Source organism: Streptomyces sp. CB03238 (genome assembly GCF_002099185.1).
Classification (GTDB): domain Bacteria; phylum Actinomycetota; class Actinomycetes; order Streptomycetales; family Streptomycetaceae; genus Streptomyces.
Genome location: NZ_NBCN01000037.1, coordinates 1 through 45,761 on the forward strand (window position 1 = coordinate 1; position 45,761 = coordinate 45,761).

Consider the following 45,761-nt stretch of genomic DNA (forward strand, 5'->3'; position numbering starts at 1 on the left):
ACGTCAGTCAGACCCTGAGCCACGACCACCGGAACCCGCTACGAGTATCAATGTCAGTCCCCTCCTGTAGCTTCCGTGAGGAGGCAAGGGGAAGCGCGACAGGGGTGGACACCATGAGCGATGCGGCCGTACAGGACCAACTGGAGCAGTACCGGACCGAGCTGACCGGGTACTGCTACCGCATGCTGGGATCGGCCTTCGAGGCGGAGGACGCCGTCCAGGACACGATGGTCCGGGCGTGGCGGAGCTTCGATAAGTTCGAGGGCCGGTCCTCGGTGCGCTCCTGGCTGTACCGGATCGCGACGAACGTATGCCTGGACGCGCTGAACGCGGGCAACCGCCGGGCGCGGCCGATGGACCTGACCGCGCCGACACCGGTGGCGCAGGCCCAGCTGAACTCGCGCCCGGAGGTCACCTGGCTGGAGCCGGTGCCGGACGGGCGGGTGCTGCCGTCGGTCGCCGACCCGGCGGAGACGACGGTGGCCCGGGAGACGGTGCGACTGGCGTTCGTGGCGGCGCTCCAGCACCTGCCGCCCAAGCAGCGGGCGGTGCTGATCCTGCGCGAGGTGCTGGCGTGGAGGGCGAGCGAGGTGGCGGAGCTGCTCGGCACCTCGGTCGCGTCGGTCAACAGCGCATTGCAGCGGGCGCGGGCGACGCTCGCCGAGTCCGAACCGGCGAAGACCGACACGGCCGACCCGCTCGACGAGGAGCAGAAGAAGCTCCTCGACCGGTATGTGGCGGCGTTCGAGGGGTACGACATGGCGGCACTGACCGCGCTGCTCCACGAGGACGCCACGCTGTCCATGCCGCCCTACGACCTGTGGCTCCGGGGCCACGACGACATCACCGGCTGGATGCTGGGCGTCGGCGAGGTGTGCCGGGGTTCACGGCTGGTTCCGGTGGTGGCGAACGGCACGCCGGCGTTCGCGCACTACCACCCGGATCCGGAGGGCGGTTTCAGCCCGTGGGCGCTCATGGTCATCGAGATCGTGGACGGGAAGGTCTCGGGCATCACGTCGTTCCTGGACGTGAAGCGCTGGTTCCCGTTGTTCGATCTTCCGGAGCGGCTGGAGGCGTGACCTCACCGAGCAGCCCGTCCAGCCCGACCAGCTCCAGCAGCTCACGGACGGCGGGCTGCGCGTTGCGTACGGTCATCCGGCGGCCCAGCCGCTGAGCGGTCAGCCGCAGCCGGGCCAGAGCCTCGACGGTGACGAGGTTCGGCCGGGTGACGCCGCCGATGTCGCAGATGACGTCGCAGCCGACGTCACCGCCGCCGCTCCCGCTGAGCAGCTCGGTCAGCTCCTCGCAGAGGCGGGGTACGTCGGCCGGCTCGATGACGCCGACGACGAGGAAGATTTTCGGATCCGTGGTGTCCACATGAAAGGAGACCCGCGCCGGGGACGGAACTCATCGGTGCCCGTACGCTCCGGATCATGACTGTTGATCCTGTCGAGCTGGTGATCTTCGACTGCGACGGCGTCCTGGTGGACAGCGAACGGATCTGTGTGCGCGTCGACGCGGAGATCTGCGCCGACCTGGGCGCCTCCTTCACGGAAGCGGAGATCGTCGAGTTCTTCGTGGGCTCGTCGTCCGAGACGTACACGGCGATCGTCGAGGAGCGGCTGGGCCGGCCGCTGGAGCCGGACTGGTTCGACGCGTACGAGCACCTCCACCAGGAGGCGCTGGACGCGGAGCTGACCGTGGTCGACGGGATAACGGACGCGCTGGACGCCCTGTCGGTGCCGTACTGCCTCGCCTCCAACGGCGGCCACGCCTCCATCCGCCGCAACCTGACCACCACGGGCCTGCTCCCCCGCTTCGAGGGCCGCGTCTTCAGCGCGGCCGATGTCCCGCGCGGCAAGCCCGCCCCGGACCTCTTCCTCCACGCGGCGGCCACGATGGGCGTCCCGCCGTCCCGCTGCGCGGTCGTCGAGGACAGCCCGTACGGCGTCGCCGCCGCCCGCGCGGCCGGCATGCGTGCCTTCGGCTACTGCGGCGGCCTGACGCGGGCGGAGCGGCTGGCGGGCGAGGGGACGGTGGTCTTCGACGACATGCGGGAGCTGCCGGGGCTGCTGGCGGAATCGCCGGCATGACCAGGGCTGTGGACGAGGAGATCGCCGGCGTCGCGTGGGACCGGCTCTTCCACGCCTACGGGACGGCCACGGACACCCCGGCCCATCTGCGGGGCCTGCTCACCGAGGACGAGCAGGCGATCTCGGCGGCGTCCGAGCACCTGTGGTCGGCGATCCTGCACCAGGGCACGGTCTGGCCCGCGACGGCGCCCGCCGCGAAAATCGTCGCGAGGATGCTCACGCGGCCGGCCCTGCGGGAGGGCGCGCTGGTGTTTCTGCGGCAGGTGGCGGTGGCCTCCTACCTCGGGGACCAGGCCGATGAGCTGCGGTCCGTGGCGTATCCGGCGGACCGGCGGCCCAGGCCGCGATCGACTCCTGGGCGGCTGCGTACATCGCCGGGGACGAGGACGACCAGGTCGACATGTGGGCGGACGACGACGGGACCGGCGACCTGGTGCTGACGCGCTCGGTGCTCGACTGCTACGACGCCTTTCCCGAACTGCTCGCCGCGGTGACGCCGTTGCTGGACGACACCGACCCGGCGGTCCGCACGGCGGCGTGGTCGGCGGCGGCCCGGTTGGCGCGCCACCCCGCAGCGGTACCGGCGGCTGCCGAACTCCGTTCCCGGCTGGAGCAGTCGGCCCTGGACGCGGGCTCCGTCGAAAAACGCGCCTCGCTCCTCCTGGACCTCGGCGGCCTGGGCGGGAAGCCCCGCGCCTGGCTTCCGGACCCGCATCCGGCCGTACGGGGCGCCGCCGCCCTCGCGCCCGCCCTCGCCGAAGACCCGGGCGCGCTCGACGCGTTGGTGACCCTGGCCGGCTCGCCCCGCGCCTTCGACGCCCTGTCGGCGCTCCCCCGCTTCGGCGGCGAGCCCACCCGGTGGACGCTGATCGCGACCGTGTGCGCCCGCGTGACGGACTTCGCGCGGCTGTACCCGGCGGCGCTCGCCACCCTGCCACTGGCCTTCCGGCTGGCCCCCTGCCCGGACCTGGGCCCGTATCTGCGGGTCGCCTTCCCCGACGGCCGGCCCACCGAGCCGAGCCCGCACCAATGCGCCCTGGCGGGGGCAGTCGCCGCCCGCGATGAGCTGTGGGACCCGGTGAACGGCAACCGGCGGATCACCTTCGGGCATGGCGGTCTCCTCTTCCGGTGCGTCACCGATCCCAGCATGCCGAACGGGACCGACGGAGGTCCATCGGTCCCGTTCAGCCGTACGAGTGTCAGGCGATACGTTCCAGCACCACCGGGGTCGGGTCGTACGCCGTGCCCGCCGCCGCGATGTCGAAGGCGCCGTCCAGGGACTTCAGGGCGTAGTCGAACTTCTCCGGGGTGTCCGTGTGGAGGGTCAGCAGCGGCTGGCCCGCCGTGACGGTGTCGCCCGGCTTGGCGTGGAGTTCGACGCCGGCGCCCGCCTGGACCGGGTCCTCCTTGCGGGCGCGGCCCGCGCCGAGGCGCCAGGCGGCGACGCCGACGCCGTACGCGTCGAGGCGGGTGAGGACGCCCGAGGAGGGGGCGGTGACGACGTGCTGTTCGCGGGCGACCGGGAGGGGGGCGTCCGGGTCGCCGCCCTGGGCGGCGATCATGCGGCGCCAGACGTCCATCGCCGAGCCGTCCGCGAGGGCCTTCGCCGGGTCGGCGTCCTTGATACCGGCCGCGTCGAGCATCTCGCGGGCGAGTGCCAGGGTCAGCTCGACGACGTCGGCGGGGCCGCCGCCGGCGAGGACCTCGACGGATTCGCGCACCTCCAGGGCGTTGCCCGCGGTGAGGCCCAGCGGGGTCGACATGTCGGTGAGGAGCGCGACGGTCTTCACACCGTGGTCGGTGCCCAGGCCCACCATGGTGGACGCCAGCTCGCGGGCGTCGGCGATGTTCTTCATGAACGCGCCCGAGCCGACCTTGACGTCCAGCACCAGCGAGCCGGTGCCCTCGGCGATCTTCTTCGACATGATCGACGAAGCGATCAGCGGGATCGCCTCGACCGTGCCCGTGACGTCGCGCAGCGCGTACAGCTTCTTGTCGGCGGGGGCGAGGCCGTCGCCCGCCGCGCAGATCACCGCGCCGGTGGTGTCGAGGACGTGCAGCATCTCCTCGTTGGACAGCAGCGCCCGCCAGCCGGGGATGGACTCCAGCTTGTCGAGCGTGCCGCCGGTGTGGCCGAGGCCCCGGCCGGACAGCTGCGGTACGGCGGCGCCGCACGCGGCGACCAGCGGCGCGAGCGGCAGGGTGATCTTGTCGCCGACGCCCCCCGTGGAGTGCTTGTCGGCGGTGGGGCGGGACAGGGAGGAGAAGTCCATCCGCTCACCGCTGGCGATCATCGCGGCGGTCCAGCGGGCGATCTCCGTACGGTTCATGCCGTTGAGCAGGATCGCCATCGCCAGCGCCGACATCTGCTCGTCGGCGACCTCGCCGCGCGTGTAGGCGTCGATGACCCAGTCGATCTGCTCGGGGCTCAGCTCGCCCCGGTCCCGCTTGGTGCGGATGACGGAAATCGCGTCCATGGTCTTGAAGGTTCCTTCCAGTACGCGCAAAGAGAAGCAGGGAGAAGAAGGAAGGACGACCCCTCCGCGGACAGCGCGGAAGGGTCGTCCCGTCCTAGGTGAGGTGCTGGGGCCCGAACGCCTGCGGCAGCATGTCGGCGAGCGTCAGCACGCCCGCCGGGGTGTCCAGCAGCAGTTCGTCGCCGCCGAACTCGTACAGCAGCTGCCGGCAGCGGCCACACGGCACCAGCACCTGGCCGCGCCCGTCCACGCACACGAAGTGCGTGAGCCGGCCGCCGCCCGTGGCCTGGAGCTGGGAGACCAGCCCGCACTCGGCGCACAGGCCGATGCCGTACGAGGCGTTCTCCACGTTGCACCCGGTGACCGTGCGGCCGTCGTCGACGAGGGCCGCCGCGCCCACCGCGTAGCCGGAGTAGGGGGCGTACGCGTGGGACATGGCCTCGCGGGCGGCGTCGCGCAGCCCCTGCCAGGGGTCGGACGTCACTTGCCCTGGCCCCTCTTGTACGGCATGCCGTCCGCCTTGGGCATCCGCAGCCGCTGTGCGGAGACGGCCAGCACCAGCAGGGTGGTGACGTACGGCGCGGCGTCGACGAACTGGCTGGGCAGCGCGTCGGTGAGCGCGTACCAGGCGAAGAGCCCGGCCGACACGGCGGTGGCGACGGCGGCGGCCACGTACCGCTTCTTGTACAGCTGCCAGATGACCAGCGCGGCCAGCAGGATCGCCAGCAGCAGGAGCATGGCGTGGACGTTCTCCGCGCCTCCGCGCAGCTTGAGGCTGTCGGTGAAGCCGAACAGTCCGGCGCCGAGGGCCATGCCGCCCGGCATCCAGTTGCCGAAGATCATCGCCGCGAGGCCGATGTAGCCGCGGCCGCCGGTCTGGCCCTCCTGGTAGATACCGGTGGAGACGATGGCCAGGAAGGCGCCGCCGAGGCCCGCGAGGGCACCGGAGACGAGCACGGCGATGTACTTGTACTTGTAGACGTTGACGCCCAGGGACTCGGCGGCGACCGGGTTCTCACCGCACGAGCGCAGCCGCAGGCCGAAGCCGGTGCGCCACAGGATCCACCAGGTGGCGGGGATGAGCAGCAGCGCGACGACGGTGAGCAGGGACAGGTTGGTGACCAGGCCGCCCAGGACGCCCGCGAGGTCGGAGACGAAGAACCAGTGCTTGGCCTGGAGGTCGGCCAGTCCGTCCGACATCCCGGGGATGGTGATGTCGGTGATCTGGTCGATGCGCGGCGACTGCTTCGACGAGCCGCCCTCGGCCTCCGCGAACGTGAAGTTCGACAGGTAGCGGGTGACGCCGACGGCGAGGATGTTGATGGCCACACCGGAGACGATGTGGTTCACGTTGAACGTGACCGTCATCAGCGCGTGCAGCAGCCCGCCGAGCACCCCGCCGAGGATGCCGAGCGCGACACCGGTCCACGGGCCCCACTGGTAGCCGGCCCAGGCGCCGAACCAGGTGCCGAGGATCATCATGCCTTCGAGGCCGATGTTGACCACGCCGGCCCGCTCGGCCCACAGGCCGCCGAGACCGGCCAGTCCGATCGGGATGGCCAGCTGCAGAGCGCCGGAGATCTGGCCCACGGAGGTGAGGTCGTTCGCACCGCTGATGACGCGGACCAGCGAGAACAGGGCCAGGCCGCCCGCGATGAGCAGCAGGATGACGGGCAGGGACAGCCGGCGGCGTCCGCCGCCCTTCTTGGGCGCCGCGGCCGCGGCCGTGACAGTGCTCGTGGACTCGCTCATGCTGCCCTCAACTCGTTTGCTTCTCCGCCCGCACGGCGCAGCGGTGCGGCTTTCGTGGTCGTCTGCGGCCCGGCGGCCGTGCGTGCGTCGCTCACGGAGCCACGGCCTCCTTCTTCTCGCGGGCCTGGGCGGCAAGCTCCTCGCCGACCTTCTGCTGCTGACGGCGCAGCCCGTACTGCCGGACGAGTTCGTACGAGACGACGACCGCGATCACGATCAGGCCCTGCATGATCGTGGTGATCTCCTTCTCGTAGCCCTGGGTCTCCAGGGAGCCCGCGGTCTTCTCCAGGAAGGAGATGAGCAGTGCGGCGAAGAAGATGCCGACGGGGCTGTTGCGGCCGAGCAGGGCGATGGTGATGCCCGTGAAGCCGACACCGACGGGGAAGCTCAGGCTGTACGTGTGGGTCTGGCCGAGCAGCATCGGCATGCCGGCGAGGCCGGCGACCGCGCCCGAGATCAGCATGGCGGTGAGGACCATCTTCTTGGCGTCCACGCCGCTCGCCTGGGCGGCGGTGCCGCTGGCGCCGGTGGCGCGCAGGTCGAAGCCGAAGCGGGTGCGGCTGAGAATGAACCAGTAGACGATGCCCAGCGCGAAGGCGACGAAGGTGAAGCCGTAGACGGTGCCGCCGTCCAGGTCCAGGCCGGGCATCCAGCCGGACTCGGGGATCTCACCGGTGGTCAGGTCGTTGGAGCCGGGGAGCTGCACACCGAAGTTGGCGGGCAGGATAAGCCAGGCGATCATGCTGTTGGCGATGGCGTTGAGCATGATCGTCGCGACGACCTCGCTGACGCCGCGCGTGGTCTTCAGGATGCCCGCGATGCCGGCCCACAGGGCGCCGACGACCATGGCGACGACCACGATCAGCAGGATGTGCAGCGGCCCGGGCAGCGTGACGGCGGCGCCGGCGACCGCGGCGAGCATCACCGCGAGCCGGTACTGGCCGTCCACACCGATGTTGAACAGGTTCATCCGGAAGCCGATGGCGACGGCCAGCGCGGCGAGGTAGTACGTGCCGGTCTGGTTGAGGATGTTGACCTGGACGTCGACGAACTGGGCGCTGTCGACCATCAGCGGGTACAGCCCGAACGGGTCACGGCCCGAGACCAGCAGCACCACGGTGGTGAGCAGGAAGGCCACGACCAGGGCGAGCACCGGGCCGGCGAGGCCCAGGATCAGCCGGTCCTTGTCGAACTTCTTCATCGGCCCTCACCGTTCGCGTTCTCGTTGTGCTCAAGGTGGCCGGTGGCGGCGCCGGTCATGGCCGAGCCCAGCTCCTCGGGGGTGATCGTGGCGGGGTCGGCGTCCGCGACCAGCCGGCCGCGGTACATCACCCGCAGGGTGTCGGAGAGCCCGATGAGCTCGTCCAGGTCGGCGGAGATCAGCAGCACCGCCAGGCCCTCGCGGCGGGCCTCACGGATCTGGTCCCAGATCTGCGCCTGCGCGCCGACGTCCACGCCACGGGTGGGGTGGGCGGCGATCAGCAGCTTGGGGTGGTGGCTCATCTCGCGGCCGACGATCAGCTTCTGCTGGTTGCCGCCGGACAGGGAGGCCGCGGTGACCTCGATGCCGGGGGTGCGTACGTCGTACTCGCGCACGATCCGCTCGGTGTCGCGGCGGGCGGCCTTGAGGTCGAGCAGGCCGCGCTTGCTGTTGGGCGCCTCGGTGACGTGGCCGAGGATGCGGTTCTCCCAGAGCGGGGACTCCAGCAGCAGGCCGTGGCGGTGGCGGTCCTCGGGGATGTAGCCGATGCCGCCCTCGCGGCGCTTGCGGGTCGGCGCGTGGGAGATGTCGTCGCCGTCGAGGGTGATCACACCGCCGTCGGGGTCGCGCAGGCCGATGAGGGCCTCGATGAGCTCGGTCTGGCCGTTGCCCTCGACGCCGGCGATGCCCATGACCTCGCCCTTGTGGATGGTGAAGTCGATGCCCCCGAGGACCTCGCGGACGATGCCGTCCGGGTCGGTCTCGGTGAGCCGGAGGTCCCGCACCTTCAGCATCGGTACGTCCGTCACCGTGGACTCGCGGGTCTCCGGGGAGGGCAGCTCGGCGCCCACCATCAGCTCGGCGAGCTGCTTGGTGGTGGCGGTGCGGGGGTCGGCGGTGCCGACGGTGGTGCCGCGGCGGATGACAGTGATGTCGTCGGCCACGGACAGCACCTCGCCCAGCTTGTGCGAGATGAAGATGACGGTGAGGCCCTCGGCCTTGAGCTCGCGCAGGTTGGCGAAGAGCGCGTCGACCTCCTGCGGGACGAGCACGGCGGTCGGCTCGTCGAGGATGAGGGTGCGGGCGCCGCGGTAGAGGACCTTGAGGATCTCGACGCGCTGGCGGTCGGCGACGCCGAGCTGCTCGACGAGGGCGTCGGGGCGGATGTTCAGCCCGTACGCGTCCGAGATCTCCATGATCTTCTTACGGGCCTTGCCCCCGATGCCGTACAGCTTCTCGCCGCCGAGGACGACGTTCTCCAGCACGGTGAGGTTGTCGGCCAGCATGAAGTGCTGGTGGACCATGCCGATGCCGATGGCGATGGCGTCGGCCGGGCTGGAGAAGGAGACCCGCTTGCCGTCGATGGTGATGGTGCCCTCGTCCGGCTTCTGCATGCCGTAAAGGATCTTCATCAGGGTCGACTTGCCGGCCCCGTTCTCACCGATCAGGGCGTGAACGGTGCCCTTGCGGATCGTGATGTCGATGTCGTGGTTGGCGACGACGCCGGGGAAGCGCTTGGTGATGCCGCGCAGTTCTACGGCAGCAGCCGGCGGCGACGACGGACTGGACGCGTTGATGACGCACTCTCCTTGGCGGGAAAGGAGCGGGGAGCGGGAGGGGGCAGATCCCGAAGCTATCGCGCCGCGCGGGGCTCTACGCGCGTAGCGACAGCGAAGGGGAGAAACCAGGGGACGGGCGGACATGGTCCGGGTCCGGAGGGCGGCTTTCGCCGCCGCTCCGGACCCGCGGAAACCATGTTCCGGCCGCGCGGTTACGGAGCGGTCTTGACCTTGATCTTGCCGGCGATGATGTCGGCCTTGGCCTTGTTCACCGCTGCGGTCACGGTGGTCAGCTTGGTGTACGCCGGGTTGGAGGTGGCCAGGCCCACACCGTCCTTGTCGAGGCCGTAACGGACCTCACCGGACTGCGGCTTGCCGTCCTTGACCGACTTGATCAGGTTGTAGACGGAGTCGGAGACGTCCTTGGTCACCGAGGTGAGGATGTACTCCTTGTAGGCCGCCAGGCCCTTCTGGTTGTACTGGTCGGAGTCGACGCCGATGGCCCACTTCTTGGCCTTGGCGGCGGCCTCGATCGAACCCGAGCCGGCGAGACCGGCGGCGGCGTAGATCACGTCGGCGCCGGCGTCGAGCTGGCCCTGCGCGGCGGCCTTGCCGAGGTCGGGCTTGGAGAAGCCACCGAAGTCCGGCGGCTGCGTCAGGTACTGGACCTTGACGTTGACGTTCTTGTCGGTGTCCTTGACGCCCTGGACGAAGCCCGCCTCGAACTTCTTGATCAGCGGGGTCTCGACACCGCCGATGAAGCCGACGGTCTTGGACTTGGTCACCTTGGCGGCGGCGACACCGGCCAGGTAGGAGCCCTGCTCCTCGTTGAACACCAGGTTGGCGATGTTCTTGCCGGTCTTCGAGGTGTCGTCGATCAGGCCGAAGGTGGTCTTCGGGAACTTCGGCGCGACCTCGGCGATGGCGGGCGCGTACGCGAAGCCGACGCCGATGACCGGGTTGTTGCCGGCGCGGGCCAGCTCGGTCAGGCGCTGGACCTTGTCCGGGTCGCCCTCGCCCTCGTTGGGCTCGGCCTCGGCACCCTTGAAGCCGAGTTCCTTCTCGGCCCTCTCCAGGCCGGCGAAGGCGGCGTCGTTGAACGACTGGTCGCCACGGCCACCGATGTCGTACGCGATGGCCGCCTTGGCTTCGCCGTCGGAAGCGCTGTCCGACGTTTTTCCGCCACACGCGGTGGCGCTGAGCGCGAGTGCCGCGGATGCGACGCCCACAGTTGCGATCCTGGTGATCCGGCGCAAGGGAGGCTCCTTCGACCTGACCTAAGCGCCTCTTCCGGCGCTGGTTTCGCGGCGATCGTAACGCGCGTAGATGTCAGGTAAAGGCCTGTTCGGTAGCCGTTACCAGATCGACGCGAACAGCGCATGACGTCCGCGATACCGCCACGAGGCGTAGTGGGGCACTGCCGGTTCGTGACCGGAAATGGCGGGTCGGGGGAGCCTCGTGGCGGGCCTCGTGGCGGGGCGGAGCGGGGGTCAGAGACCGCCGTCGATGAGCGCGGCGGCGGTGAAGAGTTCGACGCCGACCTGGATGGCCCGCTCGTCGACGTCGAAGTTGCCCCGGTGGAGGTCGAGCCTGGCCGTATCACCCGGGCGGCGGACCCCCAGGCGGGCCATCGCGCCGGGGACGTGCTCCATGTACCAGGAGAAGTCCTCGCCGCCCAGGCTCTGCTCGGTGTCCTCGATCGCGTACGCCCCGCACCGCGCCTCCATCGCGTCGTGCAGCAGCTGCGCGACGGACGCGTCGTTGACGACGGGCGGGACGCCCCGGACGTACTCGATCTGGCACTTGGCGCCGTGCAGCGTCGCCACCTCGTCGATCGCGGCGTACACCTGGTCCGGGGCGTGCCGCCAGGCCTCCAGGTCCAGGCAGCGGACCGTGCCGCCCAGCTCGGCGCGCTGCGGGATGACGTTGGGCGCGTGCCCCGCCTCGATGCGGCCCCAGGTCAGGACCAGCCCGGCACGGGTGTCGATCCGGCGGGACAGCAGTGCGGGCGCATCGACGGCGACGCGGGCGGCGGCGGTGACCATGTCGGTCGTCAGGTGCGGGCGCGCGGTGTGGCCGCCGGGCCCGTCGAGGGTGACCTCCAGCCGGTCACAGGCGGAGGTGATCGCCCCGGTGCGCAGCCCGATCCTCCCCGCGTCCACGCGCGGGTCGCAGTGCACGGCGACGATCCGTCCCACGCCGTCCAGTACGCCGGCGTCGATGGCGGTGATCGCGCCGCCCGGCATGACCTCCTCGGCGGGCTGGAAGATCAGGCGCACCGCGTTCGGCAGCAGGCCCTCCCGGGCCAGGTCCGCCAGCACCAGGCCGGCCCCGAGGACGACGGTGGTGTGCACGTCGTGGCCGCAGGCGTGGGCCCGGTCCGGCACGGTGGAGCGGTACGGGACGTCCGTCTTGGTGTCCGGGATGGGCAGCGCGTCGATGTCCGCGCGGATCGCCAGCATGGGGCGTACGCCGTCCCACGTACCGATGTCGCACATGAGCCCGGTGCCGCCTGGGAGGATCCGGGGGGTGAGCCCCGCCGCTTCGAGCCGCGTCTTGATCGCCGCGGTGGTGCGGAACTCCTGGAAGCCCAGCTCGGGATGCATGTGCACATCCCGGCGGAACGCGATCAACTCGGCGCGCAGGCTCTCGGGCAGCGCGCCGAGCAGGGGCGTATCGCCGGGAACGTCTGTTTCGGGGTCGCGGGACATCACCTTGTTCACCCATGAAAGGGTAGGCGCGTTTGGCCCTCAACTAACGTGTGATCTACAAAACTTCAGCCCGATAGGGGAAAGAAACCCTGGACAGCGGGCTTGAGGGCAGGGCGAAGTGGGTAAACTCACGCGTTTTCAGGCTTTGGTCGATCTTTCTCGGTCGGCTTCCGGTCAGGTGTTCGCGTTCGTGATCGGGTACCCGGTGGGGCGGTTTCCTACGCCGCGGTCACGCTCCCGTGAGGGACAGTCCGTGCACCGATCGTGCCGACTCGGCCACCCCCGCCAGGAAGCCCTGCGCCCGGGGCGAGGCGGTCTCGCGCAGCCACTCCGGCGCTATCCCGCACACGGCGATCGTGACGCCAGTGCCCACGAGCGCCGCCGGCAGCGTGTGCACGACCGTGGAGGGGAAGCTCAGCACCGTACGGCCGATCGGGCCGCGCCGGGCGATCAGCTCCAGCGGCAGGTCCGGGCGGACGATCTCCAGGCCCGTCTCCACCGCTATCCGGTGCAGCTTCTCCACGCTCTCGCGGCGGTGCGCGAAGTAGCGCGTGGCGCCGTGGGCGGCGGCCAGCGCGGCGACGGCCTCGGCGTAACGGTCGGGGTCCACCACGCCCGTCTCCACCAGCGAGGTGCCCACCAGGTCCGCGCCCCGGGTCAGCCGGGGCGGGCCGAACCGCCCGCGGGTCCAGGCGAAACGGTTGACGGTGACGGTGGTGCCCGCCGGCGCCTCCACCGGCAGGGCGGTGAAGATCTCCACGCTGCGCCGGCGTCCGGGGGCGAGCCGGCGGCGGGCCAGGGCGGTGACCGGGGCGAGGGCCAGTTCGCGCGGGCCCCGCACACCGCGGCGGTGCCAGCGTACGAGCCGTTCGCCCCGGGCGAGCTGGGCGGCGAACTCCATGGTGGCCGTGCCGTCGTCGACGACCGTGAGGGCGCGCGGCCCGAAGAGCGTCAGCAGGAGCTGTACGTAACGGGAGAACGGATCGCCGATGATCACCCGCTCGGCGCGCACCAGGGCCGGCGCCAGCTCCCGCAGCGCCCGCGGCAGTGCGCCACGGCCGCCCCGGGCCTCCTGCCAGCGGACCGTGAACCCCTCGTCGCGGGCGAGCTGGGCCATGCGGCGCAGCTGGCCGCGCGACATCGGGTCGGTGGGCGACAGGACGGTGATGGTCAGGTCCGGCCGCCCCGCGTGATCGGCCCACTCCAGGACGTTCAGGAGCTGGACGGGGCTCTCGACGAAGGCCAGGTGCGAGGACGGGGTGGTCATACGGTGGCCGGGACCCTGCGGAGCTTCTTCATGGGGCCGAGCTCCGACTCGTACACCTTCTTGATCCCGTCGCCGAGCGCGGTCTCGATGGTGCGGATGTCGCGTACGAGGCGGGCGAGGCCGCCCGGCTCGACGGAGGCGGCCTGGTCGGAGCCCCACATGGCACGGTCGAGGGTGATGTGGCGCTCGACGAAGCAGGCGCCGAGCGCTACGGCGGCGAGCGTGGTCTGCAGGCCCGTCTCGTGGCCGCTGTAGCCGATGGGGATGTTCGGGTAGTCCCGCATCAGGGACTGGATGACGCGCAGGTTCAGCTCCTCGGCCTTCGCCGGGTAGGTGGAAGTGGCGTGGCACAGCAGGATGTTGTCGCTGCCGAGGACCTCCACGGCGTGGCGGATCTGCTTCGGGGTCGACATGCCGGTGGAGAGGACGACCGTGCGGCCGGTGGCGCGCAGGGTGCGCAGCAGCTCGTCGTCGGTGAGGGACGCGGAGGCGACCTTGTGGGCGGGGAGGTCGAACTTCTCCAGGAACGCCACGGCCTCGGTGTCCCACGGGGAGGCGAACCAGTCGATGCCGCGCTCGCGGCAGTGCTCGTCGATGGCGCGGTACTCGTCCTCGCCGAACTCCACGCGGTGGCGGTAGTCGATGTACGTCATCCGGCCCCAGGGCGTGTCGCGTTCGATGTCCCACTGGTCGCGCGGGGTGCAGATCTCGGGGGTGCGCTTCTGGAACTTCACGGCGTCGCAGCCCGCGTCGGCGGCGGCGTCGATGAGGGCGATGGCCTTGTCGAGGTCGCCGTTGTGGTTGATGCCGATCTCGCCGGTGATGTAGACGGGCTGGTCCGGGCCGGCGGTCTTGCGGCCGAGGGTGCGGAGGCGGTTCATCGTTGCTGTTCCTTACGTGGTGGGGAGGGTGTGGAGCTCGGGGCCGAGGAGCCAGGTCGCGATCTCGCGGATCGCCCCGGCGCCACCGGGCGTGCCGGTGACGGCGCGGGCGGCGGCCCGTACGGAGTCGTGGGCGCTCGCGACGGCGACGGGCCAGCCGACGAGCCCGAAGCAGGGCAGGTCGTTGACGTCGTTGCCGGCGTAGAGCACCCGCTGGGGGTCGATGGCGTGGTCGTCGCACCACTGCTTGAGCGCCAGGTCCTTGCGGTCGATGCCGTGCAGCACGGGGACGGCGAGCTTGCGGGCGCGGGCGGCGACGACGGGGTTCGTCTCGGTGGACAGGATGAGCAGATGAATCCCGGCGCGGCGCAGCGCGGCGACCCCGAGACCGTCGCCCCGGTGTACGGCGACGAGTTCGCGCCCGTCGGAGTCGATGAGGACGCGGTCGTCGGTCTGGGTGCCGTCGAAGTCGAGGACGACGGCGTCGACGTCGTCGCGCGTCGGGGTGACAGGCTCGTCGAGGAGGGGTGCGAGCGCGCGGGCGCGGGCGAGGTCGTGCGGGTCGTCGACCTCCAGGACGCGGGCGGGGTCGGTGACGACGAGCGCGGTCCGGCCGAAGAACCGGTGCCGGTGGGTACGGAAGCCGCGCGCGTCCATGCCGTACGCGGCGCCCGTCTCCAGGTACTCGGGCTCCCGGTCCTGGCGCCGGGGGCGGTGGGCCTTGTCGTGGTTGACCCCGTGGGCGCCGTGGGCGCCGTGAGCGCCGTGAGCGCCGTGGGCGCCGTGGGCGGCCGCTGGCGGAGCCGTGCGGCCCGCGCCGTGCTGCGTGCCCGGACGCGTGTCCGGCGTGTCGGCCGTCGCCGGGGGCGGCGTGAAGCCCGCGCCGTGCTGCGTGCCCGGCGCGCCTGGCGTGTCCGGCGGCCCGCCCGCCGTGCTCGGCGCGCCCTGTGTACCCGCCCGCTCTGTGCCGCCGGGACCGGGGGCGTCGGCGTCGTCCGTCGCCGGGGGCGGGGTCTCGCGCCAGAGGAAGCCGTGGGACGGGGCGACCGTCAGGGCCGTGTCGGCGCCGTCCTCCAGGATCTGGGCGGCGACGCCGTCCACGTCCGACGCGGTCAGGAACGGGCTGGTGCACTGGACCAGCAGGACGACGTCCACCGGGCGGGCGTGCAGGGCCTCGAAGGCGTCCAGCGCGTGGAGCACCGCCGCCTCGCTGGTCGCCGTGTCGCCGGACAGGGCGGCCGGCCGGTGGACCGCCTGGGCGCCCGCCGCGCGGGCGGTGTCGGCGATGGCGGGGTCGTCCGTCGAGACGACCACATCCGTCACGCGCCGGGCGCCCAGGCAGGCCCGTACGGCACGCGCGACCAGGGGTATGCCCCCGACGGGCGCGAGGTTCTTGGCGGGCACGCCCTTGGATCCGCCCCGGGCGGGTATCACGGCGAGCACGGTGGGCCGGGCGGGACGGGCGGTCACAGTTCCCCCAGGCGGCGGATCGCCGGGGCCACGCGCTGGACCCCGTGGCGGTAGAGGCCACGGGCCGCGTCGCGCAGCAGGCGGCGGACCGGGCTCGCGGCGGGCGGCTCGGTGGTGGCGTCCAGGCGGTGGCGCGAGAGCACGCCGGGGAGGTATCCGGGGGCGGTCCCGGGCGTGTAGTACGGGGCGATCGGCGGCAGCGCGGGCGTGGCCCGCAGGTCGAGGACACGGGCGCGGGCCGCGTCGAAGGCCGTCTCGTACGAGCCGTCCGCCGCCACGCCCTGGTCCGCCAGCCAGGCGGCGTCCGGCCGGGGGCGGTGGCCGCCGTCCAGCCGGTCCCAGGAGGTCAGCAGCCCGGAGCCGATGAAGTGGTGGTTGCCGAGCACCTCGCGTACGCCCAGGTCGGTCAGGACCGCTGTCGGCACGCCCCGGTGCAGGGCCTCCAGCGCGGCCGTCGAGGAGACGGTGACCAGCAGGTCGGTGCGGTCGAGGACCTCGCCCATGTGACCGTGGACGAGACGGAAGTTGGGCGGCAGCGGGCCCCGGGCCAGCTTCTGGTACGGGTGCTCCTCCACGTGTGTGGTGTGCTCGCCCGGCTTGGAGCGGAGCTTCAGCAGCACCTCGCGGTGCGGGTGCAGCCGGGCGTGCTCGACCAGCCGGCGCAGCAGGTACGCGCGGTCGGCCCGCGTCGCCGGTACGGAGGGCTGCGCGGCGAACACGACGGTGTCCCGGTCCGGCACCGGCGCGTAGGGCGCCCCGCCGAGGAACGGCAGCGCCGCCTCCACCACCGCCGACGCGTCGGCGCCGACGCCCTCGTACACGGCGCGGAACCGCCGGGCGTCGGCGGCTGAGTTGGCCAGCACGACGTCCGCGCCGTGCCGCAGCAGCAGCCCGTCGGCGAGCTTCTCGTACACGACACCGACATAGCCGGTGACGACCACCGGGCGGCGCGGCAGCACCATCCCGGCCAGGCCGTGCAGCATCGCCTGGACGGTGCCGCCGACGAGCGCGAGGACGACCACGTCGTACGCCTCGTCCCGCACCGCGCGGAGGAACTCCGCCCCGGTCACCTCCCGAGGGGCGGCCACGTCGGCGCCGACCTCGGCGAGCTGGCGCGCGGTCGGGGTGGCCCGGCCGCGCAGCACGAAGCCGGTCACCCGGGTGTCGGAGGGCGGGCTGATGCGGCGCGCCGTCAGGGCGCCCCATTTCCATCGGGTGTCGGAGTCCGCGAGTACCGCGATCCGCACCGCTTCACGGTTGCGTGAGGGCACGCCGAGGACGTTAGAAAGGCGCACGGCCCGCCCGGCCCAACTCGGCCGCAACAAACGGTGAACAGCGTCTGGCGGCAATCCGGCGGCAATCCGGTTAATGAGCGCGCCGCTCAGTGTTCACCGCGCATCCCTTTCCCGGTCGGGCCGAATGACGGTGGCTGCGCCTAGCGTCTCGCGGGTGGTCAAGCTCTCCGTCGTCGTGCCGTTCTACAACGTGCAGACATACGCCCCGGACACCCTGATGAGCCTGCGTGCCAATGCCCGCGAGGACTTCGAATTCCTGCTCGTCGACGACTGTTCGACGGACGGGACGCCGGAGATCCTCGCGGGTGCGGCGCGCGACCTGCCGGGGGCGGTGGTGCTCCGCCACGAACGCAACGGCGGGCTGGCCACCGCCCGCAACGCCGGTATCGACGCGGCCCGTGGCGAGTACCTGGCGTTCCTCGACGGCGACGACTGGCTCGCGCCCGGCCATTTCGCCCGGGTCCTCGCCGCGATCGAGGAGCTGGGCTGCGACTTCGTCCGTACGGACCATGTGCAGTGCACGGCCAAGTCCCGTACCGTGCACCGTGTCCCGGTGGGCCGGCGCGGGGTGGTGCTGCGGCCGCGCGACGCGATCCTGCCGGCCGAGCGGTCCACCTCCGTCGACTACCCGTACGCCTGGGCCGGGATGTACCACCGGCGCCTCGTCGACCGGGGGCTGCTGCACTTCACCGACGGGCTGCGCACCGCCGAGGACCGGCCCTGGATATGGCGGCTGCATCGCGAGGCGGATTCGTTCGCGGCGATCGGTACGCTCGGCATCTTCTACCGGCGCGGCATCTCCTCGTCCCTCACACAAATCGGCGATATTCGACAGCTGGATTTCATCCGCGCTTTCGACCAGGTACTGGCGGAAACCGCGAAGGACCCGGACGCGGAAAGGCTGCTGCCGAAAGCCGTACGCACGTACTGCGCGATCATCGCGCACCATCTGGGTTCGGTGGAACGGTTCGAGGCGCCGGTCGCGCGGAAATTGCGCACACTGAGCGCGGCCGCCCTGAAACGGATGCCGCAGCACATTCTGAACGACGCCCTCGACACGATGGACGCCGAGCGGGCGTCCCGGCTGCGCAGGCTGCGCCGCCGCCCCGTAGCGGGCTCCGTCGCCCTGGAGGCCACGGCATGACCACGCAGATCTTCTACGCCTCCACCCTCTACGGTGCCGTCACCCTCGCCGCCGCCCTGGACAGCGGCTGTTTCCCACCCGCCGACCGCCGGCTGCTGCTGGTCGCGAACAACGCGGCGATACCGGAGACGGCCGTCCCGGTGGACCGGATGCCGGGCTTCGAGCGGCTGGGCGACCGCTTCGACTCCGTACTGTCGTGGAACGACACCATCGCGCCGTTCCACCCGGGCGGCTGGTCGCCGCGGCCGGACGACATACCGCTGTGGGAGCGGTATCTGCGGCTGCTGTGGGGGCTGGGCGAGGACCGGGTCGAGCTGGTCCTGGAGTCCCTCCAGGTGGCGCCCGCGCTGACGCTCGCGCAACTGTTCCCGGACGCGGCGATCGACGTGTACGCGGACGGGCTGATGAGCTACGGCCCGACGCGCAACAAGCTGGACCCGCTGGTCGGCGAGCGGGTGCGGCGGCTGCTGCACCTGGACCTGGTGCCGGGGCTGCGGCCGCTGCTGCTGGCGGAGTTCGGCGCGGCGGCGGAGGTGGTGGCGGCGGAGGCGTTCACGAAGGTCGTGGACGAACTGGCGGACGCCGGGACGCTCCCGGAGGCGACCGGCTCGGCCCTGCTCCTGGGCCAGTACCTGTCCGCCCTCGGCATCATCTCCCCCGCCGAGGAGGAGGACCTGCACATACGGATGGTGCGCGGCGCCGTGGCACGCGGGCACCGGCGCCTGGTCTTCAAGCCCCACCCGGTGGCCCCCGCGTCCTGGTCGCGGACCCTGGAGCGGGAGGCGGAGGCCCTGGGCGCCGAACTGACCGTGCTCGACCGGCCCGTCCTCGCGGAGGTCCTGTTCCGCCGGCTGCAGCCCGCGCTGGTGGTGGCCTGCTTCTCGACCGGGCTGTTCACGGCGGCCCGCTTCTACGACCTGCCGGTCGCCCGGCTCGGCACCGGGATGCTGCTGGACCGCCTCTCCCCGTACCAGAACAGCAACCGGGTGCCGGTGACGATCGTCGACGCGCTGCTGCCGGACCTGGAGAGCGGGGAGACCGGCGACGTCCAGGACCTCGCCGGTCTCGTGGCGGCGGTGGGCTTCGCGATGCAGCCCCAGGTCCGCCCCGATCTCCGCCCGGCGGCCGAACGGTACCTGTCCGCCCACCTCGACGCCCGGACCCGCCGCTACTTCAGGCGCCGCCGCCTCACCGTGCTCGGGCTCCCGGGCGGCGTCCCGGTGCCGCGCAACGCGCTGGCGCGCCGCCTGGTCCGGTGGGCGCGCCGCCTCCGGCGCGCGGTCGTCAGGGCGTCCTGACGACCGGTTCCTGGATCTCCGTGACCCACTTCGCGGGGTCCTCCGGGCACTCCAGGTACAGCTCGCGCGAGTAGCCCGCCGAGCGGTAGCCGTTGGTGTCGATCCAGGTGGCCAGGGTCTGGATGGTGGGCAGCAGGTCGTCCATCGGGCCCCGGTGGACGACCGTGGCCGCCTGCCCCAGGCCGGGCAGCTCGACGATCTCCACGTCCGGCACGGTGACACCGGCCGGGACGGTCATCCCCGCGTGGACGACGATCGAGCCGTCGCCCGCCGGCGCGTCCTCGTAGTAGGCGATGCCCGGGCCGAACGCAGTGACCCCGGCGGCCTCCAGCCGGGCGCACAGCTCCTGGTACAGGGGCGTGATGACGGGGCCGATCTCGCCGGGGCCGAAGCCCGCGGCGACGCCGGTCAGCTCGGCCAGCCGGGCACCCGGAACGCTCTTGACGACGACGTCCTGTGTGGACATGTGTCCCTCGCTCTCGATGGCTCGGAGCCTCGCCCCGACCCGCGCCAGCCGCGCGGCCGCCTCGCTCATCGCCGATTCCAGCTCGGCCTGACGCAGCCGCAGCATCCCGCGCAGCTCCTCGGCCCCGACCTGCTCGTCCAGGATCGACCGCACCTGGTCGAGCGTGAATCCGAGGTCCTTGAGCGCGATGACCCGGTTGAGGCGGGCGAGCTGACCGGCTTCGTAGAAGCGGTAGCCGCTGTACGGGTCGACATGGGCGGGGCGCAGCAGTCCGATCGCGTCGTAGTGGCGCAGCATCCGGACCGACACCCGGCCGTGCCTGGCGAAGTCTCCGATGGTGAACATGACGCCTCCTACGACACGGCCTCACACGGTGTCAGGGTCAAGCACGTTCACCTTCGGTGCCTCGGGGGTCTTCCCCGTCAGACGTCGCCGTCGAGGAGATGATCGACGGACAAGTCGAGGGAGACCCCGACGGGCGGTGGCAAGGGGACGGACTCGCCGCGCTTGTAGGTGGACCGGGTCCGGTATCCGTCACCGACCGGATCCTCATGCACCAGCACGAGATCGTGCTTGCGGTCCACGACGACATACACCGGAATGCCAGTCCTCGCGTACGTTTCCACCTTGGTGACCAGGTCATCCCCCCAGTTGCTGGACGTCACCTCCAGGACCATGCGGAAGGCGTCGGGCGCATAGCAGTTCTTCTCGACCAACGCGTCCTTGAAGCCGGCTTCCACGACGGAGAGGTCCGGCACCGCGTAGTCATTCGGCCCCGTCGGCAGCCACAGGCCGATGCCTGGTACGCATCTGAGCCCTGCTCGCTTCACCCCCGCCTCGTGAAACTCCACGGTGAGCCAGGTCAGCGTCATTTGATGCGGGCCATCCGGCGGTGGTGTCACGACAATGCTCCCGTTGAGGATCTCGACCCGGTGCCCAGGCAGCTTCCCCCAGAGATCCTCAGCGGCATCCGCCAGTGACGACTCGTGCAGTATCACGGCCACGGCAACCTCCTTTCCGGGAGCACTGTCCATCGAGCGTAGCCGCACCCGCCGACATTCCGCCCGCGATCACCCGTTCGAGCGAGCGCTGCTCACAGAGTCACGCGCTGCTGAGCGACAGCTTCACCGCGAAGCCGAGGAACAGCGCGCCCGCCGCCGAGGTGGCGGTGGCGGACAGGCGCTTGCGGCGGCGGAACGCGGCGGCCAGGTGCGTACCGGTGAATATCAGCAGCGTGAGGTAGAGGACGCTCGCCGCCTGCGCGAGCGAGCCGAGCACCAGGAAGGAGAGCGCCGGGTACTGGTACGCCGGGTCCACGAACTGGACGAAGAACGCGCCAGAATCCAACTGCCTGTACGCTCGCGCCCATGACCGCTACGAAGAACGCTCCCGAGTGGACCGCCGAGGAGCTGGCAGAGCTGGCCGAACTTCAGGCCAGGAACGAGGCGCTGCCGGAGGGCGCGCCCCGTGGACTCCTGTCGGTGCGACTGTCGATCCTCACGGAGGACACCACCAGCCCGGCACGGCAGGAGCTTGACCTTCGCCGCCATGCCATCCGAGAGGGCGTCAGGGTTGTCGGCGTGGCCAGGGACCTCGGAGTGTCTGCAACCAAGAAGGCACCTTGGGAGCGGAAGGAACTCGGGGACTGGCTCAACAATCGCATACCAGAGTTTGACCTCATTCTGTTCTGGAAGTTGGACCGGTTCATCAGGCGTATTTCTGACCTACACGAAGTCATCAAGTGGTGCGAGAAGTTCGGAAAGAACCTGATTTCTCTAAATGACACGCTGGACTTGTCATCTCCCATGGCTCAGGCAATGGTGACATTCGTCGCGGCAGTCGCAGAGATTGAAGCCGCCAACACTAAGACCCGCGTTTCTTCCCACTGGGAATACACTAAGCAGCAGGACCAATGGCGTATTGGTAAGCCATCGTATGGCTACAAGACTGCCAGGGTGGGCGGGAAACTCCGCCTAGTGCAAGACCCTAGGCAGGCACGGGCAGTGCGCTACATGTACCAAGCCGCAATGCGGGGGGTTCCGGCAAACCGAATTGCCAAGGTGCTGGATAGGGCCAAGGTTCCGACCTACAGCAACGGGAAATGGAACAACCAGCAGGTTCTCAGGACTCTTAGAAATCCTGCTGTTAAAGGGCTTCGCACCGAAGGGGGCACGAAATCGACTACCTACAAATCTACGCCGGTGCTAGACAAGAAGGGCCAGGAGATCAGGGTCACGGATGAACCGATCCTGACTGATGAAGAATTCGAGGGCGTACAAGCGGCACTTGCCACCCGCTCGAAGAACAAGCGTCATCATGAGAAGAACCGCCGTCCCACCAGGTTCCTTGGCGTCATGAAACATGAATGCGGAAGAAACGTTAACGAAACGAACAGCTACAAAACGCTCTCTACTGGCGAAGTGAAAGAGTACCGATACTTGCGGTGCCCCGAGTGCCGGAAGCCCGGATTCGTCACACCCGATCCTGAGCATGTGTACTCGGCTCTGGCACAGGCCGTCTTTGAGGCCCTGGGTGATTTCGAGGTGATCCGGCGCGAGTACGCCCGAGGCGACGAGAACAGGCGTGAGCGCAAGCGACTGGAAGATTCCATCGCCTACTACATGTCTGGGCTGGAGCCTGGAGGAAGGTTCGATAAGGCCGGATTCATTCGCGAGAAGGCAGAGACCACGCTAGACGCCCTCATGAACGATTTGACGAAGATCGACCCGGAGTCCACAAAGGATAGGTGGGTCTACGAAAGCACCGGCATGACCTACAGCCAACATTGGAAGATTGGTGGCGTAGAGGCCATGGAAAAGGATCTACTGAGCGCCGGAATAACTTTCGAACTTGGGAAACAAGGCGATGGAGAACTCTTGGGGCGGTTGATCATTCCGCACGATGTTGAACAGCGACTGATCAGGATGGACAACAACTGGAGTTGACCATACAGGCACACTCCCCGAAACCAAGATGCCCCCCTCCGCGCGGAGGGGGGCATCTCTTATGTCAATCCACGGCCGGATAGACGACATCAGCAACGACTTTCCGGTTACCTTCCTGATCCTGGATCACGGTTACAACACGCATACTGCCCCTGTCTCCTGCGCCGGGTGCTGGTGGTGAAGAACCTTGCATCGTTCCCCCCTGGCGAAGTCAAAGGAAGCCCGCAAACGCTCTCGCTGGCCCGTGTAAACGGCCGTCCTTGAAACCGCCAGGGTGCGGGCGGTAGACATGGGCAGGCAGCCACCGACCGAAGGACACCGATTGATTGGCTTTGGCCCTGGCGCCCCATGGGGGGCGATTTCACAGCTCGACTGCCGAGCTAAAGCCCGCGACCACCGGATACGCCCTCTCGCGTTCCGCCTGTACTTCGCTGCCCTCGGTTGGGGTAATCAGGTCGGGCATGCCGAGTTCGCCGAAGGCGCGCTAGCTTCCATCCTCGGGCCGGAAGACGGCCCGCCGCTGACCAAGCAGGCCGTACAGAAGGGCATCACAGCCGCTAAGGCCATGGCGCTGATAGCGCCTGAGTCCGGGGCTCGTTGTCTTGTCCTCCCCGGACACCACTTCCAGAAGAACGGCCTCGGGTCGGCATCCTGCCGAGTGCACGCCTACCGCACTGCTGCGTAACCCTGCACGGGTTAATGGGTAGGCCGTAGCGGATTACCCATTCTCCTCTGACCTGCGGAAACCTTCGCGTCCTCTCTATCTCCATTAGTCATCCCCTGGCCGATCGAACGGAGGCCAGGAAGCACCAGCACTATGGGCACCCTTCGAAGGGTGCCCTATCTGTATCCCCATAGGGGCGCCCCCTCGAAAGGGCGCCCTCTCTTCTTTCTGGAGTAGCTATTGCCTATGTGTATGTGTAGCCGCTGCAAGCGGCTCTATCCTCTCGGCTCACGGTGTGAGCCTTGCGCCTCGGCGGCAGCGAGGCGGAGGGAACAGAAGAGAAAGCACACGCGCCCTTCCGCCTGGGCGCGTGGATATGACAGCTCTTACGTCAAGGCTCGCGCCGCAATCCTTGCGGCTCAGCCTCTCTGTGCTCTCTGCAATTCACGGCCGGCGACGACCGCCGACCACATAGTTCCGCTGAGTCGAGGCGGAACGAATGACATTGAGAACCTTCGCCCGGCCTGTGGGCCGTGCAACTTCAGCCGAGGCAATAGAACGGCCTAGGCGGCGCGTAGAGCGACCGCCACGGGCCGAGCCTGCTCCGCTATGCCCAATCAGTTCACAGGCTCGCTCAGGCCGTTTCAGCGGCCTAGGAAATAGACGGACCCCGGGAGGGGGAGTCGAAAATCCTGAACCCTCCCTTCCCCAGACCCCCGTCCTTCCCTTCATTCGCATGCCTGAGGACATCGGACAGTGTAGGCAGCGGATTCGGACGTATCAGCACGTCAGAGCGCGTATTCGCGAGCAAAGCCTAGGGACATGCCTGAGGACATTCGCGGGTCGAGTGTCCTCAACCATCGAGAGGAGATCAGTAATGCATCGGTGCCCGTACTGTCGTGCCCGACTCCTGGCCAGGGCCAGGAACGGCAACGTCAAGGCCACCTGTGGGGCGCCTGAGTGCGCGAAGGCTCGGGAGCGGGAGCGGAAGCGCGTCGTGCGCGCCAAGGCCCGTGGTGAGGCGCCTACGCGGCCGGTTGAGCCTGGGCCGTCCTCGGAGGCCGAGGGGGCGTTCGTGGCCCCGTGGGGGCAGGTGTACGCCTCGGGGGCGGAGGCGTGGGCCGACTGCCTGCTGACGGGTGGTCTCGATGGCCTGGGCGTGGTTTCGCCGCGTGAGCAGTACGAGCGACTGCGGATGCTGTCGCCTGTTATGGAATCCGCCGAATATCAGGTCTTCTAATGGTGTAGGAACCCGATAGGGAACCTGTCACATACTCCCGCACGCCGTGAGGCGTTCGGGGCGAGGATGGTCACTCCTCAAAACTAGGTACGGGTCAGAGTATGGCGCGGTTCCCCGGACGCTCCACCGGGGACCGCGCCTTTCTCATGCCTCCGCACCGGTAGGGGCCATACCTCATGAAGGGAACCATGACTGTTGATTTGACTTGTTGGCAGTGCTCCGAAGTCTTTACCCGTGTTCTCGGTCCGGGTGCGCCGCCGAAGTATTGCGGGGAGGGATGCCGTCGAGCCGCTAAGCGGGCGAGGCAGCGAACCGAATATGAGTTTCGCGCCGAGGCGCGAAGGCTCGCCAATGTCTCTCCGCGTTGAGCGTGAAGCCTACCGGCTGGAATCGCCGGGGCCAATCTGTCACGGCTACTTCCTAAACGTCTTCTGGTTCTAAACAAGCAAGCAAATCGAGGAACTGATTTGCCGATGGCAGACCAAGGCCGCTGCTTGCGCTAGCGACATGGCGCGGGCTGAATGACATGACCGCATAGCAGCGCTCCCGGGACTTTCTGGCCGAAGACAACTGAATCAGCACACCACCCAAGCCGCTCGGCATTCGCCGAAGCGGCCTTTTTTATGCCCGGTGACCATCCGGCCCTTATGAGGAGAAGAATTTGAAGCCTGAGCTTCGCAAGATGTTTGATGCTGCCGAGGCCGAGGATCGCGGCCTTAATGTGCGCGAGATCGCAGCCGTAATTAACTCGGTGCCGGTCGAAGAGCGCATGGCGCGTACCGAGATCCTGGCAGCAGTGAACGGCCCGCACGGCGCGAACTCCCCGGAGACCCGCAATGCGATTGCCGAGACTCTGAAGTGCATGGAGATGCGGGCGGCCGACGCCCGCGAGGATCGGGCGATGCTCGACCGTGAGGCCGAGGTGCGTTCTCTGGCCGCGAAGGCAGGTAGCCTGTTTATCCCTAGTGCTCCGAAGGGGGATGACGCCTCCTGGCGTTCCCTCCTGCCGTCGCTTAATGAATATCGCGCTCTCATATCCGAGGGTGTTCCTGGCGATGGCGGTTACACCGTGCCGGACCAGATTTCGAGCAAGTACATTGATGCGCTGAAGGCGAACTCAACGTTCCTTCGGGGACTCCCGTCGAGCAGCATCATTCCGTTCACTTCGGACACCCTGTCTGTTCCGCAGCTGGTCTCCTCTACCGGAGCCGATTACGTCGCCGAGGGTCAGCCCATTCCCGTGGGTCAGATGGTTTGGGGTGAGGTGAAGTTCACCGCTAAGAAGATCGGCGAAATTCAGTGGGCCTCTACCGAGGTGCTGGAAGATTCCGCGCTGGACCTTCGGCGGATCATCGGTGACAACCTCCTGCGTGACGCGTCCCTGAAGTTCGATTCCGACGCGTTCACGGGCTCGGGTACCAACGCGATCAGGGGTGTCGTCTCTCAGGGCGTGACTACGACGCTGGGCACCGGAAAGGTCACTGTCACCTATGACGACCTGGCGGACGCCGTGGCGCGTATTGAGGCCATCAACGGGCGCCCCTCGGTCGTGTGGGCTTCTACGGATATGGCTGCCAGCTTGAGGAAGGAGAAGGCTTCCGGCTCTGGCATTTACCAGGGTGGTCAGCCGACTGATTCCCCCGCTGCCACTGCCTGGGGTCTGCCGATCCTGGTGTCTGCCTTCCTTCCCGCGAAGACCGTTGTGGTTGCCGATGCCTCTCGAATTGTGGTTGGTGTCCGCCGAACCGCTCAGGTGAAGGTCAGTGAGGACGCTCGCTTTGATTCGGATCAGGTGGGCTTCAAACTGACTATGCGCATGGCGGGCGTTTCCCTCGCCGAGCCCGCCTCGGCACAGATCATCAAGGCCGCTGCCAGCTAATCGACTAGCAGCCCAATTCATAGAGCCCCCCAGCCGCCGGCTGGGGGCCTATTTTTGGTTTTCGGTCCTCTGCGTTGGATTACGTTGGAGACAAAGAGAAGCCCCGTCCGAGGCTTAGCGGCGGGCTGGCGCGGAAGCCGTGCGGGTAGGCCGCGCACGGTCAATGACCGGCACTCCTGCCAGGTAGCAGGGGCTCGAAAGGCTCCCATCGGAGTGCTGAGCAAGCCGGTCACGGCTGTCCACGTACACAAGTCTCCTGCACCACCAGCCGGGGCATCGGAGAGAAACGATGTTCCCGCTGTAGTGGTCGCGAAAAACTTGGTGCATGTATCCGAGGTCATCGAGGCATTCCGTGACCACGATGCATCTAGCCATGAACTACTTCTCCCCGTGGAACCCTGCCCCCTGCCTACTCTCGGTTGGCAGTGGGACCGGAGTCGGAACGGTTATCCGGCAGGGGGCAGGAGTGCGGTTCGGTGCGGTCGCACAGCGAGCGGTAGAACTCGATGCGGTCCCGTCCGAAGATGCGCCCCCAGACGAGAACGAGATAGCCCCCGCCCGCGCTTTCAGGGATCGGGCGCAGCGGAGCGAAATGATTCCTGTCGCGGTTGTGGCCCGGCAGGGTGCAGACGGCCCAGCGAGACAACTCGCCCCCGTACGTGCCCCCTTCGCGGGGAAGCCTTCGCGACCACCACATGTGAGCGATGCTCAGCCAAGCCTTTGAGCCGCACTGCCGTTCCGTCATCCGCTCTTACCAAGCCCCTTCTCGGGGCGGCCGTTCGGGGCCGCCGGTAAACCTCTGCCTGAGCCCGTACGGGCTGCTTACGGGTCCGGACGATGCCGACCCCTGCCAGCCACGCGGGAGGGCGGCAGGGGCCGACACAGGGGCGCTGTCGCTCACGGGCGCCCCTTCCGTCATGCCGTGGTCGTTGACCCCTCACGGGGCCGACTGTGTTCCTCGCCGTCCCTCGGCATGCCGGGCGTTTTTCGGGGTTCGTCTCGGACGACGAATGCGAACGATGTACAGATGCGCCGGAACGACCGGTGATTACTTCGGCCCGTGTGGCTCATGCATTCCACATCGACCGCCGCCGCATCCGTGGAGGGCGTCGCTTCCCAGGCGCAGCTAAGGCACTGCGCCTCATAGGTGATATCCGTGTCCGGGTGCTGAATGATCCGGTGCAGGACCAGCCGGTACGCCGTCCGAAGTGAACCCATCACTTCCGCCTCTTGTGGCTGTGGCTCCCCGACTCCGGGTGAGAGGCCAGCTCCACATTCGCATCAGTCACCGCCGAGAAGTCCCCACGGTCACGCGCCTCGGCGCGCTGCTTGTCCAAGGCCGCGCACACCCGGCAACCCGGAGCGGGTACGGGGGGACTGGGAGGAATAGTCAGATGAACGGGCGCCGACATCGTCGTTTGCCTAGCGGTCATTGCCTATGCCTCCCCTGCTCGGGTCCGTAGCAAGCAATGATCCACCGCTACTGCGGCGGATGGGGCGAATATTTGCGTAGTCGGGTATGAATCAGGCGCGGTACCGGCTGGCCCACTCTGCGAGTCGTTCCCTTGCATGCTCCCCGAACAGGGCAAGACCCTCGTACTGGCTGAATTCGTTGAGGTAGGCGGAAACATCGCGGTGATGCCGGAAGACCATTGCTCCGGTGGACGTTTCCACTGTGGCTATCCGTGCGTCATAGATGGTGAAGGTGTTCAACGGGCATACAGGCAAGTGGCCGTCGATAGGGATGACCCCAAGGCGAATATTCGGCAGGAGGCTAATCGATGTTAGGCGGTCGATCTGCATAGCCATGGCTGGCGCGGGCAGAAACGGCCACCTGGCAGCCTGTTCAGTGAGGATGAACGTGAAACGCTTCGACGTGTCGTAAAGAACTGACTGCCGTTCCATTTTCTTCGCAATCGCCTTGCTGTGGTCGCCCGGGACGTGGGCAAGACTTGCCCTGACGTATTCGGGCGTCGCCAGAAGACCGGTCACCATGGACAGCAAAAAGTACCGGAACTCTGTAGATGACTTCTCGAATCCTGCTAGTTCGTTCTGTTTCTTTTCAAGTCCCGTCCGGCGTTGCGACCACACGTCTTGCCACTCGGTGTTTGCTGTGCGGGCAAGGGTCGCCACCTGTGCAACCAGCTTGGGCGGAGCGTCGAGCGCTCTCAGGATCAGCTCTACATCAACAAGGCTTGGCGTGAGCTTCCCACCCTCAATGTTGCTCACCTTTGTCTGAGACATGTTGCAGCGCTGAGCGAGCCAGACCTGAGTGCGTCCGGCTCGCTTACGAAGCGTCTTCAGTGTCTCCGCTAGGTCAGCCTTGGACTGACCCAGCTCATCGGGTTCAAAGGTCAAGGCCCTTCACGTACTCCTCAAAGGGCACCGACTCAACCAAGGCAATGCGCTGGTATTCGACGTAGGGGCTCACGTCCCCCTCGTACACTTCCCGATTGATCTGTGTTCCGTCCGCCTCATAATTCATGAGGACGACTTCCTTTTTGTCGAACATCCAGAAGTCTTGGACGCCAGCCAACGGGTTAGGTCGGTCGGTTACGTCCATGATTCGAATGTCCTCACCGGCCCACGAATGAGGCAGGTAGTACATGAACTCGAAGCGGAGATATTCCGAGAGCGGACGCGTCACAATGTGCACGCGACCCTTGCTCTTTCCCTCCCGGCGTACCCGCTTAAGGTCGTCGGTGTACTCGTTCGAGTAGGCGTGAGGGTCGATATGTTCTCCAGTCAGGAATTCCCGGATCTGTTCCGCTTCCTGCGGGACGTTGTACGCGGGAAGGGTTTCGAGCCGCCATGCCTCGGTCTGGAAGTTCCGAAACTTGGCCTGCCAGGCTTCACCATCCAAGAGCACGAACAGCCTCCCGCAGTACGCTTTCCGGGATCTCCACAAGGCCCTCCCCTTGCGGCGGCTGGAAGGCGTCGGACCGGTCACCCTGAACGACGATGGAGCCGCTCGCGGTCCGGTAGACGTTGGGGCAGTCGTTCTGACTGCATTCCCCGTTGCCATTGCCGGTCAGTCGGGTCAGTTCCTCGCGCGCCATGCTGAACCCCCTTGCGGTGAGCCCCTGTTGGGGCCTGGTGGTTACGACGGTACGAGGACCCGACAGGTCCGTCTATGCGGCAACGCCAATATTTGCGTAGTCGGGTATACCGAGGGTCAGGACGCCTCGGGGCTACGCACGGCCCTCACGGTGAGTGGCTGCCGCTTCCGCCTGCTGGGCGTGCTGACAAGGGCAGAGAACGGGGTGACCTCGGAGGGCTCCTGAGACTCCTTCGGGAGCCTCTTAGGCAGGCCGAGGGCTCCTAGCGCCTCGCGCTGCTCCTGGAGGCTCATGCGAGCGAACAGGGCCGCAGCATCGTCAAGGTGGGACACGCCAGCCCCCTACGCGCTTGCCAGAGACAGCTTGACGGCGAACCCCAGGAAGAGCGCCCCGGCCGCCGAGGTGGCCCCCGCGCTGAGCGCCCTCCGGCGACGGAACGCAGCGGCTAGGCGAGCCCCGCCGAAGATGAGCGCAGACAGGTACAACACGCTTGCCACCTGGGCGAGTACGCCTAGAGTTACGAACCCCAGCGGGTTGGACTCTGACACGAACTGGACGAAGAACGCGATGAAGAACAGGATCGCCTTGGGGTTCAGCAGGCTGATCACGAAGGCCCGCCGGAACGGCCGCTCGGACACGGGCGCCGGGCCGGGCTCGCCCGGTTCCTCCGCCGCCCGCTCGCGACGGGTGCGCCACATGCCCCAGGCCGCGCGCAGCATGCCGAGGGCCAGCCAGGACAGATAGCCGGCGCCCGCGTACTTCACGATCCCGAACAGCAGCGCGTTCGCCTGGAGCAGGGAGGCGACACCGGCCGCCGACAGCGTCATCAGTACCGCGTCACCGCACCACACGCCGGAGGCGGCGACGTACCCGGTCCGTATGCCGCGACGGGCGGCGACGGACAGGACGTACAGCGAGTTGGGGCCCGGCAGCAGAATGATCAGGACGAGGCCCGCGAGGTAGGTCGGCAGATCGGTGACACCCAGCATGAGACGGAGTGTCGCACGGGGGTACGACACTCCGCCTTGGTGTTTCGTCACACGGAACGCGTCAGAACGCGTCGTGACGGGTCAGAACGCGTCCGTCGGGACGTACGTCCCCCACACCTCACGCAGCGCGTTGCACACCTCGCCGACCGTGGCCCGCGCCTTGAGGGCGTCCTTCATCGGGTACAGGACGTTGTCCGTGCCCTCGGCCGCCTTCTTCAGCTCGGCGAGCGCCGCGTCGACCGCCGCCTGGTCGCGCTCGGCGCGCAGCTTGGCGAGGCGCTCGGCCTGCTGGGCCTCGATCGCCGGGTCGACGCGCAGCGGCTCGTAGGGCTCCTCCTCGTCGAGCGTGTAGCGGTTGACGCCGACGACGACGCGCTCGCCGGAGTCGGTCTCCTGGGCGATGCGGTAGGCGGAGCGCTCGATCTCGTTCTTCTGGAAACCGCGCTCGATCGCGTTGACCGCGCCGCCGAGGTCCTCGACCTTCGTCATGAGTTCGAGGGCGGCGGCCTCCACGTCGTCCGTCATCTTCTCGATGACGTAGGACCCGGCGAACGGGTCGACGGTGGCGGTGACGTCCGTCTCGTACGCCAGGACCTGCTGCGTACGCAGCGCCAGGCGGGCGCTCTTGTCGGTGGGCAGCGCGATGGCCTCGTCAAACGAGTTGGTGTGCAGCGACTGCGTACCGCCGAGGACGGCCGCCAGGCCCTGCACGGCGACGCGCACCAGGTTCACCTCGGGCTGCTGGGCCGTCAGTTGCACGCCCGCCGTCTGGGTGTGGAAGCGCAGCATCAGCGACTTGGGGTTCTTCGCGCCGAACTCGTCCCGCATCACGCGCGCCCAGATCCGCCGCGCGGCCCGGAACTTCGCGACCTCCTCCAGGATGGTGGTGCGGGCGACGAAGAAGAAGGAGAGGCGGGGTGCGAAGTCGTCGACGTCCATGCCGGCAGCGACAGCGGTACGGACGTACTCGATGCCGTCCGCGAGGGTGAACGCGATCTCCTGCGCGGGCGACGCGCCGGCCTCCGCCATGTGGTAGCCGGAGATCGAGATCGTGTTCCACTTCGGGATCTCGGCCTTGCAGTACTTGAAGATGTCGGCGATCAGCCGCAGCGACGGCTTCGGCGGGAAGATGTACGTGCCGCGCGCGATGTACTCCTTGAGCACATCGTTCTGGATGGTGCCGGTCAGCTTGTCCGCCGGGACGCCCTGCTCCTCGCCGACGAGTTGGTAGAGGAGGAGCAGGAGAGCGGCGGGGGCGTTGATCGTCATCGACGTGGAGACCTTGTCCAGCGGGATCCCGCCGAACAGCACCCGCATGTCGTCGATCGAGTCGATCGCCACGCCCACCTTGCCGACCTCGCCGTGCGCGATCGGCGCGTCGCTGTCGTGCCCCATCTGGGTCGGCAGGTCGAAGGCGACCGACAGGCCCATCGTGCCGTTGGCGATCAGCTGCTTGTACCGGGCGTTGGACTCGACGGCGGTGCCGAAACCGGCGTACTGCCGCATCGTCCAGGGCCGGCCGGTGTACATGGTCGGGTAGACACCGCGCGTGAAGGGGTACGAGCCCGGCTCGCCCAGTTTCTCGTCCGGGTTCCATCCGCTGAGGGCGTCCGGCCCGTACACCGGCTCAATGGGAAGTCCCGACTCCGACTCGCGCGCCATGTGCTGTGCCCTCCGATAGACCTACTCACTGGTACCGACCCTCGCGACGGACTGTAGCGGCGGGCGTGCGGCCGGTGGAGAGCCGCACGCTGGGACCTTCCTCACAGCATGCGCCGCGGTGCGCAACCAAGCACCCCTGGGAAGCATCCATTAGGTACAGATCATCGATTCGGGGGGCTCCTGTGCACCGTACGTCCGTCATACGCAGAGCAGTACTGGCCGCTGCCGCCGTCGCCCTGGCCGCCACCGGCTGCACCGCCCAGGCCGTGGGGGCGGCCGGGGAGTCGGCCTCGCCGTCGGCCGCGTCGCCTTCGGCCTCTTCCTCGCCGTCGTCCGGCGCGTCCGCCGCCGGCGGCGCCGAGCCGACGGCTTCCGCGCCGGCCTCGACGCCCCCGGACAAGCTGCTGATGGCGGAGGGTACGGAGAACGAGCAGGTACGCGAACTCCAGGCGCGGCTGCGCCAGCTCGGCCACTTCCACCGCAGCCCCACCGCCTTCTACGGCTCGATGACCGCCAAGGCGGTCTCGTCCTTCCAGAAGAAGCAGGCCCTGCCCGCCACCGGCACGGTCGACGGGACGACGTGGGAGAGGCTGACGGCCGCCTCGCGCAAGCCGACCGCCGAGGAGCTGCGGCCGCCGACCACCAACGAGCTGGACAAGCCCGACGAGCGCTGCATGACGGGCCGGGTGCTGTGCATCAGCAAGGAGAGCCGGACCCTCGCCTGGATGATCGACGGCAAGGTCGTCTCGGCGATGGACGTCCGCTTCGGCTCGGAGAACACGCCGACCCGCGAAGGCATCTTCAAGGTCGACCGCAAGGAGCGGGAGTGGGAGTCGACGCTCTACCACACGTCGATGCCGTACTCGATGTTCTTCAGCGGCGGTCAGGCCGTGCACTACTCGTCGGACTTCAAGGCCCGCGGCTACAACGGCGGCTCCCACGGCTGCGTCAACGTCCGGGACATGGACCGGCTCGCTGCCGTCTTCGACCAGGTGAAGGTGGGTGACAAGGTCGTCGTCCACTGGTGAGCAGTGGGGAGAAGAGAGGGCGCGGGCGGGACCGGGGGAACGTGTCCCGCCCGCGCCATGTGCGCTGAGCCGTAGGTACGGGGGGAACCCCGGCTCTTCGCGCTGCCGATGACCAGTCGGCTCACTCAGTACTGCGCCACGGGCCGGAAAAACGTCACACCTCTGCGGAAGAAATTTTAAAACCGCGGGTCAGAGGCGCGAGAGGCCCGGAGGGGTCAGAAGACCAGGCCGGTCTGCCGTACGGAGAGCGCGGGGGCCAGCGGGCTCCAGGAGACGGTCGGGCGCGCCGCGTCGGAGTCGCCGCCCTCTTCGCCGCCGTCGCGGCCCTCGTCCTCGCCGCCGCCGGCGCCGCCGCCCGAGCCGCTGCCGCCGCTGCCGGTGCCGGTGCCGCCGGTGCCATTGCCGCCGCCCGAACCGCCGCTGCTGCCGTTCTGGTGCTGGGCGTCGCCGTCCAGCACCTTGTCGCAGAAGCGCTTGAGGTTGGCCGCGCCCCGCGCGTCCTCCTCCAACAGCTTCTTGCGCTCGGGATCGAGGCGGCCGTCGCGGTAGTCACGGCAGTCCTGCACGGTCTGCGCGAACCAGTTGTCACCCGGGCCGGAACCCGGTCCCGCTCCCTCGCCGTCGCCGGTTGCGCTCCCGGGCCCTCCGCCCGAGCCGTCGTCGCCCCCGACGCCACCGGTCCGCCCATGGTCCGGCCTTCCCGGCACACGGTCCGTGCCCGCGCCGGGCGTCGCCGACCCGGACGGCGGCACGCTCCCGGGCTCGCTCGGCGTCCCGGGCGTGGCGGAACCCGACCCACCGGTGGGGTCACCCGACGCCGACGTACCAGGGGCGGGCGCGGCGGACACCGACGCGGCGGGCAGCGGCTCGCTGTCGCCGCCCAGGACCGGCAGCACGCCCGTACCGGCCGCCACGGCCACGCCGCCGACCGCCAGACCGGCGACCGACGCGGCCAGGCCCCACCGCACGGGCCGCGCCCAGCGCATGCGCCGACGGGGCCCCAGCCGATCGCGTACGGTCCCGAGTTCCGGCACGTCCGAGTGACCCGGCACGCCGGACAACGGTGTCACAGCGGCCCGCGCCCCGGCGGCCTTCTCCGCCCGCGCCTCACGGAAGGCCGCCAGCGCGGCCTCCTCGCCCGGCAGCTCGCCCCTCGCGGGGTCCGCGGCCGCGCGCATCGCGTCCAGCGCCCGCGCCACTCGCCGGGCCTGCTCCCACGCGTGATCGTCGACGGGGCCGACAGGTTCACCCCGCAGCAGTCTCTCCGCCGCGTCCTGGTCGAGCCATTCATCCCGCTCGTCGGCCATCACATGTCCTTCTGCGTGCGCGAGCGCCAATGCGTCACACCGGCACGCGCCCCGGAACCGACACGGCGCTTGGGCTGTGGCGGTACGGCGCCCAGCGCGCCGGACGGGGTTCCGGTCGAGTCGCCCCCCGCGTCGGCGACGGCGCCCGCGTCGGCGCCCGCGTCCGCGTCCGCGTCCAGCAGCTCGGCCAGCCGCTTCAGTCCACGGTGCGCGGCGGTGCGTACGGCACCGGGCCGCTTGCCCAGCGTCTTGGCGGCGCTCTTGGCGTCCAGCCCGACGACGACACGCAGGATGACCGCCTCGGCCTGGTCCTGCGGGAGCTGCGCGATGAGGTTCATGGTGCGGCCGGTGGCCAGGGCTTCCATCGCCTCGCCCGCGGTGTCGGACTCGGCCGGCTTGTCGGTGAGTTCGGTCTCGTCCCCGCCTATCGCGGGGCGCCTGCCCCGCATGCGCAAGTGGTCGAGGGCGCGGTTGCGGGCGATACGGGCCGCCCAGCCCCGGAAGCGGTCGGCGTCCCCGCTGAACCGGTCGAGGTCGCGGGATATCTGGAGCCAGGACTCCGACGCGACGTCCTCCGCGTCGGCGTCACCGACCAGCGTGCGTATGTAGCCGAGCAACCGCGGGTGCACGGCGCGGTACACAGCACGGAAGGCGTCCTCGTCCCCGTCCTGCGCCGCGAGCACTGCGGTGGTCAGCTCCGCGTCGTCCCCCAGCACTCCCACTACCTGTTCGTCATCGCGGCTGGTCACCGCCGTCACTACGCCCGGCGCGCAGGAGCACGCTACGTGGTCATCCGGCGTCACGTCCATGTCTTGTACAACCTGCAACATCACGTTGACGCAGTGCGGTGTGACAGAAACCGCACGGGTGGCGCTGATAGGAGTACGGGGCCGTACAGCGGACCCGTGGACGACGACCGGGGCCTCTCCTGTGGGGGGTGGCGGCCCCGGTCGTCCTCCGCCCCGGACGCGGGTGCAGGTCACGGCTTCCCGCCCTGGCCGTGCGTGGCGCTTTCGCCGCCGCCGCTCTTGTCACTCTTGCCGCCCTTACCGCTCTTGCCACCGTGGTCGTGGCCGCTGCCGTAGCCCTTGGCCGTGCCACTGCCCGTGCCCTTGCCCGTGCCGTTGCCGGACGGGGCCTCCGGCCCCGCCGCCGCCGGATCGGCACCCGGCTTCCGGCCGGCCGTCGTACCGCCCGCCTTCGTACCGCCCGCTCTGGCGCCGGGCTCCGGCCCCGGCTTGCCGTCGGGCTTCTGGCCGGGCTTCCCGTCGGGGCGGCCACCGGCTCCGCCCCCCTCGGCTCCCTTCCCCGAACCGTTGCCCTTGTCATTGCCCTGGCTCTTGCCCTGCTCCTGGCCCCGGTCCTTGTCGGCACCGGGCGTGGGCGTCGAGCGCGTCGGCGGTGCGGTCGGGGGCTGCTGCGTACGCTGCCGCTCCGCGACCGGCGTCGAGGGCACACCACCGTCCGGCGTGGACGCCGTCGAAGGCCCGGGCTTCGGGGCCGCCCCGCCGTCCGCGCCGCCGAACGGCGAGCGGATCGCTCCCGTCTGCGCCGCCACCGCGACGCCGCCCAGCAGCACGGTCGCCGCCAGCCCCATCGCCGCGGCCCGCAGCGAACGCCGTCGGCGCCGCTCCCGGGCCGGCCTCCAGTCGTCGCGCCGCCGGGTCCTGCCCGCCGCGTGCGCACCCTCGTCGCGGGCCGCCCGGAAAGCGGCGACCGCGCGCTCCTCGCCCGCCGGGTCGACCTCACCGCCCCGTACGGCCGCCGCCAGCAGCGCGGCCGGCACCGCGGCGACACCATCCGCTTCACGCGGGTTCCTGTCCCTGCTCATCCCCTAGCTCCGCCCTGCGCCAGTCGCCCGGCGAGTTTCTTCAGTCCTCGGTACGCGGCGGTGCGCACCGCTCCAGGCCGCTTGCCCAGCACCCGCGCCGTCGCCGGGCCGTCCAGGCCCACGACCACACGCAGCAGCACCGCTTCGGCCTGCTCGCGCGGCAGCCCGCGAATCATCGCGAGCGCCTGCTCCGTCGAGAGGCTCTCCAGCGCCGCGGCGGCCGTGTCCTGGCCGCCCGGCAGATCCAGTACGTCTTGTTCGATTAAAGAGGTACGGGGGCTTCGCTTCTGCTTGCGCAGATGGTCGAGCGCCCGGTGGCGGGCGATGGTCGCCGTCCACCCGCGGAAACCCGCGCCGTCGCCCTGGAACCGCCCGAGGTCCCGGGCGATCTCCAGCCACGCCTCGGCGGCCACGTCCTCCGCGTCGTCGCCGACGAGCCCGCGTACGTATCCGAGCAGCCCTGGGTGGACCAGCCGGTACGCCTGCGCGAACGCGTCCTCGTCCCCCTGCTGGGCGCGCTCGACGGCAGCGCCGAGCTCCGTGTCGTACGCCCCCACACTTCCCTCTTCGCGCCGCCCGTCACAGATCCCCCACCCTTCTCTGCGCCCGGGCAGCCGGAAGTGTCACAGCAGCACCTTGCGACCGGCGCGCCCGTGCAACATCAAATAGAAGTGCTGTATCGATTCCTCGGACCCCGCCTCGAACCGGTTCACGACCTTGCCCAGCGGGTTCCAGGCCCGCCCGTCCGGCATCACGATGCCGACCGGCTGCCCGAAGTACTCCCGCTGCCCGGCGTCGAAATCCACCCACTCCGCCCCGGCCCGCCGCACGATGACCTCCCCGGCGTACGCACCGAGCCCGCACAGGAACGGCTCGACCCGCGACCGCTCGGGCTGGTCGCGCCGCAGCCCGTCCACCACCAGGTCGACCAGCCGCAGACTGGCGACGCTGTAGTCGAGCGGCAGCCGGTTCCGTTCGGTCATCCGCGCCACGAACTGCGTCACATAGGCACGGACGTTCCGAGCGCCCGGCAGTGTGCTGAAGTCCCCATCCATGCCAGACCCAGCGACCGGGACCCCGCAACCGTCACGCCAAACGGAATGTGTCGCTTCTCATACGGCGACTTCACCGAACGCGTACAACCATTCGCAGGACTCGCGCGTCTGTCACCGGTTCGCCGAGGAGAAGCGCCGTGGGTCCGGCTTCAGAACTCCCTGTCCGCCGCCACGACCCCGCACCAGCGCCAGCCGTCCGTCAGCCGCTCCCGGCCCCGGATCTCGCCCCGGCCGGTCGCCCACAGGAGGGTGTCCCACGCCGGTGTGTCCGTCGGGGCGTCGGGGAAGAGCCGCAGCAGGACGCGGTGGCACAGCTTCGGCGGCGCGCTCCAGGGCAGGCCGAGCCCTTCGGCGACGTCGTACCCGTGTACGAGGGTCTCGACGACGCCCATCGCGGCGAAGCCCTCCGGGTCGGACACCCCGAACCCGTGGTACGCCCGCACGTGCGGAGGCGTGACCCGCACCATCGCGGCGAGCATGCTCCCGCACGCCTCCAGCACCTGGAGCAGTCCGGCGGGCCCGGCCCTCCGGTCGGCGTACGTGACGTTGGCGGGTCCGCCCGGCCGCCGCGCCTCCCACAGGAACGGCACCTCGTCGTCCAGGGGCGGGCGCTCGGGGCCGAGCTGGGCGGCGTACGCGAACAGGTCGTCCGCCAGGTGCTCGACCGTCTCCCAGCACGTCCACTCCAGGGACCCGGCCTTGGCGTCCCAGTCGGCGTCGCCGTCCGCCAGGCGGAGGGTGCCCACCGCGAGGCGGACGGCGGTCAGGACGTCGTCGGCGTTGACGGGGGCGGTGGTCAACGGGCGGCCACCGTCGCGTAGGTGACGAAGGAGGACCAGGCGGCCGGCGACAGCGCGAGCTGGGGCCCGGAGGGGACCTTGGAGTCGCGGACGTGGATGGTGGAGGGGCAGGTGGCGACCTCGACGCAGTCGTCACCATCGCCGCCGCTGTAGCTGGACTTGCGCCAGGACAGGGCGACTTCGACGCAGCTGTCACCGTCGCCGCTGCTGTAGCTGCTCTTGAACCAAGCCAGTTCGTTGGTGCTCATAGCGCTCCTCGCAGTCGCGATAGCAGGCCCCGGGAGTCCTGGGGAGTGAGGGCCTGCGCTCGCAGTTTCCCATAGCGCATCTGAAGCACGCTGATCTCTTTCGGGTCGACGATGAACAGCCCGGTCCGCTGCCCCTCGCAGTACCCGACCCACTGATTTTCCGGCGTCTCCGCCAACTGCATAGGCCCGCCCAGCCCCGCATGTTGCCCCCGCTGCAACGGCAGAACTTGCACGGAGACATTCCGCAGCTCCATCACGCCCAACACGCGATCGAGAAGCTCCCTCGTCACGTCCAGCCCACCAATCTGATGGTGGAACAGGTGCTCTTCGAGGACGAAGCTGTACGCCGTGTTCGGCCGCTCCCTGAGCAACTGCTGCCGCTCCAGCCGCGCCTCCAACTGTTCTGCCACCTGGTCGTCGCTCAGCGGCGGCAACAGCTCGCAGAACAGCACCCGCGCGTACGCCTCCGTCTGCAACAGCCCAGGAATCACCCGCGGTTCGTACGTGTCCAGGCTGATCGCCGACGCCTCCAGCAGCGCCCACTTCCGGAACCACACCGCCAGCCCCGGCTTCCGGGTCAGGTGCCGTGACGCCTTCCGGAGCGCGCCGAAGGCCTCGAGCTTCTCCTCGGCCCGCTCGACGAACTCATGCGTGGGGAAACGCCGGCCCTGCTCCACGGAGGCGAGGTAATGGACCGAGTACCCCAACTCCGTCGCCAGTTCCTCCTGCGTGTACCGCGCGTTCTCCCGGAACGCCTGGAGTACGGCGCCGAAGGTCCTGAGGCTCTCGGAGCGTTCGGGCTCGATGATGCTTTCTGTCATGCCGGTGACCCCCGGGTCGTTCATGGTCCACCCCGCGTCGGGTCACCCATGCTCACAGGGGATCACGCATACCGTCCACCCACCGTACCCGTACAGTTACTCACTGTACGGGCTCGGCCCAGGCGGCGTACGCGAGCACCGTCTCGCCGCCCGCCAGGTCGAGGCGGGCGCGCGGCCCGTAGTGGATGCGGTACGCGAGGCCCTCGATCTCCACCAGGCCGCACTGCGTACCGCCGTCCCTGGGCTCCTGGAACCCCGGGCTCTCGACCACGTCCCACCCGGCCTCGCGGGCCAGGTACACCCACTCCTGGTAGGCCTCTTCGTTCCCGCCGACGTCCGGATCGGTGTCGCCGACCCGGATCAGGATCTGCACGGGATCCACTCGCCGACCCCTCGCCATCGCCGACCTCCCGCCGTGCCGGGCCTGTACCGCAACCGCCTGTGACGACGAGTCCCCCCGACGGCCGGGTCAGAACACACCGAACACACCGAGATCCTCCGCCGCCCAAAGGGCCGCCGCGCCGAACCCCAGGTAGCACACCCCGAGGCCGCACATGACGTACGCCGCCGACCGGGCGGAGCGCCGGAAGAGCAAGACCACACCGGCGAGACAGAGAACCCCGCCGGCGAGGCGCATGAACTGCAGGAAGAGCCAGAGGAGGGCAACAATCCCGTACGACACGATCAAGCCCACACTTAACTCCGCTCACGAAAGCAACCTTTGTGAGCCGAGTCAACAGCAACTCTGGGGCGGCGTAATGGACGCCGCCCCAGAATGTGCGCCTGACGACTACGCGGGCTGCTCCTCGAAGGCGAAGCCGTCCTCGGGGAGCTCGCCCTCGCCGACGCCTTCCCCGGCCATCATGGCGCCGGCCAAGCCGCCCATGATCTCCTCCAGGTTCAGCTCCGTGGCACCGGCCGGGGCCGTGGGCGTCTGGCCCTTGCTCATCCGCAGCACCACGCCGAGCTTCTTGACCTTGGCGTCCTCGGCCAGCTTGGCGAGGTCGATGTTCACCTCGGTCAGCTCGCCGTTCTTCAGCGTGAAGTCGGCCGTGACCTTGGCGTTCGGGGCGTCCTTGAGGTCCTTGTCCGTCGGCAGCTCCATGCCCGGCGGCAGGTCCTTCGCGAACGGGCGGATCTCGCCGAACAGCTCGGTGATCAGCGTGCGGAACGGGGCCGTGGCGGTGATGTGCTCGGTGCCGTCCTCGCCACCGGCGGTCTTGAAGTCGACCTCGCGGGCGACGACCTCGCGCACGGCCTCCACAAGCTTCTTCTGCGTCTTGGCGTCGAGAGTGGGCTCCGGCGAGGGCTTGGCGCCGGGCGCCTGCCCCACCTCCTCGCCGGCCTTCTCCAGCTCCTTGGTGTTGAACTTGACCCACTCGCCCTCGATCACCTTCTTGAAGGGCTCGGCCTCCGGGGGCAGGTCGTCGGTGGGCGGCAGGGGCTTGTCCACCACCTTGGCGATGGCTTCCATGTCTGCGCGGACGTACGTGTAGTCCCCGACGACCCGGTACTCGACGAGGTCGCCGTCCGCGTTGCTGAACTTCATGGCCATGCCGACGAAGTCCTTCTCGCCGGACTCGTCGAGCGGCTTCTTCGACTGCACGGTGACACTGATCTTCGCGCCGCTGAGCAACTCGGCGGCCTCGTCGGGCATCTCCTCGCCGGGCTCCGGGTCCGACGCGGCGTCCAGCGCCTTGAGCGTCTTGGCGTCGGTGTCCAGGTCGAGCTCGAAGGAGAGCGACTTCTCCTTGCCGAGCCTCTCGAAGGCCTGGTCGAGCTTCTTCCCGGCAGACAGCTGCTCCACCGTGCCGCAGGCGGCCGAACCCGCCAGGACGGCGCCGACGACTGCGGTTGCGGTCAGGGTCTTGCGTATGGCGGTGATGATGGTCTCCTCGTCAGTGCGATCACGGCGTGATCACTCAGGAGACTCACAACTCCCCCAAAGGGTTGCCCTGCCGCCGCCTCACTCGTCGTCGAACCACGGCTTGCCCGCAGCCCAGTGCGCGACCCACCCGGCGAAGCCCGCCCCGAACGGTATGGCGCCCTCACCACAGATGTTCCAGATGCGCCCGCGCTGCGGACCGGTGACCACGAGGTGCCAGTACATGCCGCACCCGTCCGTACCGAGCACGATCGAACCGTGGTCGAAGACCTGGCCGAGGATCGGCTCGATCTCCTCCTCCGGCCTCGGGTCGTCCTCCCACAACCACTCCTCGGTCAACGGAAAGGGCCGGCTCAGATCCCGCTCCGGCCGGCCGTCTCCCCAGTCGTTCGGCAGCTCGGCCAGCCCCACCAACCCGTAATCCGGCGGCCCGGCATACGAGCCGTCGGTTATCTCGGCGACGAACGTCCGGTACGGCTCCGGCACCACGATGCCGTGCTCCGCCTCGAAGGCCCGCACGGCGTCCCAGCCCAGCGCCGATTCACCGCCGTCGTCCACGTCGAAGGCGGCACGAAGCGCGGCAAGGTCAGCGGGGTCGGGGTGTTCAGTGTCCATGCGGCCCATGGATACCACCCGGCAGACAGGGGCTTGTCAGTGGCCGAGTGCACACTGACGCCATGAAGCGCACCTGGGTGGAGTCAATGGGCGGGCCCCTCGCCGTCGTTCCCGTTTCCGCGCTGGCCGGATGGGACGGCTGCACCGAAGGCGGGATGATCATCGGCGACACCGATACCCCGGACGACTACGACCGGGCGTGCGCGGTCGAGGACCTGGCCGAGGCGATCGCGATCAGAGGCGGAGAGGCCGAGGCCCTGATCCTGGGGGACGAGCCGGCCACCACCTGCTACCTCCCGGAGCACCGGGCCTTCCTGCGATGGCTGGCCGCCTCCTCCGAAGCCGAGCTGACCGCCGCGGCCGAGCGCGTCCTCACGAGCCCCTCGACCGCCTGGGAGGACTGCGGCACCTGGACGACGGACGGCCCGGCGGTACTCATGGACTCGGTGAGCGCCGGGGCTGACCTGGACGTCCCGTACCCGGGCGGCGGACTGCCGGAACAAGCCCCCGTCCCGCTGCCCGCCGGCACCTGGAGGGTCCGCGCCGTCCACACCAAGGCCGACGAGCACACATGGGTCGGCCTGGTCCAGCTCCTGAGCTACGACGATCCCTCGTAGTAGTCCCCGATCGCGACGTCGTGTGCGAAGGACGTCCAGAACCCCTCCGGGGCCTCGATACACGCCAGGTCCACCGACCGCAGGACCTCCCGGGCCTGCTGCCCCGCAGCCCATTTCACCTGGGTGTCGTCGGACGACGAGTAAAACGGGAACTCGGCGTCGACCCACCGCACACATGCGACGAAAGCGGACAGGCTCGTATTCGCGAAGACGGGCTCGGGGTCCCTGTCCGTCCCGAACAGAACCTCGCCCGTACCGACATCCAGAAAGAAATCGAAGTCGTCATCGAACGAGCCGATCCTGAGGATCTCGTCCCCGATTTCCGTCGAAAACACTTCTGACGGCTCCCGGTCGGCCTCGAACAGGATCGTCGACTCCGGCAATCCGTGGTCCAGCAGAAACCGCCTGGCCGGGACGTCGGACACGACACCCGCCCGATCCGCGCGCCATCGAACGATGTCGTTCATTGTTCTCCTCGGTCCAGAAAGGTCGGGGCCGACAAAACCAGTGAGACGCCGGCCCCGGCTGTCCCCCGCGCTAGGCCGCTTCCCAGCGGGCGTTCGCGGGCCAGGACCCCGTGCCGACTCCCGCCCCCACCTCTGACGACACAGGCACAGACCAGCCGTCGACGTAACCGGGAAGCACCCTTGCGTCACTACCGAGGGATTACGGACGAGCCAGTCCGATCAGCTATAACATCAAGTCATTCTCGATAGGTGTCAATCCGGATCCCCGACGAAATTTCCACCCGTAAAGAATATTCTGCCATGCTGGAACTTCACCGTGAGTGATGCGCCCTCCGGGAGCATCACACGAAGCGTGTTGGCGCACGTCCCACAGACTCCACTGGGGTGCCTGATCATCGGTCGCCCTTCACTCGCTTGGAAGCGCCGCATCAGTGCAGCTGCCTGGGCCTCCACGTGCGTTTCATAACCGGCCTCGACCCCCGGCGGCGGCCGGTACCCCGGATAAGGCTTGCTCGACACGTTCCATGGCCCTTAATCCAAAGGAAGCCGCCCGTGAAACGCGTACCCGTCGAACCCCCGGGGTTCGAGGAACGCGCGGCGTTCTCTGAAGTCCCGGCTGCGCTCTTTCGTCTGCGGTGGGGCAGTTGGCGTTGTGAACAAGGACCGGCGCAGCCCCCGCCAGCACGTAGTACGCCTGGAGGACAGGGGCCCGTCACCTGCAACTTCGCTGGCGAGGCTGAAGTTGACAGCAAATCGACGTTCGTGCTTGTTCGCTGGAATTCGTGGTTGTTGCCGTCACTACTGCCGTCAGCAGTGACGGCCTCCGGGGAATTCCGGAAATGGGGAAATTCCGCGGGGCACCGGTTGTGGCGGGTCGATCAGGCCGCTTGGTGGTGCGGCGTGAGTTCGATGGTCAGCTCGGCGTCGAGGGCGCGTGCCAGGCGTCGCAGCAGCGGGATGGTGGGGACGGTGCCGCCGCCTTCGATCCGGGAGATCTGGGGCTGCTTCATTCCGCAGCGTTCGGCGAGTTCGGTCTGGGACAGGCCCAGGGCGGTACGCCGGTCGTAGACCAGCTGGCCGAGGTCATGGGCCAGTTCGGCCTCCTCGTACAGGCGGTCGTACTCGGTGTTCTCCTCCACCGTTTCACCGAGGAGCTTGCGGTGGCGGCGGGTCTTCCACTCGGCATGGTTCACGGCAGTTCCTCCTTGATCGGACGGCTGTAGACATCGTGTTCGGCGGCCGGCGCGTGGCTGGCCTCGCATGCGGCCTGGGCGGCTCGGGCGCGGTCCACCTCCACCGTTTCGCGCATCTTCGTCTTACGGAAGACGGTCAGCAGTACGACACGACGGTTCGGGGCGAGCCAGTAGGTGATGCGCTGGGCGTTGTCGCCGAGGTCGAATCGCAACTCACGGAGCTTGCCGCCGAGATGGCGACTGTAGGGCTCGCCGAGGGTGGTCGCGTTCTCGGCGAGGCGGTCGACCTTCTGCTCGACTATCACGTAATGGTGGGCGGGGAGGTTCTCCAGCCAGAGGCGGACCTCGGGCTCGATCTCGATGGTGTACCGCTCACCGGTCATGGCTTCGATGGTATATGGCTCAGGTGATATATGCGAGGGGATTCGCGCGACTCCTGAGGATGCCGCGCGGGGTTGAGGGGACCGTGGGTCGGGGTCCCCGCCCGGTGTGGGGCCGGTCGTGTTCCGGGGCCATACGCTCGCCCGGCGAACGGGGTCAGGGTTCCCCTGGCCTTGTGGTGGCCCCACGGCCCCCGGAATGCGGCCGGCGCAGGACCCGTACCGGGTGGGTGGCTCAAGGTGCCCTCAGTTTGACCTTCATCGACTCCACAAAGAGGTTGGGGCGCCCTGCATAAACATCACTGATCCTTTGCTCAACGTGTTCAGCTTCCCACACCGCACTTCGTTCCAGCCCAACACACTCTTCAGGCGTCGCCTGCCGCACCTTGCCGACGGCCTCAGCGATCTCACAGTCCTCAGGGTTCAGAAGGTTCTGCCGGAAGAAATTCGGAATTTCCGGCAGTGTGGCGGGATCAATTCGGCGCAGGACTGACCCCCACCGACCTCGCGAGTACGCCTTGTTATGCACCGCGACAATAAACAAAGGGTCGCCTTCTGGAAGATCAGAAACAACCTGCCCGTCAGGAAAGAACGCAATGTAAGGGCGCACTCCGAGCATCAATGCATAAGCCGACCGCCCCTCACCGACGGAAACCTGAAGTACTACCCCAGGAGAAAACCGGACCGACATTCCCTTCTCCCTTCCACCGCGTTTCCCAGTCACGTCAAAGCAGCACCGATCAACACTCAGCGGCTCCCTACATCTTTCCTGGCCGGGGTGCACCGGCTCCGCCCGGGCACGACCAAGGCGACCGTGGGCAGGTGATCGTCCCCCGCCCGCAGCGTCCATGCGCTGAAGCCGTCGTCCGGGAAGACGAGCTCCGCTTCACGGTCGATCACGCGCAATCCGTGTTCACGCACACACTCCCGGACCTCCCCGCGGGGACGTCCGAGCAGCGCGATGCCGGCATGGGACGCGTTGACCGGGCCGGTCAGCACGGCACGGACCACCCGCTCGTTCGTGTCGTAGCCGAGCACCACGCCGGAGGAGAAGAAGTTGTCCTGGAATGCGGCACCGGACTCAGGAACTACACCGGCGCCGGGGTGGTGATGAAGGCACCCGCCGCCAGGCGCTTTGGCCCAGCTGCGGACCAGCTCATAGGGCAACGTCAGCATTCGGACACGCCACGCCCCCCGCTTCGCGCCGGGAACTCGTCAGACAGTGGCCGCCACCCACACCGTCACGTCGTGCGCAATGTCGGCAACCTGGTTCTCCGACTCCACTCGATGCTCACGCCCTGCGGGGCATGAGTATTCGACTTCGTAGCTCCCCTCATCAAGCCTCGCGCGAATCTTCCGAGAAATTGTTGTACTTCTCACCACTCTCCATCTCCAGCGTGCAATAGAGGGCTGACGGCTGAGGAGCGGGTTCGGCGTGAGCGGGTCCGGTTGGCGGCTGCTG

At 68.9% G+C, this 45,761-nt stretch carries 47 protein-coding genes; 10 read left to right on the plus strand and 37 right to left on the minus strand.

The annotated features are described in order from the left end of the window. Positions 1-113 precede the first annotated feature (113 nt). The gene (locus tag BKD26_RS36370) at positions 114-1,079 is read left to right on the plus strand and encodes a sigma-70 family RNA polymerase sigma factor (RefSeq protein ID WP_084907240.1); all 966 of its coding nucleotides are present in this window, start codon (positions 114-116) and stop codon (positions 1,077-1,079) included. Here the strand turns inward: BKD26_RS36370 and BKD26_RS36375 are convergent. Next, positions 1,012-1,377, minus strand: a complete 366-nt coding sequence (locus BKD26_RS36375; RefSeq protein ID WP_084907161.1) for an STAS domain-containing protein — start codon at positions 1,375-1,377, stop codon at positions 1,012-1,014. The two genes, BKD26_RS36370 and BKD26_RS36375, sit on opposite strands and share 68 nt — an antisense overlap. A gap of 56 nt (positions 1,378-1,433) precedes the next feature. On the opposite strand from BKD26_RS36375, the gene BKD26_RS36380 reads away from it, so the two are divergent. Together BKD26_RS36380 and BKD26_RS36385 are read left to right on the plus strand one after the other, a co-directional pair. Beyond that, complete coding sequence (locus BKD26_RS36380; RefSeq protein WP_179166838.1) at positions 1,434-2,093, plus strand: HAD family hydrolase; 660 nt, start codon at positions 1,434-1,436, stop codon at positions 2,091-2,093. Continuing rightward, positions 2,090-2,533 (plus strand): hypothetical protein, encoded by a 444-nt coding sequence (locus tag BKD26_RS36385; protein WP_084907165.1) that lies wholly within the window; start codon positions 2,090-2,092, stop codon positions 2,531-2,533. The genes BKD26_RS36380 and BKD26_RS36385 overlap by 4 nt, the downstream gene beginning before the upstream one ends. A gap of 759 nt (positions 2,534-3,292) precedes the next feature. Here BKD26_RS36385 and BKD26_RS36395 read toward each other — a convergent pair. The 11 genes from BKD26_RS36395 to BKD26_RS36445 all read right to left on the minus strand — a co-directional run bounded on the left by BKD26_RS36395 (position 3,293) and on the right by BKD26_RS36445 (position 16,682). Then, positions 3,293-4,570: a thymidine phosphorylase gene (locus BKD26_RS36395; protein WP_084907169.1), complete on the minus strand. Its 1,278-nt coding sequence runs from the start codon at positions 4,568-4,570 to the stop codon at positions 3,293-3,295. Between the two features lie 94 nt (positions 4,571-4,664). After that, positions 4,665-5,054, minus strand: a complete 390-nt coding sequence (locus tag BKD26_RS41800) for a cytidine deaminase (RefSeq protein ID WP_107418122.1) — start codon at positions 5,052-5,054, stop codon at positions 4,665-4,667. Further along, entirely contained in the window at positions 5,051-6,322 is a 1,272-nt protein-coding gene (locus BKD26_RS41805; RefSeq protein WP_073753811.1) for an ABC transporter permease, read from the minus strand. The genes BKD26_RS41800 and BKD26_RS41805 overlap by 4 nt, the downstream gene beginning before the upstream one ends. A 91-nt stretch (positions 6,323-6,413) precedes the next feature. Beyond that, positions 6,414-7,523, minus strand: a complete 1,110-nt coding sequence (locus BKD26_RS36410) for an ABC transporter permease (RefSeq protein ID WP_084907173.1) — start codon at positions 7,521-7,523, stop codon at positions 6,414-6,416. Next, positions 7,520-9,055: an ABC transporter ATP-binding protein gene (locus tag BKD26_RS36415; RefSeq protein ID WP_241519016.1), complete on the minus strand. Its 1,536-nt coding sequence runs from the start codon at positions 9,053-9,055 to the stop codon at positions 7,520-7,522. Before BKD26_RS36415 ends, BKD26_RS36410 begins: the two co-directional genes overlap by 4 nt. Before the next feature lie 239 nt (positions 9,056-9,294). Then, positions 9,295-10,338 (minus strand): BMP family ABC transporter substrate-binding protein, encoded by a 1,044-nt coding sequence (locus BKD26_RS36420; protein WP_084907175.1) that lies wholly within the window; start codon positions 10,336-10,338, stop codon positions 9,295-9,297. Positions 10,339-10,572: 234 nt separating this feature from the next. Next, the gene (locus tag BKD26_RS36425; RefSeq protein ID WP_073754728.1) at positions 10,573-11,793 is read right to left on the minus strand and encodes an amidohydrolase; all 1,221 of its coding nucleotides are present in this window, start codon (positions 11,791-11,793) and stop codon (positions 10,573-10,575) included. A 229-nt stretch (positions 11,794-12,022) separates the two neighbouring features. Then, positions 12,023-13,060 (minus strand): hypothetical protein, encoded by a 1,038-nt coding sequence (locus BKD26_RS36430; protein WP_084907177.1) that lies wholly within the window; start codon positions 13,058-13,060, stop codon positions 12,023-12,025. Beyond that, on the minus strand, positions 13,057-13,941 hold the full coding sequence (locus BKD26_RS36435; protein WP_084907179.1) for an N-acetylneuraminate synthase family protein: 885 nt from the start codon (positions 13,939-13,941) through the stop codon (positions 13,057-13,059). The genes BKD26_RS36430 and BKD26_RS36435 overlap by 4 nt, the downstream gene beginning before the upstream one ends. A 12-nt stretch (positions 13,942-13,953) precedes the next feature. After that, positions 13,954-15,411, minus strand: coding sequence for an acylneuraminate cytidylyltransferase (locus tag BKD26_RS42170; RefSeq protein WP_084907181.1), 1,458 nt, complete (start codon positions 15,409-15,411; stop codon positions 13,954-13,956). Further along, positions 15,408-16,682, minus strand: a complete 1,275-nt coding sequence (locus tag BKD26_RS36445; RefSeq protein ID WP_179166839.1) for a DUF6716 putative glycosyltransferase — start codon at positions 16,680-16,682, stop codon at positions 15,408-15,410. The genes BKD26_RS42170 and BKD26_RS36445 overlap by 4 nt, the downstream gene beginning before the upstream one ends. A gap of 178 nt (positions 16,683-16,860) precedes the next feature. On the opposite strand from BKD26_RS36445, the gene BKD26_RS36450 reads away from it, so the two are divergent. Then, complete coding sequence (locus BKD26_RS36450) at positions 16,861-17,850, plus strand: glycosyltransferase family 2 protein (protein ID WP_084907185.1); 990 nt, start codon at positions 16,861-16,863, stop codon at positions 17,848-17,850. Then, positions 17,847-19,148: an alpha-2,8-polysialyltransferase family protein gene (locus BKD26_RS36455; RefSeq protein WP_084907187.1), complete on the plus strand. Its 1,302-nt coding sequence runs from the start codon at positions 17,847-17,849 to the stop codon at positions 19,146-19,148. The genes BKD26_RS36450 and BKD26_RS36455 overlap by 4 nt, the downstream gene beginning before the upstream one ends. On the opposite strand, the gene BKD26_RS36460 is transcribed toward BKD26_RS36455, so the two are convergent. The 3 genes from BKD26_RS36460 to BKD26_RS36470 all read right to left on the minus strand — a co-directional run bounded on the left by BKD26_RS36460 (position 19,135) and on the right by BKD26_RS36470 (position 20,961). Continuing rightward, the gene (locus BKD26_RS36460) at positions 19,135-19,959 is read right to left on the minus strand and encodes a MerR family transcriptional regulator (protein ID WP_084907189.1); all 825 of its coding nucleotides are present in this window, start codon (positions 19,957-19,959) and stop codon (positions 19,135-19,137) included. The two genes, BKD26_RS36455 and BKD26_RS36460, sit on opposite strands and share 14 nt — an antisense overlap. Before the next feature lie 77 nt (positions 19,960-20,036). After that, positions 20,037-20,618 (minus strand): Uma2 family endonuclease, encoded by a 582-nt coding sequence (locus BKD26_RS36465; protein ID WP_241519012.1) that lies wholly within the window; start codon positions 20,616-20,618, stop codon positions 20,037-20,039. 97 nt (positions 20,619-20,715) lie between these two features. Next, positions 20,716-20,961, minus strand: coding sequence for a LysE family transporter (locus BKD26_RS36470; protein ID WP_347106116.1), 246 nt, complete (start codon positions 20,959-20,961; stop codon positions 20,716-20,718). 20 nt (positions 20,962-20,981) lie between these two features. On the opposite strand from BKD26_RS36470, the gene BKD26_RS36475 reads away from it, so the two are divergent. The 3 genes from BKD26_RS36475 (at position 20,982) to BKD26_RS36490 (ending at position 26,342) form a co-directional block, all read left to right on the plus strand. Next, the gene (locus tag BKD26_RS36475; protein ID WP_084907193.1) at positions 20,982-22,559 is read left to right on the plus strand and encodes a recombinase family protein; all 1,578 of its coding nucleotides are present in this window, start codon (positions 20,982-20,984) and stop codon (positions 22,557-22,559) included. Between the two features lie 1,739 nt (positions 22,560-24,298). After that, the gene (locus BKD26_RS40705; protein ID WP_179166840.1) at positions 24,299-24,463 is read left to right on the plus strand and encodes a hypothetical protein; all 165 of its coding nucleotides are present in this window, start codon (positions 24,299-24,301) and stop codon (positions 24,461-24,463) included. A gap of 661 nt (positions 24,464-25,124) precedes the next feature. Next, complete coding sequence (locus tag BKD26_RS36490; RefSeq protein WP_143662771.1) at positions 25,125-26,342, plus strand: phage major capsid protein; 1,218 nt, start codon at positions 25,125-25,127, stop codon at positions 26,340-26,342. 1,524 nt (positions 26,343-27,866) lie between these two features. Here the strand turns inward: BKD26_RS36490 and BKD26_RS36505 are convergent. The 5 genes from BKD26_RS36505 to BKD26_RS36530 all read right to left on the minus strand — a co-directional run bounded on the left by BKD26_RS36505 (position 27,867) and on the right by BKD26_RS36530 (position 32,052). Further along, complete coding sequence (locus BKD26_RS36505) at positions 27,867-28,700, minus strand: helix-turn-helix transcriptional regulator (protein ID WP_084907201.1); 834 nt, start codon at positions 28,698-28,700, stop codon at positions 27,867-27,869. Continuing rightward, positions 28,690-29,211: a DUF6879 family protein gene (locus BKD26_RS36510; protein ID WP_084907203.1), complete on the minus strand. Its 522-nt coding sequence runs from the start codon at positions 29,209-29,211 to the stop codon at positions 28,690-28,692. The genes BKD26_RS36505 and BKD26_RS36510 overlap by 11 nt, the downstream gene beginning before the upstream one ends. Beyond that, positions 29,195-29,401, minus strand: a complete 207-nt coding sequence (locus tag BKD26_RS36515; RefSeq protein WP_084907205.1) for a hypothetical protein — start codon at positions 29,399-29,401, stop codon at positions 29,195-29,197. Before BKD26_RS36515 ends, BKD26_RS36510 begins: the two co-directional genes overlap by 17 nt. A gap of 341 nt (positions 29,402-29,742) precedes the next feature. Then, the gene (gene leuE, locus BKD26_RS36525; protein WP_084907207.1) at positions 29,743-30,390 is read right to left on the minus strand and encodes a leucine efflux protein LeuE; all 648 of its coding nucleotides are present in this window, start codon (positions 30,388-30,390) and stop codon (positions 29,743-29,745) included. 81 nt (positions 30,391-30,471) lie between these two features. Then, on the minus strand, positions 30,472-32,052 hold the full coding sequence (locus tag BKD26_RS36530) for a methylmalonyl-CoA mutase family protein (RefSeq protein ID WP_073753790.1): 1,581 nt from the start codon (positions 32,050-32,052) through the stop codon (positions 30,472-30,474). Between the two features lie 182 nt (positions 32,053-32,234). On the opposite strand from BKD26_RS36530, the gene BKD26_RS36535 reads away from it, so the two are divergent. Next, positions 32,235-33,080 carry a L,D-transpeptidase family protein gene (locus BKD26_RS36535; RefSeq protein WP_241519013.1) on the plus strand — a complete coding sequence of 282 codons (846 nt, stop codon included), beginning with the start codon at positions 32,235-32,237 and terminating at the stop codon, positions 33,078-33,080. A 215-nt stretch (positions 33,081-33,295) separates the two neighbouring features. On the opposite strand, the gene BKD26_RS40710 is transcribed toward BKD26_RS36535, so the two are convergent. The 12 genes from BKD26_RS40710 to BKD26_RS36595 all read right to left on the minus strand — a co-directional run bounded on the left by BKD26_RS40710 (position 33,296) and on the right by BKD26_RS36595 (position 41,642). After that, positions 33,296-34,387 (minus strand): hypothetical protein, encoded by a 1,092-nt coding sequence (locus tag BKD26_RS40710; protein WP_179166841.1) that lies wholly within the window; start codon positions 34,385-34,387, stop codon positions 33,296-33,298. Then, positions 34,387-35,103, minus strand: a complete 717-nt coding sequence (locus BKD26_RS36545) for an RNA polymerase sigma factor (RefSeq protein WP_084907209.1) — start codon at positions 35,101-35,103, stop codon at positions 34,387-34,389. The genes BKD26_RS40710 and BKD26_RS36545 overlap by 1 nt, the downstream gene beginning before the upstream one ends. 263 nt (positions 35,104-35,366) lie before the next feature. Beyond that, a complete protein-coding gene (locus BKD26_RS36550) occupies positions 35,367-36,218 on the minus strand; it encodes a hypothetical protein (protein ID WP_084907211.1) in 852 nt (283 codons plus the stop codon). Next, complete coding sequence (locus BKD26_RS36555; protein WP_084907213.1) at positions 36,215-36,775, minus strand: RNA polymerase sigma factor; 561 nt, start codon at positions 36,773-36,775, stop codon at positions 36,215-36,217. The genes BKD26_RS36550 and BKD26_RS36555 overlap by 4 nt, the downstream gene beginning before the upstream one ends. Before the next feature lie 66 nt (positions 36,776-36,841). Beyond that, positions 36,842-37,273, minus strand: a complete 432-nt coding sequence (locus BKD26_RS36560) for a hypothetical protein (RefSeq protein ID WP_084907215.1) — start codon at positions 37,271-37,273, stop codon at positions 36,842-36,844. A gap of 149 nt (positions 37,274-37,422) precedes the next feature. Beyond that, a complete protein-coding gene (locus BKD26_RS36565) occupies positions 37,423-38,073 on the minus strand; it encodes a maleylpyruvate isomerase N-terminal domain-containing protein (protein WP_084907217.1) in 651 nt (216 codons plus the stop codon). Then, a complete protein-coding gene (locus BKD26_RS36570) occupies positions 38,070-38,321 on the minus strand; it encodes a DUF397 domain-containing protein (RefSeq protein WP_084907218.1) in 252 nt (83 codons plus the stop codon). Before BKD26_RS36570 ends, BKD26_RS36565 begins: the two co-directional genes overlap by 4 nt. Next, the gene (locus tag BKD26_RS36575) at positions 38,318-39,142 is read right to left on the minus strand and encodes a helix-turn-helix transcriptional regulator (RefSeq protein ID WP_107418123.1); all 825 of its coding nucleotides are present in this window, start codon (positions 39,140-39,142) and stop codon (positions 38,318-38,320) included. Before BKD26_RS36575 ends, BKD26_RS36570 begins: the two co-directional genes overlap by 4 nt. Positions 39,143-39,242: 100 nt before the next feature. Next, the gene (locus tag BKD26_RS36580) at positions 39,243-39,524 is read right to left on the minus strand and encodes a hypothetical protein (RefSeq protein ID WP_084907222.1); all 282 of its coding nucleotides are present in this window, start codon (positions 39,522-39,524) and stop codon (positions 39,243-39,245) included. An 87-nt stretch (positions 39,525-39,611) separates the two neighbouring features. After that, on the minus strand, positions 39,612-39,836 hold the full coding sequence (locus BKD26_RS36585; RefSeq protein ID WP_084907224.1) for a hypothetical protein: 225 nt from the start codon (positions 39,834-39,836) through the stop codon (positions 39,612-39,614). Between the two features lie 96 nt (positions 39,837-39,932). Beyond that, on the minus strand, positions 39,933-40,949 hold the full coding sequence (locus BKD26_RS36590) for a hypothetical protein (protein ID WP_084907226.1): 1,017 nt from the start codon (positions 40,947-40,949) through the stop codon (positions 39,933-39,935). A 159-nt stretch (positions 40,950-41,108) separates the two neighbouring features. Then, a complete protein-coding gene (locus BKD26_RS36595) occupies positions 41,109-41,642 on the minus strand; it encodes an SMI1/KNR4 family protein (protein WP_084907250.1) in 534 nt (177 codons plus the stop codon). Positions 41,643-41,704: 62 nt separating this feature from the next. Here BKD26_RS36595 and BKD26_RS36600 point away from each other — a divergent pair, with 62 nt between their 5' ends. Continuing rightward, positions 41,705-42,259, plus strand: coding sequence for an Imm21 family immunity protein (locus BKD26_RS36600; RefSeq protein WP_241519014.1), 555 nt, complete (start codon positions 41,705-41,707; stop codon positions 42,257-42,259). Here BKD26_RS36600 and BKD26_RS36605 read toward each other — a convergent pair. The 5 genes from BKD26_RS36605 to BKD26_RS36625 all read right to left on the minus strand — a co-directional run bounded on the left by BKD26_RS36605 (position 42,241) and on the right by BKD26_RS36625 (position 45,475). Continuing rightward, the gene (locus tag BKD26_RS36605; protein ID WP_084907230.1) at positions 42,241-42,726 is read right to left on the minus strand and encodes an SUKH-4 family immunity protein; all 486 of its coding nucleotides are present in this window, start codon (positions 42,724-42,726) and stop codon (positions 42,241-42,243) included. The two genes, BKD26_RS36600 and BKD26_RS36605, sit on opposite strands and share 19 nt — an antisense overlap. A gap of 878 nt (positions 42,727-43,604) precedes the next feature. Then, a complete protein-coding gene (locus BKD26_RS36615) occupies positions 43,605-43,919 on the minus strand; it encodes a helix-turn-helix transcriptional regulator (protein ID WP_084907234.1) in 315 nt (104 codons plus the stop codon). Then, a complete protein-coding gene (locus tag BKD26_RS36620; protein WP_084907236.1) occupies positions 43,916-44,302 on the minus strand; it encodes a type II toxin-antitoxin system RelE/ParE family toxin in 387 nt (128 codons plus the stop codon). The genes BKD26_RS36615 and BKD26_RS36620 overlap by 4 nt, the downstream gene beginning before the upstream one ends. 232 nt (positions 44,303-44,534) lie before the next feature. Then, positions 44,535-44,990, minus strand: a complete 456-nt coding sequence (locus BKD26_RS39990; RefSeq protein WP_143662774.1) for a hypothetical protein — start codon at positions 44,988-44,990, stop codon at positions 44,535-44,537. Positions 44,991-45,046: 56 nt separating this feature from the next. Then, positions 45,047-45,475, minus strand: coding sequence for a hypothetical protein (locus tag BKD26_RS36625; RefSeq protein WP_143662775.1), 429 nt, complete (start codon positions 45,473-45,475; stop codon positions 45,047-45,049). Positions 45,476-45,761 lie beyond the last annotated feature (286 nt).

Coding starts and splice junctions, on each gene's coding strand:
- BKD26_RS36560 (WP_084907215.1), bottom strand. CDS start 37,273: ATGGATGGGGACTTCAGCACACTGCCGGGCGCTCGGAACGTCCGTGCC.
- BKD26_RS36370 (WP_084907240.1), top strand. CDS start 114: ATGAGCGATGCGGCCGTACAGGACCAACTGGAGCAGTACCGGACCGAG.
- BKD26_RS36530 (WP_073753790.1), bottom strand. CDS start 32,052: ATGGCGCGCGAGTCGGAGTCGGGACTTCCCATTGAGCCGGTGTACGGG.
- BKD26_RS36595 (WP_084907250.1), bottom strand. CDS start 41,642: ATGGACACTGAACACCCCGACCCCGCTGACCTTGCCGCGCTTCGTGCC.
- BKD26_RS36425 (WP_073754728.1), bottom strand. CDS start 11,793: ATGTCCCGCGACCCCGAAACAGACGTTCCCGGCGATACGCCCCTGCTC.
- BKD26_RS36550 (WP_084907211.1), bottom strand. CDS start 36,218: ATGAGCAGGGACAGGAACCCGCGTGAAGCGGATGGTGTCGCCGCGGTG.
- BKD26_RS36625 (WP_143662775.1), bottom strand. CDS start 45,475: ATGCTGACGTTGCCCTATGAGCTGGTCCGCAGCTGGGCCAAAGCGCCT.
- BKD26_RS36570 (WP_084907218.1), bottom strand. CDS start 38,321: ATGAGCACCAACGAACTGGCTTGGTTCAAGAGCAGCTACAGCAGCGGC.
- BKD26_RS36385 (WP_084907165.1), top strand. CDS start 2,090: ATGACCAGGGCTGTGGACGAGGAGATCGCCGGCGTCGCGTGGGACCGG.
- BKD26_RS39990 (WP_143662774.1), bottom strand. CDS start 44,990: ATGTCGGTCCGGTTTTCTCCTGGGGTAGTACTTCAGGTTTCCGTCGGT.
- leuE (WP_084907207.1), bottom strand. CDS start 30,390: ATGCTGGGTGTCACCGATCTGCCGACCTACCTCGCGGGCCTCGTCCTG.
- BKD26_RS41805 (WP_073753811.1), bottom strand. CDS start 6,322: ATGAGCGAGTCCACGAGCACTGTCACGGCCGCGGCCGCGGCGCCCAAG.
- BKD26_RS36605 (WP_084907230.1), bottom strand. CDS start 42,726: ATGAACGACATCGTTCGATGGCGCGCGGATCGGGCGGGTGTCGTGTCC.
- BKD26_RS36475 (WP_084907193.1), top strand. CDS start 20,982: ATGACCGCTACGAAGAACGCTCCCGAGTGGACCGCCGAGGAGCTGGCA.
- BKD26_RS36430 (WP_084907177.1), bottom strand. CDS start 13,060: ATGACCACCCCGTCCTCGCACCTGGCCTTCGTCGAGAGCCCCGTCCAG.
- BKD26_RS36515 (WP_084907205.1), bottom strand. CDS start 29,401: ATGGCGCGCGAGGAACTGACCCGACTGACCGGCAATGGCAACGGGGAA.
- BKD26_RS36380 (WP_179166838.1), top strand. CDS start 1,434: ATGACTGTTGATCCTGTCGAGCTGGTGATCTTCGACTGCGACGGCGTC.
- BKD26_RS36620 (WP_084907236.1), bottom strand. CDS start 44,302: ATGACCGGTGAGCGGTACACCATCGAGATCGAGCCCGAGGTCCGCCTC.
- BKD26_RS36455 (WP_084907187.1), top strand. CDS start 17,847: ATGACCACGCAGATCTTCTACGCCTCCACCCTCTACGGTGCCGTCACC.
- BKD26_RS36395 (WP_084907169.1), bottom strand. CDS start 4,570: ATGGACGCGATTTCCGTCATCCGCACCAAGCGGGACCGGGGCGAGCTG.
- BKD26_RS36435 (WP_084907179.1), bottom strand. CDS start 13,941: ATGAACCGCCTCCGCACCCTCGGCCGCAAGACCGCCGGCCCGGACCAG.
- BKD26_RS36460 (WP_084907189.1), bottom strand. CDS start 19,959: ATGTTCACCATCGGAGACTTCGCCAGGCACGGCCGGGTGTCGGTCCGG.
- BKD26_RS36600 (WP_241519014.1), top strand. CDS start 41,705: ATGAAGCGCACCTGGGTGGAGTCAATGGGCGGGCCCCTCGCCGTCGTT.
- BKD26_RS36410 (WP_084907173.1), bottom strand. CDS start 7,523: ATGAAGAAGTTCGACAAGGACCGGCTGATCCTGGGCCTCGCCGGCCCG.
- BKD26_RS40710 (WP_179166841.1), bottom strand. CDS start 34,387: ATGGCCGACGAGCGGGATGAATGGCTCGACCAGGACGCGGCGGAGAGA.
- BKD26_RS36575 (WP_107418123.1), bottom strand. CDS start 39,142: ATGACAGAAAGCATCATCGAGCCCGAACGCTCCGAGAGCCTCAGGACC.